The organism is Nocardioides humilatus, assembly GCF_008373755.1.
In the GTDB taxonomy this organism is placed as follows: domain Bacteria; phylum Actinomycetota; class Actinomycetes; order Propionibacteriales; family Nocardioidaceae; genus Nocardioides; species Nocardioides humilatus.
In genome coordinates this window covers 112,105-169,775 of the sequence record NZ_VUJV01000009.1, presented here as the reverse complement: position 1 = coordinate 169,775, position 57,671 = coordinate 112,105, and the positions used below count along the sequence as shown (strand labels likewise).

Genomic DNA, 57,671 nt, shown 5'->3' with positions numbered 1-57,671 from the left:
GCGTCCCCTCGAAGCCACTTACCTCGCGTGGATCGACCTGCGCGCCTATGGCCACGACGACCCGAGCGCCGTCGCGCTCGAGCACGGCCGGGTCCGGGTCAACCCCGGTCACGACTTCCACGAAGGGCTGCCCGGCCACGTGCGGCTCAACATCGCCACCAACGCCGAACGGCTCACCGAGATCGTGCGGCGAATGGCGAAGGCGCTTGCTTAGTCCGAGCCGGCAGCGCGGCGGGAGACGGCCGGCGCAAGCTCGCTTGCTCCCTGCTGACGCCGGAGACGCGCTCGGCCAATCGATTAGTCGTTGCCTGTGGCGGTCGCGGCGATGAGGGCGGCGTACCAGTCGAACGACCTCTTCCTCGTCCGCTCCTGGGTCGCCCGGTCGACGTGGACCAGGCCGAAGCGGGCGCGCTGGCCGATCGTCCACGCGAAGTCGTCGAGGAACGACCAGGCGTAATAGCCCCGTACGTCGACACCCAGCCGGATCGCGTCGGCGACCGCCGCCAGGTGGGCGGTGTGAAAGTCGATGCGGGCCTGGTCGTCGACGACGCCGGCCGCATCGGGAACGACGTCGTACGAGCAACCGGCAGCGGTGATGTAGATCGGCGGGAGCGCCGCGCGCAGGCGCGCCCGGAAGATGATGAGCCACTCACGGAGGGCCTCGGGCACCACCGACCACTCCAGGTCGGTGCGCGGGTAGCCGACGACCTCGCGGAACTCGAACGGGATCGGCGACTCCTCGGGCGCGACCCCGATCCTGATCGGGGTGTAGTAGTCGACCCCGTAGAAGTCGAGCGGCTGGCGGATCGTGGCGAGGTCACCGTCGCGGACGACGCCGTCGAGGAGCGGCTCGAGGTCGACCGGGTAGCGACCTAGGAGCATCGGCTCGAGGTACATGCCGTTCCAGAACGCGTCGAAGAGCTTGGAGGCGCCCACGTCGGCGTCGTCGTCGGACGCCGGCCAGACAGGGGCGTGGTTGTTGGCACAGCCGATGCTCGTCGCGCCGGCCGCGCGGAGCGCGATCGCCGCGCGACCGTGACCGAGGAGCAGGTGGTGCGCCACCGGAGTCGCGTCGAGCATCAGCCGCTTGCCGGGTGCATGCTCGCCCGTCGCGTATCCGAACGTCGTGACCACGCTCGGCTCGTTGACCGGGACCCAGTGCTCGACCCGGTCGGCCAGCCGCTCCCCGACCACCGCGGCGTAGTCGGCGAAGCGATCCACGGTCGCCCGGTTGAGCCAGCCACCGTCATCTTCCAATGGCTGCGGGAGGTCCCACGCATAGAGCGTCGCCATCGGCTGGACGCCGACCGCGAGGAGCCGGTCGACCAGCCGGTCGTAGTGGTCGAGGCCTGCCGCGTTGACCGGTCCGCTGCCGGTCGGCTGGACCCGCGGCCAGGCGATCGAGAACCGGTAGCCGCCGACCCCGAGGTCCCCCAGGAGCGCGACGTCCTCGTCGGCCCGGCGGTAGTGGTCGGCCGCGACGCTCCCGTCGCTCCCGTCGGTCACGCGGTCGGGCTCGGCGCAGAAGGTGTCCCAGATGCTGGGGCCGCGACCGTCCTCGGCGACGGCCCCTTCCACCTGGTAGGCCGTGCTGCTCACACCGAAGCGGAAGCTGGCGGGCAGCCTCGGCCCGTGCGCCACCGCGGTCACGTGCACAATCCTGCAGTGTGAGCGTTGACATCCGCAGGAGTTCGAGCCGGTTCGTCGAGCGGGAGCAGGGGCGCCGCACCCAGCACGCCTTCTCGTTCGGAGAGCACTACGACCCGGCGTGGTTGTCCTTCGGGCCGATGGTCTGCCACGACGACCACCTGCTCGGGTCGGGGCGCGGCTTCGAGGAGCACGCGCACGCCGACCTCGCGATCGTGACGACAGTGCTGTCGGGCTCGCTCGCGCACGTCGACTCGCTCGGCACCGAAGGTGCCCTGGGCTCGGGCGAGGTCGCCGTCCTCTCCGCAGGCGCAGGCATCCGGCACAGCGAGCTCGCCACGGCCGACGGGGCCGCGCGGTTCGTCCAGGTCTGGCTGCGGCCCGACGAGGTCGGTGTGGCGCCGACCTATGTCCGGGGCTCCACCGCCGCTGCCGTGCCGGGCGCTGGACTGATCCCGGTCGCCGGCGGCGGCACTGAGCTCGCGCTCGGCGTCGCCGGGGCGTCGTACGGCGTCGCGCGGCTCGGCGCCGGCGAGACCCTCGTCCTCCCCGCCGCTGCGCGGCTGCACGCCTACGTCGCCTCCGGCGCCCTGCTCCGGTCGTCGATGGCCGAGCCCCTCCAGGCCGGCGACGCCTTCTGCTTCACCGACGAGCCCGACCACGCGGTCACCGCCGCAGTGCCGACCGAGCTGTTGGTCTGGACCTTCGCTTGAGCCCGGCGACCGAGGTCCGCGACCGAGCGGTTCAGAGCCGGACCCTGAGCCGCAGCGCCACCGAAGGGGCTGTCGGGTCGTCGGCGTCGACGACGGCCATGACCCGCACCCGGGTCCCGTCGACCTCCGTGAGCGCGAGGCCCTCGACCTTGCACACCCGGCCCTCGACCAGCGGCAGCGCGGTGACGTCGACGACGTCGCTGCCGTCGAGTCGCACCAGGGCAGAGGCGACGACGGGGCCGTCGTCACGCACGTTCGGGCTGTCCTCCGCGGCCGCGCTCAGCAGCACCGTGCCGTCCGGCAGGCCGACCGCGTCGGTGATCGCGAGGCCGACGCCGGCGGCCTCGCCCAACCGGTAGCGGCGCGGATTCAGCACTGTCACCTCACCCGGCCGAATCCGTCCGAGGACGGCGTCGAGGGCTTCCCGGGGCTGGAGGTCCACGCTGGCGGGCATCAGGCCGGCCGACGGGAGACCGCGCAGGTACCACCGCAGCATGCCGTCGACGAGACACGCGCCCTCGAGGTTGAGGGCGTCGATCGGGACGTCCAGCGCCGCGGCGACCGCGTCGTACAGCGGCGCCATCTCCGCGACGGCGACCTCGGGACGCCCCTCCACCATCGCGAGCAGCGCCCACCTCTTCCGCGCCGCCAGCGACCCGGAGCCCATCAACAGGACCGGCGCCCCGTCGACCGCGAGGGCACAGGCGGCCTCGAGGTCGGGCTTGAGGTGCTTGGTCCCCGACGCGTCGCTGAACTCCTCGAGACCCTGGACCGGAGGAAGGAGACGGACCTCGCCCGTCACGCCCTCCCGGACCAGCGCACCGTGGGTGGCGTCGTCCTGGACCACGACGAACCCGCCGCCGAACGGCGCCACCGCCGAGGCGGCGCGGACCGGGGACCCGTCGGCGAACACCAGCCGCTCGACGGTCTCGACCTCGATCTCCACGCCCGCAGTCTTGCGGACGTCGGAGTCGTGAGGGTCAGCGCAGGATCTTGATGGCTCCAGGCCGGACCTCGACCGTGAGCGGCTCGCCCGATGCGGGCAGGTCGCCGAGGGCCTCGCCGTCGGCGCCGACCGGGACCGCAGCGCCACCACCGGCGTAGCTGCCGGAGACGGTCACGCGGGTGCCGCGGAGGACGGTGACCTCGTCGAGCCCGACGTGGGCGCCGTCGTAGACCTTGGGCAGCGATCGGATGAGCCCGACCCGACCGGCGGCCTCGATGACGATCACGTCGAGCTCGCCGTCGTCGACGACCGCGCCGGGCGCGATGGCCATGCCCTTGCCGTAGTACTTGGAGTTGGCGATGACCACGTTGGCAGCCCGGTGGGTCGAGGACACGCCGTCGACCTCGACGGTGAGCTCGACGGGTCGGTAGGTCGCCAGTCCGCGCACGGACGCGACCGGATACTGCAGCGCCTTCGGCAGCCAGTGCGACCGGTCGACGATCTGCGCGATGCGCGCGTCGACGCCGGCGTAGACCGAGCCGGCGACGAGGGTCGGCGCGCTGCCCGGCGACGTCACGGCGAGCAGGTCGACCGGGGTGGGCGTGCCTTCGAGGAGCAGTGCGACCTGGCCTGCCTCGTCGGTCGGCACCTCGAGCATCCGCGCGAAGTCGTTGCCGCGACCGGCCGGGATCACCGCGAGCTCGCCGCCCGCGTCGACCACCGCACCGGCGACCGACGAGAGCATCCCGTCGCCGCCGACGGACACGACGACGCGCCCCGCGGCGACGGCCGCCTTGACCAGGTCAGGGACGACGGCCGGCGAGGAGGTGTAGCTGACCTCGACCTCGGCACCGGCCTCCCGCAACTGGCGGGCGAGCGGCACGACGACCTTGGGCGCCGCACCCCCGCCGGAGTTGGGGTTGACCAGAAACGTGAACGCGCGGCTCACGGGATCAGGACGCCCGGGTTGAGGATGCCGGTCGGGTCGAGCTCGCGCTTCACCGCACGGAGTACGTCGACGCCGAGGTCACCGATCTCCGGAGCCAGCCAGTCGCGGTGATCGGTGCCGACCGCGTGGTGGTGGGTGATCGAGGCGCCGCTCGCGACGATGGCGTCGTTGGCCGCCTTCTTCGCGACGAGCCAACGCTCGAGCGGCTGCTCGCCGCCCGCCGACGCCACCGTGAAGTAGAGCGAGCAGCCGGTCGCGTAGACGTGCGAGACGTGGCAGAGCACCATCGTGCCCTCGCCGAGGGCGCCTTCGAGGGCCGACTTCACGGCGCCGTACAGCCGCTCGCGGTTGGACCAGAAGGTGACGGTCTCGAGGGTCTCGACGAGGACGCCGACATCGAGGAGCGAGTCGCGCAGGTAGGGGGCGTTGAAGCGTCCGGCGGCCCACGCGGTGCCCGGCTCGGCGCCGAGCGGGGTGCCGCCAAGACCGGTGAGGACCTCGGTGACGGCAGCCTTCTTGGCGGCGGTCGCGGACGGCGTGCCCTCGTAGCCGACGATCATCAGGCAGCCGCCGGCGCCCTCGCCGCCGATGGCGTCGGGGCGGGCCAGGTTGATGGCGGTCTCGTTCTCGTCGGAGAGGCGGAGCACGGTCGGGAGCAGGTCGCCCTGCGCGAGCGTGCGCATCGCGTCGGCGCCGGCCTCGAAGGAGGGCCACTGCCAGCCTTCGTACTGCTTGACCTCGGGCACCGGGCGCACCCGCACGGTGACCTCGGTGATGACGCCGAAGGCACCCTCCGAGCCGAGGAAGAGTTCGCGCAGGTCGGGGCCGCAGGCGTTGGACGGCGACGTGCCGCCGAGCCGGACCTCGCCCTTCGGGGTCGCGGCGCGCAGCCCGACCACCATGGAGTCGAACCGGCCGTAGCCGGCGCTGGCCTGGCCGCTGGACCGGGTGGCGGCGAACCCGCCGATGGTCGCGAACTCGAAGCTCTGCGGGAGGTGGCCCAGCATCAGGCCGTGCTCGCCCAGCAGCGCCTCGGCCTCGGGGCCACGCAGGCCCGGGCCGAGCGTGGCGGTCGCGGAGATGGGGTCGAGCGAGAGCAGGCTGCGCATGCGACCGAGGTCGAGGGAGAGGACCCCGGCGAAGCCGTCACGGTCGGCGATGAGCCCGCCGGTCACCGACGTACCGCCGCCGAACGGGACGACCGCGATGCGGTGCTCGGCCGCGTAGTCGAGGACCGCCTGGACGTCGTCGTGGTCGCCGGGACGGACGACCACGTCCGGGGCGTCGGACAGGTCGCCGGAGCGCTGGCGCAGCAGGTCGGGGGTCGACTTGCCGCGGGTGCGCTGGCGACGCGCGGTGTCGTCGAGCACGACGTTGTCGGCACCGACGACGGCGCGCAGGCCGTCGAGCAGGTCGGCCGCGAGAGCCGGCGCCGGGACGGCGACATCGGCCTTGGCCGGGGTGTCGCCCAGCGAGAAGACGAGGCCGACGAGGTCGCGCACGCCGTCAGGCAGCGGAGCGGCGTGGGCCGGGTCGCCCCAGCGGGTCACGGGCATCTCCGGCTGACGGAGTGAGGGGCTGAGCTCTTCAGGCTGGCGCTCGTTCATGTGTTACAGTGTGACACATGTCGTCACACCGTCACAACCCCGAAGATGCGCAGAGCCCGAGGGACTCCTACCTCGACACCGCGCGGGCCTGCATCCTCGACGTCGGTTGGCGGCGGACGACCCTGACCGAGGTGGCCCGCCGGGCGGGCGTCTCGCGGATGACGATCTACCGCACCTGGTCGGATATGCAGGAGCTGCTCGGCGACCTGATGACCCGCGAGTGGGGTGAGCTGGTGGCCTCCGCGCAGCCGACCCTGGGCTTCGACGACACCGATCTGCCCAGCGGTCCGACCCCGGCCCAGATCGCCGACGGCGTGCTCCGCACGGTCTCTGTCCTGCGCGACAACGAGCTCTTCGTACGCATCGTTGAGCTCGACCCCGAGCTGATCCTCCCCTACCTCCTCTCCCGCCGCGGCCGCTCGCAGGAGCTGATCCTCGGTCTCCTCGCCGCGATGATCTCGGCCGGCCAGGCCGCCGGCACGGTGCGGACCGGCAAGCCCATGGCGCTCGCCCGCACGGTCGTGCTCGCCACCCACGGCTCGGTCCTGTCGGCCCACACGATGGCCGACGACCTCGTGTCGCTCGACGAGCTCGACGCGGAGCTGCAGCTGCTGATCGAAAGGACCCTCCTCCCATGAGCCGAGAAATGAACTCAGCCATCACCCCCGGCCTGACCGGAGTGCCCGAGTCCGTCGATGTCGTCGTGGTCGGCCTCGGTGTCACCGGCGCCGGCGTCGCCCTCGACGCCGCGAGCCGCGGCCTCAGCGTGCTGGCGGTCGACGCGTTCGACCTCGCCTGGGGCACCTCGCGCTTCAGCTCCAAGCTGGTCCACGGCGGACTCCGCTACCTCGCCAGCGGCCAGGTCGGCATCGCCCACGAGAGCGCCGTCGAGCGCGGCATCCTGATGGAGACCACCGCTCCGCACCTGACCCACCCGCTCCCCACGATCGTCCCGCTGGCCGCGGGCGTGAGCCGGCCGATGGGCGCGCTCACCCGGGCCGGGCTCCTCGGTGGCGACCTGTTGCGTCGCGCGGCCGGCACCAGCGCTGACACGCTGCCGAAGCCGCGACGCCTGACGGCTGCGGAGACCCGCCGCCTCGCTCCGACGCTGCGTGCCGACGGGCTGCGCGGCGCCATCCTCGGTTGGGACGGACAGCTCGAGGACGACGCCCGGCTCGTCACCACCATCGCCCGCACTGCCGCTCAGCGCGGCGCCGCCGTGCACACCCACACCCGCGTCATCGCCGCGACCGGCACTGAGGTCACCCTCCGCGACGAGCTCACCGGCGCCATCGCGACGGTACGGACCCGGACCGTCATCAACGCGGCCGGCGTCTGGGCCGGCGACGTGGTCGGAGACATCAAGCTCCGCCCGTCGCGGGGCACCCACCTGGTCCTGCGCGGCGACACCCTGCCCGGCCTCAACGTCGCGGTCTTCGCGCCGATCCCCGGCGAGCGCAACCGCTTCGTGCTCGTGCTCCCCCAGCCCGACGGACAGATCTACGTCGGTCTCACCGACGAGCCCGCCGACGGTCCCGTGCCCGACGTCGCCGAGCCCACCGAGGTCGAGATCGGCTTCCTCCTCGACGTGGTCGCCGCGTCCTTCTCCCGGCCACTGCGTCGCAGCGACGTCGTCGGTGCGTACGCCGGCCTGCGACCCCTTCTCGACACCGGCGATCCGGATGGTGGAGCGTCCACGACCGCAGATCTTTCGCGCAAGCACGCGGTGCTCACCAGCCCGGACGGCGTGGTGACGATCGTGGGCGGCAAGCTGACGACGTACCGCCGGATGGCCGAGGACGCCGTCGACGCCGCCGTCGCCCACGCAGGCCTCAGCGCCGGTCCGTGCGTCACCGCGTCGCTGCCGCTCTCGGGCGCCGCCTCGCGCGCCGCGCTCACCGAGCTCACCGAGCGCGCGGAGACACCCGGCCACGCCCGCCTGGTCCGCCGCTTCGGCGCCGACGCCGCCCTGGTCCTCGACTCCGCACGGGAGGCCACGGCGCTCAGCGACGACGAGCTGCTCGCCCCGATCCACCCGACCATCGCCGTCACGCTCGCCGAGCTCGTCTTCGGCGTCACCCACGAAGGCGCGGCCGACGTCGACGACCTCCTCGACCGCCGGACCCGGATCGGGCTGATCCCGGCCGACCGGGAGCTCGCCCTCCCCGCCGCCGCCCGCGCCCTGGAAATGGTGCGCGCGCACCGATGAGTTTTTCCCTCGTCCCTTGTCCACCCATGAGGCAGACTCACAAGCATCCGGGGGTAGGCGATGGGAACGATGGTGACCGAGCAGCTGACGGCGAGCGACGAGCTCGCTGACTTCGACACTCTGACGGGGCGCTACCAGCGGGAGCTGATGGCCCACTGCTACCGGATGAGCGGGTCGGTGCACGAGGCGGAGGACCTGGTGCAGGAGACGTTCCTGCGCGCCTGGAAGGCATCGGCGAACTTCCAAGGCCGCAGCTCGGTGCGCACCTGGCTCTACAAGATCGCGACCAACGTCTGCCTCACCAACCTCGAGGGCCGGCCGCGCCGGCCGCTCCCCGCCGGGCTCGGCACGGCTGACTCGATCGCCGGTGACGCGCTCGAGGAGGACGCCGAGATCCCGTGGCTCGAGCCGATCCCCGACGCCGCGGTCCAGGTGGCCGAGCGCGACACCATCCGGCTCGCCTTCGTGGCTGCGCTGCAGCACCTCCCCGCTCGGCAGCGCGCGGTCCTCATCCTCCGCGACGTGCTGCGTTGGTCGGCGGCGGAGACGGCGACCGCCCTCGACACGACGACGGCGGCGGTCAACTCCGCGCTCCAGCGCGCGCACGCGCAGCTCGCCGAGCGCGGCCTGACGCCCGACACCGTCGAGCCCGAGCTCGACGAAGCGCAGCGGCGGCTGCTGGACGCCTACCTCGCGGCGTTCTGGGCCAAGGACGTCGACCGGATCGTCCAGCTCCTGCAGTACGACGCCACCTGGGACATGCCGCCCTTCCTCAACCATTACCGCGGCGCCGACAACATCGGCCAGCTCATCGCGACGCAGTGCCCGGGCGGCATCCACGACATGCCGATGCTGCCGACGGTCGCCAACGGTCAGCCCGCGTTCGGCCTCTACATGCGCCAGCCCGAGGGCCACTTCGAGCCGTTCCACATGCAGGTGCTCGACCTGGCCGGCAGCAAGGTCCAGCACGTCACGGCGTTCTTCGGCGCCGAGCACTTCATCCGCTTCGGGCTGCCCGACCGACTGCCCGCCGACTGGCAGCCCGCCGCGAACGGCTGAACCGATGACCGCCCTCCCCGGTCCGGGCACTGCGCCGGACCCGGGGGTCGCGCTGCTGGAGCGCGCGCTCGGCTACGCCCGCGCGGCCCTCGCCACCGTGACGCCCGACCATCTCTGGCAGCCGACCCCCTGCGACGGCTGGCACCTCGGCGACCTCCTCGCGCACATGGAGGACTCCCTCGACGCCTTCGCCGAAGGGGCGCACGGCGCGATCGGGCTGCACAGTGCGGCGCCCGCGCCCTTGCCCGAGCGGATCGCCACCCTCCAAGCCAAGGCGTGCGGCCTGCTCGGCGCCTGGTCAGCAGCCACGGCCGACGTGGTCGACGTGGGTGGCCGGCCCATGGCGGTCGGCACCATCACCCGCCTGGCCGCCGTCGAGATCGCCGTCCACGGCTGGGACGTCAGTCGTACGACGGGCGCAGGCCTCCCGCTGCCCGACGCCTTCGCCGAGGCGCTGCTCCCCACCGCGCTCGCGCTGGCCCTGGAGCAGCACGGCGAGTTCGGCACCGCCGTACCGGTCTCGGCCGATGCCGGTCCGGACCGTCGGCTGCTGGCGCTCCTCGGGAGGCGCGCGCCGCGGACCTAGGAGCTGCCCTGCTCGTGGTGCGTGACGATGTATTGCTCGAGCCGGCGGTCCGGGATCAGCCAGATGATCGCGACCAGGACGAAGAACACGATCCCGACCAGCGGGTGCACGAACGCGGCGGTCACGATGCCGATGACGTAGAGCACCGGTGAGAGCTTGCCCTTGAGGTCGTCACCCACTGCCTCGCGCAGCGCGGACTCCCCGCCCTCGGCGCGGAACACCGCCAGCTGCAGCAGGTAGTAGGCGATCGCGGCGAAGAGCAGGTTGGCGCCGTAGACGACGACCGGGGTGTGCTCGTCCCAGCCGTACTCGTTCAACGCCTCGTCCATCCACGCCGTCGTGAACGGGTAGAGCGACAGCGAGAAGAGCAGGGTCAGGTTGGCCCACAGCACCGCACCGTTGACCTTCCCGACCAGCTGGAACATGTGGTGATGGTTGTTCCAGTAGATGCCGATGTAGACGAAGCTCAGCAGGTAGGTGAGCAGTCCGATGCCGGTCACCTCCCACAGCGCATGCAGGGTCGGCTCCTCGGGCACCTTCAGCTCGAGCACCATGATCGTGATGATGATCGCGAGGACACCGTCGCTGAAGGCTTCGAGCCGGCTGGTCGTCATGCAGGCATTGTGTCGGACTCGGGGTCCGATTCGAGGTCGGGATCGGCGTCGCGCAACGGGTGCGCCAGCTCGTCGGCCGGCAGCTTGGCCCACCACACCGCGACTGCCGCGACCACCGTGGGCACGAACGCGGCGATGGCGAAGGTCGCCTCGAGGCCCAGCCAGTGGGAGACCGGACCGGCCATCGCCATCGAGACCGGCATCAGGCTGACCGAGACGAAGAAGTCGAGCGAGGCCACCCTGCCGAGGAGGTGCGGTGGCACCCGGCGCTGCAGCAGCGTGCCCCAGATGACCATCGGACCGGAGAAGAACGCACCGATGAAGAAGGCGGCGACGACCACGATCCAGACTGCGTCGGCGTAGCCGATCGCCAGGAACGGCAGGCAGCCCACGCCCCAACCGAGGATCATCACGGTGAGGTAGCGGCGCGGCATCTTCAACGAGGCCATGGTGATCGACCCCACCGCACCACCGATGCCGAAGGCCGCCATCACGATCGCGTGGTCACCCGGCCCACCGCCGAGCTTGTCCTTCACGAGGAACGGGATGAGCACCTCCATCGGTCCCATCATCACCAGGATCAGGATCGACGCGAAGAGCAGCGTCGCCAGCAGCCACGGCGTTCGGACCATGTAGGAGAAGCCCTCGCGCATGTCGGCGAGGGCGGTCGTCACCGGGTGTCCGTCGCGCGCCTCTTCGAGGTCACGTCGTACGGCGGTCAGGGGCACCGCCGTCAGAGCGAGCAACCCGACCAGGTGGAACCCCGCGGCGAGGCCGAGCGCTGCCGACGTCGACACCGTGCCGACCACGACGCCGGCGAGACCCGGCCCGAGCGCCTGACCGATGGTCGGGCGGATCATGCCCTCGAAGCCGTTGACCGCGAGCAGATCCTCCTCGGGCACGAGCGCGGGCAGCCACGCGGAGTAGGCGGGGTAATAGAACGCCATCGCGACGCCCGTGGCGAACGAGACCGCAGCGAGGTGCCAGACCTGGGTCAGGTCGAGCCACGACAAGGTGGCGACCAGGGCCATGCCGGTCAGCTCGACCCCGGCCACCGCGAGCAGGATCAGCTTCTGTGGGACCCGGTCGGCGACCACGCCGCCGAGCAGCGCGGGCACGAGCACGCCGATCGCACCGGCGGTCGTCACCACCGACAGCTGACCGGGACCGCCGCCGATCCGGATGACCTCCCAGACCAGGGCGACCACCCACACGCCGCCGGCGAAGGTGCCGAGCACCAGAGCGGCACCGAGCCGCCGGTAGGCGGAGTGCCGGAAAGGCGTGAGGGCGCGGGGCAGCCGCCGCAGTGCCGGTGGCTGCGGACTCTCCGGCGCGGGTGACGGGGTGGTCAGCTGGTCGGTCATCAAGAGCTCCTCCCGAGAGTCTGAGGGTGAGGACCGACAGTCACCACCGAATTCATCGCGGGTCGGTTTGGCGGCCCCACCGGCGGATACGATCCGACTCCACCCCCAAGTCGGAGTACACGTGACGCTCTACCTCGTGCTGGGCTTCGCCGGCCTCGCACTGATCGCCCTGTCGGTCATCGTCGGTGACCTCCTCGACGGCGCCCTCCACGGCGCGTTCAGCATCCTGGAGTCCGACGTGTTCTCCACCGCGGTGCTCGGCGGATTCGTGTCCGCCTTCGGCTTCGGCGCGGCCGCTGCCGACGGCGGCGGGTTGCCGACGCTGCCGACGGTCCTGATCGGGGGCGTCAGCGGCGTTGCGGTGGGCTGGTTCGCGTGGTGGCTGACCCGGCTGATCAAGGACGGGCCGAGCGACGGCACCGTCTCGATCAGCGACGCCGTCGGCCAGGTCGGCCGCGTGCTCCACGACATCCCCGGCGGCGAGAGCTACGGCGTCGTCCGCGTCACCGTCGGCGGCCACGTCCTCCAGTGCAACGCCAACGCCGTGCTGGCCATCCCCTCGGGCACCGAGGTGAGCATCACCGGAGTCCTGTCACCGACCGCGGTCACCGTGGCCCCGGTCTGGTCCCCGTCGTCCTAACACCCCCACACCCACCGCTGGAAAGGCAACAGGTCTGATGTCCATCGACGTTGCAGGGCCGATCATCGGAGTCGTCGTACTCCTCGTGCTGCTCGTGCTGCTCATCACCAGCCGCTACAAGGTCGCCGGGCCCAACCAGGCGTTCATCGTCACCGGCCGCAAGGGCAAGGCGGTGCTCAACCCGGAGAGCGGTGAGCTCACGACCGACCTCTCGGGGCAGAAGGTCGTCCTCGGCGGTGGCGTCTTCGTGGTGCCGTTCATCCAGAAGCTCGCCACGATGGACCTCTCCAGCCGCCGGATCTCCGTGCACATCAGCGGCGCCGTCTCCGGCCAGGGCATCAAGCTCAACCTCGACGGTGTCGCGATCGTGAAGATCGGTGGCAACGCCGACCAGATCCGGCTCGGCGCGCAGCGGTTCCTGAGCCAGCAGGCCGACATCGAAGGCTTCACCCAGGAGGTGCTCGCGGGTGCGCTCCGCTCGATCGTCGGCGGCCTGACCGTCGAGCAGATCATCCGCGACCGCGCGGCGTTCGCCCAGCGGGTGGCCGACGAGTCCGAGGCGTCGTTGACCGGCCAGGGCCTGATCCTCGATGCGTTCCAGATCCAGGACGTCACCGACGACGGCACCTACCTCGCCGACCTCGGTCGTCCCGAGGCTGCCCGGATCCAGCAGGCGGCCTCGATCGCGGAGGCCAACGCTCGCCAGGCCGCCGAGCAGGCGCGCATCGCCGCCGAGCAGGAGATCGCGATCTCCCAGCGGACGCTCGCCCTCAAGCAGGCCGAGATCAAGGCCGAGACCGACGCTGCGGCGGCCCAGGCCGCGGCGGCCGGACCGCTCGCCCAGGCCGAGCGCGACCAGGCGATCTTCACCGAGCAGGAGAAGGTCGCCGTACGCCAGGCTGCCCTGACCGAGCGCCAGCTCGAGACCCAGGTCCGCAAGCCCGCCGACGCCGAGCGCTACCGCGTCGAGCAGGAGGCCAACGCGCACAAGTCGGCCCAGATCTTGGCCGCGGAGGCCGAGAAGGCCCGCCGTACCGCGCTCGCCGACGCCGTCAAGGCTGAGGGTGAGGCCCAGGCCGCCGCGACCCTCGCCGTCGGCCAGGCCGAGGCCGGTGCGATGGAGAAGCGCGCAGCGGCCTTCGCCAACTACAACGAGGCCGCGGTGCTGCAGATGCTCATCGAGGTGCTCCCGCAGATCGCGAAGGAGGTCGCCGCCCCCATCAGCGCCATCGACAACCTGACCGTGCTCTCGACCGACGGCGCGGGCGCGATGCCCAAGCAGGTCGTGCAGAACGTCGCGCAGACGCTCGAGATGCTGAAGGCCACGACGGGTCTCGACCTGGAGTCGCTCCTGCACAAGGCCATCGACAAGTCGGCTGCCGCTCCGGTTGTGGCAGGCGGGGCCGAGGAGTCGACCGAGGCCTGAGGTCCGTCAGCCGGCAGGGAGGGCGACGTACGTCGTGTCGAGGTATTCCTCGATGCCCTCGAAACCGCCCTCCCGGCCGAAGCCGCTGGCCTTGACGCCGCCGAAGGGTGCGGCGGGGTTGGAGACCAGGCCGCTGTTGATGCCGACCATCCCGAACTGCAGCGACTCGGCCATCCGGATGGTCCGGGACAGGTCGCGGGTGAAGACGTAGGCGGTCAGGCCGTACTCGGTCGCGTTGGCCCGCTCGACGGCCTCCGCCTCGGAGGTGAAGGTCGTGATCGGCGCGACGGGGCCGAAGATCTCCTGCACGTTGACGTCGGCATCGGCAGGTACGTCGGCCAGCACCGTCGGCGTGAAGAACGACCCCGGTCCGTCGGGGGCGCTGCCCCCGGTGACGACGCGCGCGCCGGCGGCGACGGCCTGCTCGACGAGCGCGGTCACGCTCTCGACGGCCTTGTCGTCGATGAGGGGGCCGACGTCGACACCGTCGTCCTGGCCGCGGCCGAGCGTGAGGGCGCCCATCCGGGCGGCGAGCTTGGTCGCGAACTCCTCGGCCACCGAGGCATCGACCAGGAAGCGGTTGGCAGCCGTGCAGGCCTCGCCCATGTTGCGCATCTTGGCGATCATCGCGCCGTCGACGGCGGCATCGATGTCGGCGTCGGCGAAGACGAGGAAGGGCGCGTTGCCGCCGAGCTCCATGCTGACCCGCTGGAGCTGGCCGGCCGACTGGGCGACGAGCACCTTGCCGACCTCGGTCGAGCCGGTGAAGCTGACCTTCCGCAGCCGCGCGTCGGCCATCAGGACCTCGCTGATCTTCCCCGAGCTCTTCGACGTGATCACGTTGAGGACGCCGCCCGGCAGGCCCGCCTCAGTCATCAGGTCCGCGAGCAGCAGCATCGTCAGCGGCGTCTGACCGGCCGGCTTCACGACCATCGTGCAGCCCGCGGCGACGGCCGGTCCGATCTTCCGGGTGCCCATCGCGAGCGGGAAGTTCCACGGCGTGATGAAGAGGCACGGTCCGAGCGGCTTCTTCAGCGTCAGCAGTCGCGAGTTGCCCGCTGGAGCCTGCATCCAGCGGCCGTGGATGCGGACCGCCTCCTCGGAGAACCAGCGGAGGAACTCGGCGCCGTAGGTCACCTCACCGCGCGCCTCCGCGACGGTCTTTCCCATCTCCAGGCTCATCAGCCGCGCGAGGTCGTCAGCCCGCGACGTCACCAGCTCGAACGCGCGCCGAAGGATCTCGCCGCGCTCGCGAGGCGCCGTGGCGGCCCAGTCGGCCTGCGCGGCGACGGCGGCCTCGAGCGCTGCCCGCGCGTCGTCGAGCGTGCCGTCAGCGACGTCGGTCAGCACCGACCCGTCGGCCGGGTCGATCACGTCGAAGCGGCCGCCTCCCGATGCGGGCCGCCACTCCCCTCCGATGAAGAGCTGACGGCGATCGGCGGACAAGGGCTCGGTGCTCATGGGGCCACTGTGGCACGCGGTCCCGCGGTCGTCGCCCCTCGAGCCCCACGAGGGATAACCGTTCGGACGTTTCTTGCTCAGACCCTTGCCCACCTCGCCCGGTCCCGGGTTATGGTGATCTCGTCGTTTCGGAGGGAGCACCAACGAACACGACCGAGCCCCTTGACGTTGACCCCATGCGACGCAGGGGGCTCGCTAGTTTTTATGGGGCGGCGGCCCGAAGGAACGCCTCCAGGATCGGGCCCGCGGTCTGGGACCCCGACTCCCCGACGCCGACGAACACCGCGACGGCGAGGTCGCCCTGGGCGGCGATCATCCACGCGTGGGTCTGGATGCCGCCGTCGCCCTCGAACTCCGCCGTGCCCGTCTTGGCGATGACCGGGTCGCCCGGCAGGTCGACCAGCAGGCTACCGCTGCCCTCGGTCACGACGCCGCGCAGCATCGTGCGCAGCTGCTCGGCCTCCTTGCCCGTCAGTGGGGTGTTGTCGTGGTCGGCGACGTCGACCTGCGTCAGGAGCCGAGGTACGACGAGCGCCCCCTTCTGCACCGACGCGATCACCGACGCCATCGTCATGGGTGAGGCGAGCACGGTGCCCTGGCCGATCATGTCGGCTCCCTTCTCGGTCTCACTGGCCGGCGGCAGGACGCTGCCGAAGTAGGCGGGGAACCCGAGGTCGTGGTCGACGCCGAGCCCGAGGCTCGCCGCCGCGTCGACGAGGTCGTCGGGACCGAGCTCGTCGCGGGCGCCGATGAAGGCGGTGTTGCAGGACTGCGCGAGCGCCGTACGAAGGGGGATGTCGCCGAGCGCACTGCTCGGGTAGCCGGTGTAGTTCTTGAACTCCTTGCCGTCGACGTCGAGCGTCGCCGGGCAGCTCACGGTGCTGTCGGGCGTGAGCCCAGCACGCAGCAGCGCGAGGCTGCTCACGATCTTCATCGTCGAGCCGGGCGGGAACTGTCCGTAGGTCGCGAAGTTCTGCCCGGCGTTGCCCGGTCCGTTGGCGGCCGCGAGGATCGCGCCGTCGCTCGGCCGGATCGCGACGAGTGCGCTCGACGGGACGATGCCGGCGAGCAGGTCCTCGGCGGTCGACTGCAGGTGAGGGTCGAGGGTGAGCTCGAGCGGATCCCCGTCAGCGCCGTCGACGCGGTAGAGCTCGCGTGAACGCGGGTTGGTCTCCGACACCGCTTCGACGACGCGGCCGGGAGTGCCGCCGAGCTGGTCGTCGTACCTCGCCTGGAGTCCGCTGACCCCGGCGATGTCGCCCACCTCGTAGCGCTCGGGGTCCTCCTCGATCATCTCCGCGGTCACCGGCCCGACGCGGCCGAGGATCGGCGCCGCGAAGTCCTTGGTCGGCGCCAGCGCGATCTCGTCGGCGACCGCGAGTGACCCGTCGATCGACCGGAGCCCGGCCTCGACCTCGGAGGGGACCTCGCCCTTGCGATAGGTGATCGCCTCGACGAACGCCCGGTCGCCGGCTGCCTTCACCGCCTTCACGTAGGCGGCGACGTCGATCCCGACCAGCGTCGCGAGCTGACCTGCAGCCTGGGCCGCTTTGGCGCCCTTGACCTGCACCCGGTCGATGCCGATCCGCGTGACGGGCCGCTCGGTCACGAGCACCGCGCCGTCGGCGCCGAGGATCTCGCCTCGCTTCGCCGGGACGGTCGTCGCGTCGAGGACCTCCTCCTTGCCCAGGTCTTTCACGACGATGCCCTGCTGCCAGGTGACCTGCCACCCGTCGCCAGCGGGGGTCAGCTCGACGAGCGTGTCGTAGGTCCACGGGTCTTCGCCCTCGACCACGGGCCATGACCAGGTCAGGCCGACCGTGTCGAAACCCTTGTCGTCGTTGAAGTCGCCGACCTCGATGGTCGGCGTGATCCCGTCCATCCCGGTGATGATCGCGCTGTAGCGCTCGGCGACGATGCTCGGTTGCTCGTTGGCGAACGGGACGGTTTCGAGGCTCTTCGAGCGCGCCTCGGCATCGGGCTCGGCCAGCGCCTTCGCGAGCGCTCCGGCCACCGCCTTCGCCTCGTCGCTGTCATCGCCCTGGACCTCGTCGGAGCAGGCCGAGAGCAGGAGCATCAGGCAGGTCGGGAGTGCCACCGAGATCCGTCGCATGCGACGGTTTTATCAGCCTTCCGGATGATGACTGGGGCGCTACCTGCGGCGTAAGTTGGCGCGCATCCCTGTCCGGGCGGGTGTCCACTCCCCGCTCCCAGGAGGAATCCGATGCGCACTCCCCGCATCGCGCTCGGCGCGTTCGCCCTCGCCACCACAGCCCTGGTGGCCCCAGCCACGACAGTGGCACCCTCCGCCGCTAAGGCCGTGGTCGTCGCCGCAGTGACCCCGGGGATCAACGGCGAAATCGCGCTCGCACGCACGGACGGCTCGTCCAACGACAACATCTACCTGGTGGGCCCGACCGTGGGCGACGTCCAGTTGACCACCGACAACGAGTCGCGCGACCCCGCGTTCTCCGCCGACGGCACCCAGATCGCCTACGCGACCACGGGCGACGGGGAGAGCGACATCTGGATCATGGACGCCGACGGCAGCAACAAGCACGCGGTGGCAGCCAGCTCCGCAGCAGAGACGGACCCGGCCCTCTCCCCTGACGGGACCAAGATCGCCTACGAGCTGGCGGGGAACGGCGGCTCGGACATCGCCATCGCGAACAGCGACGGCTCGGGCCGGGTGCGGCTCACCGGGGCGGCGAGCCACGACACCGATCCGGTCTTCTCCCCGGACGGCACCAAGATCGCCTACACCAGTGCAGTGGCTGGGTTCGCAGCGATCTACGTGATGAACATCGACGGCTCGGGACAGACCGCTCTCACCAACAACTCCTGGAGCGACTCCCAGCCGGCCTACTCCCCCGACGGCAACAGGATCGCCTTCGTCAGCAACCGCGACGGAGCCAACCAAGAGATCTACACGATGAACGTGAGCGGCACGAGCCAGAACCGGGTCACAACCAGCTCGGCCTCCGACGTGCACCCGTCCTGGTCTCCCGACGGCACCAAGATCGCCTTCGAGACCGACCGTCACGGCTTCGCCGACATCTACACGATGAACGTCAACGGCAGCGGCCTGAGCCGCGTCACCGTCAACTCTGTCACCGATGCCAGCCCTACCTGGGGGCCCACGATCACCCTTTGCCAGGGCAGAGCAGCAACCATCACCGGCACTGCGGGCAACGACTTCATCGACGGCACCGCGGGGCCGGACGTCATCCACGGACTCGGCGGCAACGACGTGTTGCGGGGCTTCGACGGCGCCGACGTGTTCTGCGGTGGCACCGGCACCGACAGGGTTTCCTACACTGACCACGAAGCGGCAACGACCGCCGACCTCACCGGTGGCACCGGGGACGACGGCTCCGACGAGGACGGTCCGCAGGGTGCGCGCGACTCCATCGGCAAGGACGTCGAAGGGCTGGACGGCGGGCGAGGCGCCGACGAGCTGACGGGAAGCTCCGCGGACAACGCGCTTTATGGTGGCCAGGGCGCGGACACGATCCGCGGCGGAGGCGGCGCCGACCTGATCAGCGGCGGAACTGGTTACGACACGCTCTACGGAGAGGAGGGGGATGACGACATCTTCGGCGGTAGCGGCGATGACCTGCTCGCGGGCGGCGAGGGCAGCGACTTCCTCACTGGGGACAACGACGCCGACCTGCTCATCGGCGGCCCACAACGTGACGAGGTCAGCTACGCCAGTCACTTCGGAGTGGCGGTCACGATCGGCGCTGGTGCGGATGACGACGGCGACTCCCTGGACGGCCCGGTGGGTCAGCGCGACACCGTCGCAGCAAGCGTCGAGGACATCTTCGGGAGCTCGGGCCCGGACAGCCTCACCGGGAGCAACGGTGACAACACGATCTACGGCGGCGCGGGAGCCGACAAGCTCTACGGCCTCGGCGGCACTGACTTCATCGACGCGCTCGACTTCGTGAAGGATTCGGTCATCAACTGCGGCGACGGCAACGACTTCCCTGCCCAGCGCGACGCGATCGACCCGGCGGGCAGCAGCTGCAGCGGCGCCACCGGCAGCCCCCGGACGGGATGACCACCCGTCCGGGAGCTTCCTGGGTCAGGCGGCGCCGACCAGCAGCGGGCTGACCAGCGGCGTGTAGCCGGAGGAGTGCCCGAGCTTGTTGGGGTGGTAGCTCTCGCTGATCGGGTTGGAGAGGCCGTTGAGCCACTCGGTGCTGTCGCAGACCGCGTGCCCGATGAACTTGCTGGTCGGGTTGGCGAACTTGAAGCCCTTGGCGGAAGCGGCAGCCGACAGCTTGGCATTGAGCAGGTCGGCGGTCTGGTTGAGACGGGTCTCCTCCGCCGGGGAGAACCAGGTGGCGGCGTTGCAGTCCTCGCCCATGAAGAGGCGCGGGTAGCCGGTGACGACCACGACGGCGCTCGGCGCACGCGACTTGATCGATGCGTAGAGCGTGTTGAGCCGCGTCGGGAGCGTGTTGTTGATGAACGACTGGGCGCCGTCGATCGCTCCGTTGCAGTCCGACATCCACCCGGGCTGCGCGCACTCGGTGATCACGTCGGAGAAGCCGGCGTCGTTGCCGCCGACCGAGATGGTGACGTACTTCGTCGTCGACACGACCGCGCTCAGCTGCGAGCTGGTGACCGTCGACGTGGTCGCGCCGGAGCACGCCTTGAAGGTGAGGGTGTAGCCCTTCTGCTGGGCGACGAGGTAGGGATAGGCGTACGTCGATCGCTGACAGCTGCCGCTCTCGCTGGTGTAGGTGCGGGTGCCGACGCCGGAGGCGTAGGAGTCGCCGAGCGCGACGTAGGACGGCGCGACCGCGTGGGCCGGAGCCTGGACGGTCAGCGGGACGAGCGCGGCGAGGACCGGGAGGAGTCCGACGATCGCGAGGCGGAGGCGTTTGCCGACGAACCGGGAGCGAGCGAGTGCAGGCATGGATGACCTTTCCCAAGAGAAGCCGACCCGGGTACGGGTCGTACCGTTGTGACCCAGGTCACTCAAGCACTCGTGGCCGACGCTGACCAGAGATCAATCGACCCCTGTGGACTAGCAGGTGTTAGCAGTACGGTTCGGCCATGGCCTCCCTCCTCGATCCGCTCGGCCTGCTCCCCCGCACCGTGGCCGCCGCGAAGGTGGGCCTCAAGGTCGCCGGCTGGACCGAGCAGCAGGCGATGCGCATGCTCGGATCCCGCCTCGCGGCGCCGGGCAACGCACCGCTCGAGCTCGAGACGCCGAAGCCGTCGAGGTCGCTCGACCAGAAGATGCAGAGCCTCCTGGACCGGGCGCTCGACCAGAGCACCGACGGCAGCCAGAGCGAGCTCTACCACCGGATCATCGACCAGCTCGTGCCCGACGAGGCGCGCATCATCAGCGCGCTCTCGGACGGGTCGTCCTCGCCGCTGGTCACCATCCGCACCCGCACCCCGGCCGGTGGCGCCGGCAAGGTGCTGCTCGCCAACGCGTCCCTCGTCGGCCGCACTGCCAACCTGGCACTCCCGCACATGACCGCGACCTACGTGTCGCACCTGCTCTCCCTCGGGCTTCTCGAACGGGGCCCTGAGGACACCGCCATGAAGCAGGACTACGAGATCCTCATGGCCGAGACCTACATCCTCAAGGCGATCAAGGCCGCGAGCCGGGGCCCGCTCCCGGCCCGCATCGACAAGCGCACCGTCCGCGTCACCACCCTGGGTCGCGGCCTCTGGGAGGCCGCGACGGGAGGCCGGCTGTGACGTCGTACCTCTCGGCCCATCTGCCAGGGCTCATCACCTGGATCCAGAGCTGGTCGGAGATCAAGGACGACTTCGGGGTCAACTGGCTGGTCTACGTCTCGATGCCGTTCGTCGCGGCGTTCGTCGGGTGGAGCACCAAGATCGTCGCGCTCGAGATGCTCTACCGGCCGGTCGAGTACAAGGGCATCGGGCCGTTCGGCTGGCAAGGCATCGTGCCGCGGCGAGCGGGCAAGGTCGCCGCGACCACCATCGAGCTGCTGACCACCAACCTCCTCAAGCCCGAGGAGCTGCTCGACAAGATCAACCCCGACGAGGTCCTCGAAGCACTGCGCGAGCCCCTGGTCACCGCGATCTCCGAGATCACCGCGGAACTCGCCGAGCAGATCCGCCCCGGCCTGTGGGAGTCCCTCCCGGATGCCGGTCGGCGCGCGATCCAGGCCCGCGTGATGAGCCAGGCGCCGAAGGTCGGCGAGCGGCTCCTGCGGGAGATGAAGGCCGACCTCAACCGCTACGTCGACGTGCAGTTCCTCGCGGTCACCACCCTGATCCGCAACAAGGACAAGCTCAACGACCTGATGCGGTCGCTGAGCACCGACGCGATGGCGTTCGTACGACGCAGCGGCATCTACTTCGGCCTCGGCATCGGCCTGGTCCAGATGGTCGCGTGGGCCGTCTTCCAGAACCCGTGGATCATGCCGGCCTTCGGCTTCGGCGTCGGTTTCATCAGCGACTACATCGCCCTCAACATGCTCTTCCGCCCGTTGCAGCCGACCCGTTACTTCGGGCTCTTCACCTTCCAGGGCCTCCTGCACGCGCAGCGCGAGAAGATCACCCAGGACTACGCCAAGATCCTGGCCGAGGACCTGTTCTCCCCCGAGAACCTCTTCGAGGGCATCCTCAACGGCCCCGGCGCCGACAAGCTCTACGCGCTGATCGCCAAGGAGGTGCACACGGCCATCGACGCCCAGTCGGGCATCGCCACGCCGCTCGTGTCACTGGCGGTGGGCAGCGCGAAGTACCGGGCGATGAAGGACACCGCGACCCAGCTCATCATCGAGCGGCTGCCGCAGACGCTGGCCGACGCCCAGGACTACACCATGAGCGTCATCGACCTCGAGGGCACGATCGTCGAGAAGATGAGCATGCTCAACAACGACGAGTACGAGTCGATCCTGCGCCCGGTCTTCAAGGACGACGAGCCGCTGATGATCTCCGTCGGCGCCATCCTCGGCGGCATCGTCGGTGAGCTCCAGGTCCAGGTCATCGAGCACTTCGGCCACTGACCTGGCGGCCCGTCAGTACCAGCCGGTCTTCTGGCTGTGGGCCCACGCGCCCTCGGGGTTGCCGTAGCGGGCCGCGATGTAGGCCAGGCCCCACCGGATCTGGGTCTCCGGGTTGGTGCGCCAGTCACGACCGACGACGGCCATCTTGGTGCCGGGGAGCGACTGGGGGATGCCGTAGGCACTCGAGGTCGGGTTGTCGGCGAACTGGTTCCAGCCGGACTCGCGCTGCCAGAGGGCGTCGAGGTAGGGCCACTGCGCCTCGCCGAACCCGAAGTCGAGCAGCAGCTGGTAGCCGAGCGCCCGGTTGCTGCCGGGGTCGACGTCGGCCGGGGCGATGATCGGAGGCGCGGTGTAATTCTGCGCGATCCGCTCGGCCAGGCGTCGTAGCTGCTCGAGGATCACGGCATCCGGTACGTCGAACCTCGCGCCGCCCTCGCCGCGAGAGACCCGCTCCGCGCGCTTCGGCTCCTTGGCCTTCTTCGGGGCCTCGGTCGCCGAAGGAGATGCCTTCGCGTCGGGCTCGCTCTCAGGGGCGGCGCAGCTCGTCAGGGCGACCGCGAAAAACGCAGCCACCGCGACATGCCGGAATCCCCCCATGTCGACATTGTGACCGAGGTCTGCTGATAGCGCGAACGCACGACCAGACCACCTGCGCAGCGCCGCTTGCAGCATGCTGCAAACGGTCTACTGGCGTGCTCCAGGCCTCCTTAACGTCCGTCTCGTGATCGACGACGACCGTCGCCGGCGAAACCGAAGGACCAGAAGGAGCTCTCCCATGAACGTCTACGACTACACGGCCCGCCGGCGGATGCGGAAGGTGCTCTCTGCGCTGGTCTGCTCCGCCGCCCTCGGCTCCGTGCCGGCCATCATCGACGCCACTCCGGCGCAGGCCTCCACCGCGCCGGCACCCAGCGCGTACGACTGTGGAGACGCACCGGCGCGGTTCTTCCAGCTCCGCGACGGCAACGCCACCGACGGCTACTCCCAGCTGTGGTCGGCTTCGGTCACCGGGCCCGAGTCGGCGAACCCGACCTTCTACGACTGGAAGCCGATCCACACCTTCACCGGCGTCAAGCCCGTCGCCCTGGCTGCCCGTGACATCAAGAAGTCGACGAACACCGTCAGCCCGGGCTGGGTCAGCTACGTCTACTTCAGCGGTACCGACAAGAACCTCCACCAGTTCCGCTGGGCGCCCAACGAAGGCACCGAGTGGCGCCAGGACCAACTGACGACCTCCAACCTGTGGGGCTACAAGGCCCTCGCCTGGAACGGACGTCTGTGGGGTGTCAAGGGTGACACCTCGACGTACGAAGGGGACCTGTACGTCGCCACCGGGCTCGACAACTACGAGGACGACCCCTACGACACCCCGTCGGGTCAGTACGTCGTCAAAAACAACTTCGGCTACCCGAAGTCCTTCTACGGCGTGACGGGTGGCAACCACCAGATCGGGTTCGCCAACACGGCCGGCGAGCTGAAGTACGCAACGACACTGGGCGGCTATCAGACCTCCACCGTGCGCGCGAGCTCTTGGAATGCGGGCCGCACCGTCGACCTCGGTGGTGGCCTGCTCTACCGCTTCCTCGGCGGCACGACCAACGAGGTCAAGCGCTACACCCTGGGCGCGATCGAAGGCAGCAACACCGGCATGGGCACGGGTGTGGTGATCAAGTCCGGTGTTGCCTCCGACGACGCGCCGACCACGACCGTCAGCGACCTGTGCCAGGTCTCGACGGCGCCGACGACCGAACCCGTCGCTGCCAGCTGCTCAGCAGTCACAGCATCCGTCCCGATCGAGCACACGACCCTCGTGTCCGGACCGACCGGCTACTCGTTCCGCGTCCACAAGTGCCTCGCTCCCAGCCTCGATCGGCTGCTCGACGCGGCCTACTCGTCCGGCCACATCCTCAAGGGCTGGGGTTTCCGGTCCTACGACTCGCAGGTGCAGCTGCGCAAGGAGCACTGCGGCACGTCCTACTACGCGATCTACGAGATGCCTTCCAGCCAATGCTCGCCGCCCACTGCGCGGCCGGGCAGCTCGATGCACGAGCGCGGGCTGGCAATCGACTTCACGAGCAACGGCGATCCACTCAACACGAGCGACTTCAACTGGCTGGCCGCCAACGCGGACTCCTACGGCATGTTCAACTTCCCGAAGGAGAGGTGGCACTGGAGCACCAACGGCAACTGAGCACTGACGCCTGCGCCCGCCCTCGACTCTCGAGGGCGGGCACTGGCGTTTTCCCTTGCCGTTTCGGCATGCCGATGGCCCCGCAGGTGGGCGGGGTCATCGGGCGACGATCGAGGTGGGTCAGTGTTCGGGAAAGACGGGATCGGCCCAGGGTGGATCGTCGTCGTCGGGATGCGGTGGGACGGGTGGGTCAAGGGCATGTGTGCCTTGGGGTCCGACGAGGAATCTTCTGCCGCTGCGTGCGGTCCAGAGGTAGAGGCCGGGTTGTGGTGTCTCGACCAGGTGGAACCGATCGGGAATCTCGTAGGAGTCGATCGGGTAGTGGCCGGGTGGATCGATCATGGGTCGTACGACGACCTGGGTGCCGGGTTGGGCGGCCCATTGGCGGGCCTGTTCGACGTGGATCGGTCGTTGGGTGTTGCCGAGCCGGGCGACGTTGTGACCACGGGAACCGCTGAGAGCGGCGTCCGTGAGGTGGACGAAGAGCTCGAGCTTCTTGCCCTTCAGGGTGCGCTTGATCTCCCCGGTGTCGGGATCGGCGATGGGCAGGTCGAGGGCGAGGTCGCCGCGGGCGATCTCACCGAGCGCCATCGAACGACGTACATCCAACGACTCCTCACAACCCGACAGTCGCAGCTCCTCAGCACGGCGGGCGACGGCCTCATCCAGCGCGAGGGCATCAGCCAGGTCGAGGATCGAGGACTGGTCGACGACGCCGTCGGTGGCCTCTTGCACGTCGATGGTGCAGTGACGCCGGTCCGCGGCGTCCTGACGCCGCTCCTCTGCAGCATCGGGGTCGTAGCGGTCGATCGCCTCAGTGACGACCCGGTCGATCTGCGCCCACGTGCAGCCGGCGAGAGCGAAGCCGAGGTGGCGGTCGACGAATGATGCGGCTTCCTCCGAGAGCCAGCGGGTGCGTTCGGCGACCTTGAGCGCCTTCCACACCGGCACCTTTCCAGTCAGCACGGCCTCGGTGATGGCCGGGAGACGCCAACCGGTCTCCACGACCTTCCCGACGTAGTCCCGACCCGAGTCCAGCGACCGCTCCAGGGTGGCGCACAGCTCCTGCAGCGCGAACTCCGACACCAGCGGTGCTCCCGGCCCGGCGATCGGGATCCCGGTATCGATGTAGGAATCCCGGATCGTCGCCGCGCCCGCCGGGTCGTCGACCACGTTGGCATCTGCCCAGGCGATCAGGTTCGAGAACTCCTCGACCTCAGCGTTGCGTCGAGCGATGACGCCGGCGGCGAGGTCGTCGAGCAGTTCGCTGGTCGTCCGGTTCATGTTCCATATTCAACACGAGACCTCCGACATTAGCCCTCGACCGGCCTCTGGGCTGTGGAAAGGGGCCTTGGGCGGGCGCGGGCCTTGGTTTCGAGGCTCGCTGCGCTCGCACCTCAACCAACGGCACGCTCGGGCTACTCGACCAACAGAGGCCTCCTCCGCGGACTACTCGACGAACAGGTGCGCTCCGAGCCGCATGCCCGCTGTGAAACGAGAACGGGTGTCCAGCGCCGTGAGGATGGCGGCGACCTCGCTGCGGACCGTGCGGATGCTGAGGTCGAGACGAGCGGCAATCGTGGCGTCGCCCAGGTCATCGGCCATCAGCGACGCGATCTGCCACTGGCGCACCGACAGCAGCGGCGCGGCTTCGAGGTCGGCGGAGGCGACCGGGACCGCCGTCGCCTGTGCCTTGCGGAAGTAGTTCATGGCCGACTGCACAGCCGGCGGATCGGTGACCAGCAACAGGGAGGGAGCGCCGCCGATCGCGGGGCCGGCGACAACGGCCCGGCGCCGGTCGAACAGGTGGACTCGTGCCTTCGCTCCCCGACACAGCAAGGGCGATCCGCCGTTCGCGCCGTTCGCGAGCAGCGCCCTGGCCTCCGACCCGATCCCATCGACGTCGTAGAGCTCCAGCTGCCGCACACCGCGCCGCGACAGGTCGCGGACGGCGCCCTGGGCGGCGGCGACCTCGAGGATCGTGGCGGCCGGGATGACCGAGAGGACCTCGGTCGACTCCTGAGCCAGCCGGTGCACCTGGCGGCGGATGTCGACTGCACCGGTCGCCAGTAGTGCCACGCCCGGGTGGTGGCCGGGACCTGCGTGGACTTGTTCGGTAGTCAATGCAGACACGGTCGTCCCCTGTCGTCGAAACGGTCACGGGCTCGGCGAGGAGCGGACCTCACCGGTCCGGCTGGTCGCCGGACCGGTGCGGTCCTCATCGCTGCGCTCGGCTACTGCCAGGTGCCGGCGACCTGGCCGGCGTAGTTCCACGAACCACCAGCAGCGTTCGTCGCATCGGATCCGACGCTCGACTTGTAGTAGTGGAGCTCACCACCGGACTCGGTGGCGAAGACGTAGACCACACCGGTGTCGGTCTTCACCGCGGAGGAGACCCCCGCCCACGAACGGTTGCCGACGGAGCCGGGCCCGGTCCAGCCACCTTCGGTCGGGGTGTAGCGATACTCGAGGTCGCCGCCGGTCTTGGTCGCGAACCCCCAGACCCGCCCTGACTTGTCCGTGCTGACCGAGACGTCGCCGGCGTAACCGCCGTAGCCGTACTCGTTGTTGGCGACGCCCATCGTGCCCGTGCCGGTGGACTTGTAGTAGAAGATCCGACCCCGGTACGCGGCGTCGGCCGTCGCTCCCTTGACCGCGAACACCCAGACCTCACCGTCCTTCACGGTGCTGGAGATGCCAGCCCAGTCGCCGGCTCCGATCTGGTCCATCGACGTCCACGTCGAAGAGCCGCTGGCGGTCTGGTGCCTGTAGAACAGCTGACCCGCGGTGTTCGTGGCATACATCCACACGCGGCCATCGCCGTCCTTGCTGGCCGCGACGTTGTCCCAGTTGTAGCCCGTGCTGATCGACGAGGACCACGTCCAGTCACCGGTGTTGGCGTCGTAGGTGGCCGAGCGCAGCGCACCTGTCGTCGAGGTGGTGAGGATCCAGACCTTGCCGTTGCCATCGACCGTCGCGGCGACTGATTTGAAGGAGCCGGTGCTGACCGATGACCAGTCCGTCCAGTACGGCGAGCTCGACGTCGAGTAGCGGTACTTCAACGAGGTGCCCGAGATCGCGAGCGACCACACCCGGCCGGTGGGGGTCGAGATCGTCGCGTGGCCTCCGGCGTGGAGCTCGGTCGCGGTGCCAGCTCCTGAGCCGTTGCTGCTCAGGAGTCGCGTCCCGGTACCGGGTGACGACGTAGTGAAGCTGTACCCGTCGATGGTGGTCGGAAGGGTGGGAATCTCCAGGTGCAGGTGCGGGCCGGTGCCGGCTCCGCATCGGTGTCCAGGAGCCTCCGCGTCCGTCGGCGGGTCGGGGTGCAGGCGGCCGAGGATCTGGCCCTGCTGCACGCTCACCCCGGATTCGGTGATCCCGAATGCCTGGACCGACGCCGTCGTCAGGTGGCGGTAGACGAAGACGGAGCCTCCGACGTTCAGCCTGACCGTTGCCTGTCCCCATGCATCTGTGCAAGACATCGCGGCGGTGCCGGCTCCGACTGCCTCGACCGGGTTGTTGTTCACCCCGTCGACGGGAGCGAAGTCCCACGCAGTGGCGCCGTACGCGGCTCCATGGTTTCCATCGTTCACCCGCCAGGTCTCACCGGCGGCCCACGGCAGCTTGTAGCTCGTGGCAGCGCTGGCGCTCGGCGGAACCGTCGCACCGCCGCTGACGGCGACCACGCTGCAACCCGCGGCCGCGGCGAGCGCGAGCGTCGCCATCCGCTTCCTCTTGATTCCCTGCATGTCCTTCAACCCTTCGTCTCCGCCGGTGTTCGGGGGACCGGCACGGGCGTCACTGAACGCCCGTGGACCCCTGCCCGGACACGAAGTCGGACGAAGTCGGACAGGCCGGACAGGGGTGGTGTTTGATGTGGCCATGGCGGTCGGCTCGGGCTCGGGATCTCCGCCGACGCCTGACGGCGTCACGTCGTACGACGACCTGGTGGCCCGTCTCCAAGAGCTCCGCATCTGGGCGGGTGTCAGCTATCGCGAGTTGCACCGACTGGTCGCGAAGTCACGTCGGGACCGCGGCATCCCCGAGATCCCGGCGGTCGACACGGTGCACCGCGCGCTGCAGCCCGGCCGCAGCCGGCTCGACGTCGAGCTCGTCGTCGACATAGCGGCGGCGCTGCTCGGCGACCCGGGGAAGGCCGCGCCGTGGCGCCAGGCGTGGGCGGCGGTGGCCGGTTCCGAGACTCCAGCGGGGATCGTCGCGATCTCCGACGAGCTCCCTGCGGCGCACGGGCAGTTCACCGGGCGGTCCCTGGAGCTGGCGACGATCCTCGACGCCGCCGGTCGCACCGACGGGCTGCCACCGGTCGTCGCGATCGAAGGCATGGGCGGCATCGGCAAGACCACCCTGGCGACCCAGGCGGCCCACCAGCTCGCCAGTGCCGAGAAACGGGAAGTGCTGTGCGTCAACCTCCGCGGGTTCGACGACACGCTGCTGCCCGCAGAGCCAGCCGCGGTGCTCGGCGGGTTCCTCCGCTCGCTCGGCGTGCCCGGCAGCCAGCTCGCCGGTCTCGACCTCACCGGCCGGCGCAAGCGCTTCCGCGAGCTGATGCACGACCGACGGGCGATCCTGCTCCTCGACAACGCGGCGTCCGCCGAGCAGGTCGCCCCCCTCCTCCCGGCCAGCTCCGGCTGCGTCGTGCTCGTCACGAGCCGCCAATCGCTGGAGGAGGTCGCGACGGCGCGACTGCGCCTGACGACCTTCACGACCGTCGAAGCGATCGAGCTCCTCCGGTCCTCGGTCGGTGCCGACCGGATCGACCAGGAGGCGACCGCAGCAGCGGAGCTGATCGACCTCGTCGGCGCCCTCCCTCTCGCGCTCGAGCTGGTCGCCGCCCGCATCAACGCCACCCCGTCGTGGACCCTCGACGACCACGTCGACCGCCTGCAGGACGCCCGGCAGCGCCACCAGCTCGAGCAGGGTGTGGAGCTGGCCCTGCAGACGTCGTACCGCTCGACCGGCGAGGGTCACCGCACCCTGCTGCGGCGGTTGGCGCTCCACCCCGGCACGTCCACGGACGCCTACGCCGCGGCATCGCTCAACGGCGACACGCTCGCGTCGACCGAGCAGCAGCTCGCCGATCTCGTCGAGGCCTGCCTCCTCCACCGCGAGGGCGACCGCTTCTCGATGCACGACCTCGTACGGACCTTCGCGCTCGGGCGCGCCTACGACGAGGACCCGGCATCGGTGAGGAAGACGGCCGTCCTCCGGATGGTCACCACCTACGGCCACATCGCCCACGAGGCCGCGCTGCTCCACACCCCCGAGGCCGGCACCTGGATGTTGACGCCCGCGGGCGAGCCCGGCCCGATGCCACCCCTCGACGACTCCGACCGGGCTGCGGCGTGGTTCGGCGCCGAGTGGCCTCACCTGATCGCGGCGAGCCTCCAGGCCCTCGACCGCGAGCAGCCCGACCTCTCGGCCCAGGTCGTCCTGGCCGTGCTCCGCTACCTCGACGTCACCGGCCACACCGACGCGACCGAGGCCCTGCTGCGCCGGGTCGCGGCGGCGACGACCGGCGTCCCCCGTGCGCGCTGTCTCACCGCCCTCATCCTGACCCTCTTCCCGCAAGCCCGCTTCGCCGAGGCCGAGCAGCCGCTGACGGACGCCCTGCAGGAGTACCGCACCATCGGCGATCTGGCCGGCGAGAGCTCGGTCCTCAACAACCTCGGCCTCGTCCACGGCAACCTCGGCCGACCCGAGGAGGCCGCTGCGATGTTCGAGGAGTCAGCGGCTCTCGCCGCGAAGACCGGCGACGCCGGGCGCGAGATGCGCCCGCTCCTCAACCTCGGCGAGGTGGAGGCGAGCCTGGGTCGCAACGACGAGGCGCTCGCCCACCTGCGTCGGGCCGACGAGATCGCCGCCGGCCTGGGCGACGACGCCCGCCGTACGGAGACCCGGCTCGCCGTCGGCGAGCACCTCCGCCTCACGGGTCGTTACGACGAGGCCCAGGTCGAGCTGCTGCACGCCCGGGAGCTGGCGGAGCGGACCGGGTTCACCGAGCTGTCGGTCTACGTCCTCAGCGGTCTCGGCGCGATCGAGGGCGCCTTGGGTCGAGCCGACCAGGCGGTCACGCTCCACGAGGAGGCGGGGCGGACCGCACGGGAGGCTGGCCTGTTGCGCGCCGAGATCGACGCGCTGACCGAGTACGGCGACACGCTGGACCGGCTCGACCGCCCCGTCGACGCCGCGAGGGTGCGGGCAGAGGCCGAGGCGCTGCGACCTGATCAGATCCCGTAGGACCCGCGGCCACCGCCACCTGGCTCGATGAGCTCGCTGGTCCACCCACCGCCGGCCGGCACGGTCGCGGTCGACCCGTCGTTGGTCTTGAAGGACCACAGGTCGCCGTCGTCCTTCGCCGCGACCACTTCCACCTTGCCGCTGCCCTGGTGCACGGTTGACGACACGCTGACCCAGTCGCCGTTGCCGAGCTCGCCCCAGTCCGCCGAGCCCGGGGCCGTCCAGCCGCTCGTGGTCGTGTAGCGGTAGCGCAGCAGCCCGTCGGTGAACGTGGGGGCGAAGACCCACACCCGGCCGGAGAGGTCGGTGGCGGCCGAGACGTCGGCCCACCGGCTTCCGGCTCCGAACTCACTGGCCGAGGTGCTGAGCAGGCCGTCACTGGTGGACTTGTAGTAGAAGATCCGGTTGGAGTAGGCGCCCGAGTCGGAGCCCTTCACGGCGAAGAGCCAGACCTGGCCGTCCTTCACCGTGCTCGACAACCCACGCCAGTCGCCGGCCCCGACCTGCGTCATGTCGGTCCAGGAACCGTTGTTCTGGCGCTTGTAGAAGAGCCGGTCGGCGGTCCCGTCGATCGTGTTGGTGGCGGTCGCGAACATCCAGACGCGCCCGGCGTCGTCGGTGCTGGCCGCCACGTCGCCCCAGTTGTAGCCGGCACTCTGCGGCGCCGTCGGGTCGTCCCAGCCAGCGCCGGTGGTGGTGCTGGAGGGCGCCTGCGCCGTACGGCGATAGCGCAGCTCACCGTCGTTGCTCGTGGTCAGCACCCAGATCCGGCCCGAGCCGTCGAGTGTCGCCGCCACCGACCGGAAACCGGCGCTCGACCCGTTGTAGCCGTCGCCGAAGACCGTCCAGTTCCAGTCGGTCATCCCGGTGTAGCGGTAGACCAGGGTGCCACCCGGCGTGATGACGAAGTCCCACTCCCGGCCCGATCGATCAGTGACAACGGCGTGCCCGCCGAGGGGGGCCCGGTCCTGGTCGGGGTCGTAGCCCTGGCTCGTCCAGAAGCTGCTCGGAATCGGGTTGGCCTGCACGTTGCACGGCGCGTCAGGCGCCTCGCCACCGGAGCAGACGCTGGCGGCAGCAACCGTGTGCCATCCCGGGCGCATCTCGATGTGGGTCTGGTAGTTGACCTGCTCGACCCCTCGGTAGTCCTCGTAACCGATGGTCTGACCCCGAGCCACCGTCGTGCCGACCGCCAGCGACGTCGTCGCCGGGTTGGTGTGCAGGTAGACCACCGTCTTCTCGAGAGTGGCGTTGTAGATCGCGATCGTCGACAGGCAGCCCACCTCAGCGCCGCGGCATCCGGTGATGATGTTGGTGACCGTGCCCGACACCAGGGCGTGGACCGGCGCCCCGACGTAGCGCCGCGTGTCGATGCCCTCGTGCTTGCCCTCGCGGGTCAGGTAGGCCGCGAAGCCGGCCGTCACCGATCCACCCGGCGCCAGGTAGAGCCCGTAGGAGATCGAGAGCCGGTCGATGGTGGCGAAAGCGGTCCAGCCCGAGGGGTCGGCGCTCGTGTGGCGGTAGAGCACCTCACCGGACGTCTTGGTGCCCGCGACCCACATCTGCGCGTCGTCGACGTCCCACGCCGCCGAGACGCCGGACCAGTCGGCAGCACCCCAGGACTTCTCCGTGCCCCACGTCGTGGTGCCGGCCGAGGTCTGGCAGTAGTTCAGGGCGCCGGTGGCGGCGCGGGTCGCGAAGAGCCACATCCGCCCTGACGCGTCACCGCTGATGGCCACATCGTCGGCGAAACCGGTCGACGGTCCGCCCGAGCACTGGAAGGCCGCGCGCGTGGTGGCGTCGATCGTCGCGCCGTTCGCGGCGGACCGGAAGGTCGAGATCTTCCCGTCGCTGCCGGCGGCGGCCAACCACACCCGGTTGGTGCCGGCCTGGAGGCCGGCCGAAGCGGCGGCCCAGGTCGTCGTACCGACGCGGGCGACGGACGTCCACGCGCTCCACGACCCGTCGACCTGCTGCCGCGAGTAGAAGAGGTTGCCGGTGTCGGTCGTCGCGAAGGTCCAGGCCCGGCTGGCAGCGTCGGTCGTCATCGCCACCGTCGCCCACTTCTGGGCGCCGCCCGGCGCCGCCGCCGTGGTCCAGGCGGTCCACTCGGTGCCCGTGTTGGTGGCGTACTTCAACGTGCCACCCGCGGTCACCACCGCCATCACGAGCCGTCGGGCACCATCGACGGTCGCGGTCGTGCCGGCCACCGACGTGTAGGAGCCGGCGATCGTGGACCAGTCCGTCCAGAAGGGGTCGTCGTCGATCGTGTAGCGCGTCTTCAGTACGCCGGCGGGTGTCACCCGCATCAGCCACTCGCGCCCGCTCGGAGAGTTGACGAGGGCGTGGGCGCCGGGCAGGTCGTCGTCAGCGACGGTGACGATCGGTGCCGTCACTGGCGTCGGGCCCGCGAGCGCAGGCACGAGCAGTGCCCCGAGCAGGAGGAGCAAGGACGCGATTCGTTGCAGCAAGACAAACCCCCGGGAGCGACGAAGACTGCTGGTCGCAGACTTGGTCACGACCGGGGGTAAGTCAATAGTCCCGATGGGCCCTGTGGATCAGTCGCGCGGCGGGCGCTTGCTCGGCGGGCCGTAGTCGCGCTGCAGCTCGATGAGCTTGCCGCTGATGCGGGTCTCCTTGAGCTTCTCCCACACCGGGCCCGGCAGCTTGGCCGGCAGCTCGACGATCGAGTAGTCGGGGCGGATGGTGATCCGGCCAAAGTCGTTGCGGCCCAGGCCACCCTCGTTGGCGAGTGCGCCGACGATCTGGCGGGGCTCGACGCGGTGGCGCTTGCCCACCGCGATCTTGTACGACGCCATCGGCTTGTCGCTGCGCGGCTGGCGCGGGCCCCGGTCGGGACGCTCACCACGGTCACCCCGGTCGCCGCGGTCACCGCGGTCCTCGTAATCGCGGCGCGGGCGCTCCGGCTGCTCCTCGAGCACCAGCGGGGTGTCACCCTGCAGGACGATCGCGAGCGCGGCGGCCACGTCGGCCTCGGGCACGTCGTTGTTCTTGACGTAGTGACCGACCACGTCGCGGAAGAATCCGATCTGCGGCGACTCGAGAGCGGCGGTGATGCGGTCGTCGAAGCGAGCCAGGCGGGTGGCGTTGACGTCGTCGACGCTCGGCAGCTGCATCTGCTCCAGCGGCTGACGGGTCGCACGCTCGATGTGCTTGAGCAGGTAGCGCTCGCGCGGGGTCACGAACGAGATCGCGTCACCGCTGCGACCGGCGCGGCCGGTGCGGCCGATCCGGTGGACGTAGGACTCGGTGTCGGTCGGGATGTCGTAGTTGACGACGTGGGTGATCCGCTCGACATCGAGACCACGGGCGGCGACGTCGGTCGCCACGAGGATGTCGAGCTTGCCGGACTTCAGCTGGTTGACCGTGCGCTCACGCACCGCCTGCGCCACGTCGCCGTTGATGGCGGCAGCACCGAAGCCGCGGGCACGCAGCTTCTCGGCGAGGGTCTCGGTCTCGTTCTTGGTGCGGACGAAGACGATCATGCCCTCGAAGTTCTCGACCTCGAGGATGCGGGTGAGGGCGTCGACCTTCTGCGGGTAGCTGCAGATCAGGTAGCGCTGCGCGATGTTCTCGGCGGTGCGGGTCTTGCGCTCGATCGAGATCTCGACCGGGTTGTTGAGGTACTTCTGCGACAGCGACCGGATCTGCTTCGGCATGGTCGCCGAGAAGAGCGCGACCTGCTTGGTGGCGGGGGTGTCGGCGAGGATCGTCTCGACGTCCTCGGCGAAGCCCATGTTGAGCATCTCGTCGGCCTCGTCGAGCACGAGGAAGCGCAGCTCGGAAAGGTCGAGCGTGCCCTTCTCGAGGTGGTCCATGATCCGGCCCGGGGTGCCGACGACGATGTGCACGCCGCGGCGCAGCGCGGAGAGCTGAACGCCGTAGCCCTGGCCGCCGTAGACGGGCAGCACGTGGACGCCCTTGGTCGTGGAGGCGTACTTCTCGAACGCCTCGCAGACCTGGAGCGCGAGCTCACGGGTGGGGGCGAGCACGAGGGCCTGCGGCGACTTCTGGGAGAGGTCGAGCTTGTCGAGGATCGGCAGCGCGAAGGCGGCCGTCTTGCCGGTGCCGGTCTGGGCGAGGCCCATGACATCGCGGCCCTCGAGGAGGTGCGGGATGGTCTGCGCCTGGATCGCGGAGGGCGACTCGTAGCCGACGTCGGCGAGCGCCTTCAGCACCTTCGAACCGAGTCCGAGATCACCGAACCCGGGGGTCGCGTCGGTCTGGTCCTGGTCAGGTGCTACGTCACTCACCCGACAACGGTAGTGGCCGACGCCACTGATTGCGCATTTGTGAGCGCGGTGCCTTGGGTCACTCCCCCGGCCGTCACTCGACGGTGACGGACTTCGCGAGGTTGCGCGGCTTGTCGATGTCGTGACCCAGGTGCCGGGCCGCGTGGTAGGCCAGGATCTGCAGCGGCACGGTCAGCAGGATCGGGTCGAGCTCGACCTCGCTCCTGGGCACGACGATCCGCTCGGCCTTGATCCCGCGCAGCGGCACCGAGTCATGGGTGACGACGACCAGCGGCCCCTTCCGCGCGGCGATCTCGTGGAGGGCGGCGACGTTGCGCTCCACGAGCTCGTCGTCGGGGACGATCGCGATGGTCGGGACGGCCGGGCTGATCAGCGCAAGTGGGCCGTGCTTGAGCTCGGAGGTCTGGTAGGCCTCGGCGTGGCGATAGCTGATCTCCTTGAACTTCTGCGCGCCCTCCCGCGCGACGGGGAAGCCACGCACCCGGCCGACGAAGAAGAGGCTCTCGGCCTCGGCCAGCCGCTCGGCGACGCCGGCGAGGTGGTCGTCGGTCGCGATGATCTCCTCGATCTTGCGCGGCAGCGCCTCCAGCGCACCGATGAGACGGCGACCGTCGGCGATCGACATGTCGCGCACCCGACCCAGCTGGAGCGCGAGCATCGCGAAGCCGAGGTACATGTTGGTCAGCGCCTTGGTCGAGGCGACCGCGACCTCGGGCCCCGCGTGCAGGTAGATGCCGCCGTCGACCTCGCGGGCGATGGCCGAGCCGACCACGTTGACGAGGCCGATCGTGCGCCCGCCCTTGCGGCGGATCTCCTGGACGGCGAGCAGGGTGTCGAGGGTCTCGCCGGACTGGCTCACCGCGACATAGAGGGTGTCGGGCTCGATGATCGGGTTGCGGTAGCGGAACTCCGAGGCAGCCTCGGCGTCGGCCGGAATGCGCGCGAGCTCCTCGATGAGGGTCGCCCCCATCTGCCCGACGTAGTAGGCCGAACCGCAGCCGAGCACCTTGATGCGCTTGATCTCGCGCAGCTCACGCGCGTCGAGGTTGAGGCCACCGAGGTGACCGGTCGCGAAGCGCTGGTCGAGGCGACCGCGGAGCACCCTCTCTGCAGCGGCGGGCTGCTCGAGGATCTCCTTGTGCATGAACGACTCGTGGTCGCCCGCGTCGTAGGAGGAAGGGTCGATGTCGACGCGTGCGGCCCGACGGTTGGTGGCCGACAGCCCGGTGGCCTCGAGGCGGTACGTCGTGAAGCCGGTCGCGGTGACCGTCGCCATCTCGCCGTCGTCGAGGTGGGCCACCGTCGTCGTGTAGCGAACCAGGGCAGCCAGGTCGGAGGCGACGTGCATCTCCTTGTCGCCGACGCCGATGATCAGCGGGCTGCCGTTGCGGGCCACGACGATTCGGTCGGGGAAGTCGACGTGGAGCACCGCGACGCCGTAGGTCCCCTCGATGCGGCCGAGCGCCTCGGCGACCTTGGCCTCGAGGGTGTCGGCCTCGGAGCGCCCGATCAGGTGCGCGAGCACCTCGGTGTCGGTGTCGGAGACCAGGTCGACACCCGCCTCACCCAGCTCGTCGCGCAGCGCGGCGGCGTTGTCGATGATCCCGTTGTGCACGACAGCGACGCGTTGCTTGCTGTCGACGTGGGGGTGGGCGTTGGTGTCGTTGGCCGGGCCGTGGGTCGCCCAGCGGGTGTGGCCGATGCCGACCTTGCCGGCGAAGCGCTTCGGGAGCTCGTCGCTGAGGTCGCGCACCCGTCCGGCCCGCTTGGCGACCTTGATGCCGCTCGCGCCGAGCACGGCGACGCCCGCGGAGTCGTAGCCGCGGTGCTCGAGCCGGCCGAGGCCCTCGAGGAGGAGCGGGGCGGCCTGGTGGGAGCCGAGGTAACCGACGATGCCGCACATGGGGCTCGTCCTCTCTATCCGTAGATGATCCGGCGCAGCTGGCGCTCGGAGAGGTCGGGGGCGGCGAACGGCCGGGCGGCCAGCTCGTCGCTCAGGGTGGCGAAGATGGCCGGGTTCTTGAGGCCGCGCTGCTGGAGCTCGGTGTGGCGCCGGCGCACGTAGGCGTCGACCGGCTCCTGGTGGAAGGCGAGTACGTCGTCGATCACCCGTGCCGCCTCGGACGGACCGAGTCCGGTCGTCGCCACGACGTGGCGGACGAGGCGGGGGTCAACGGACACGGCGTCGATCATCCGGGACTGCCCGACCGAAATCCAGTTTTCTGCCCAGAATCGGGCACGAATCGCACCGTTTGTGCCGAGAATCCGCCGTTCACCTTCCGGGTGGAGCGTCGTGGTTCGCCGATGGCCCGGATTGACCCCCAGAGTGGAGCAGATCCGCGCGTTCACGGTCGATTTCTAGGCACTCGGGGAGATCCGTGCTACCTTGGTGAACAGAAGGTGAACAGGAGGTGTCCCATGCTTGACTCGCAGATGGCCGACCGGCCGCATCTGGAGATGCGCTGGGTGCCGGTGACCGATGAGCGGGGTCGCACCCGCATGCAGGCCGTGTGGGTCGAGACCGCCGCTCTGCACACGGCGCCCCACCACGCCGCATAACCCCAGCTTCTGATCCACCCGAGGGATCGCGTCCACGAGGACGCGGTCCCTCGGTTCGTTTTCCTGCTCTGTGACCCAGGTCACGTCGATAGCGGAATAGGACCATGGTCCGCTTTGGTTCAACTGATTGAGACTTCAACCAGTCGGGCAGATCGCCCGCCGACCTTCAGGAGCAAGAGATGACCACCGAGACCATCACCCCGGCCCTCACCGACATCAGCGGCGACTACACCATCGACACCAGCCACAGCCGGCTCGGCTTCGTGGCGCGGCACGCGATGGTGACCAAGGTCCGCGGCTCGTTCGCCAACTGGCAGGGCACTGCCCACATCGACACGGCCAACCCGGCCGCGTCGTGGGTCAAGCTCACGGTCGACGCCGCCAGCGTGTCCACCGGCGTCGCCGACCGCGACGGCCACCTCAAGTCCGGTGACTTCTTCGACGTTGAGAACCACCCCGAGTGGACCTTCTCCTCGACCGCCGTCAACCGCGACGGTGACGAGTGGGCCATCACCGGCGACCTCACGATCAAGGGCGTGACCCACGCGGTCACCATCGAGTTCGAGGAGGGCGGCTCGGCCAAGGACCCCTTCGGCAACTTCCGCGTCGGCTTCGAGGGCGACACGACCGTCAACCGCAAGGACTGGGGCCTGAGCTGGAACGCCGCGCTCGAGACCGGCGGCATCCTCGTCTCGGAGAAGATCAAGCTCGAGTTCGACATCTCGGCCATCCGCAACGCCTGATTCCTTTAATCAGTCGCGGCCAACACCCGCGGGAGGCAGACTCCCGCGGGTGTCCGCCATTTCCGACCAGCCCGAGCTCCCCCCACTCCCCGAGGGACTGAGCATCCGACCGCTCCGGATCGACGACTCCCGTGCGGTCTACGAGCTAATGGCCGCACAAGAGCTGCACGACATCGGGTCGGTCGAGATCGAGGAGGAGGACCTGATCGCCGAGTGGCAGCGGCCCTCCTACGACCTGGGAGCGAGCACGGTCGCGGTCCTCGAGGGCGACCGGATCGTCGCCTACGCCGACCTGATCGCACCCGAGCGCTACGACGTCGCCGTACATCCCGAGGCGCGGGGGCGGGGCATCGGCACCTGGCTCGCTGCCTGGATCCGCGACCTGGCTGCCCGCCGTGGCGCGCGCATCGTGGGCATGCCGGTGCCCGAAGGCTCGGCGGGCGACCGCCTTCTCACCGGGCTCGGCTACCACGTGCGCTGGACGAGCTGGGTCCTGCGGCTGCCCGAGGGACGCGTCATCGAGGACCGACCGCTGCCCGAGGGCTATGCGCTGCGCGAGGCCACCGAGTCCGACCGCGAGCAGGTCTGGCACGTCATCGAGGACGCCTTCCTGGAGTGGTCGGACCGCGAGAAGCAGACCTTCGACGACTTCGCCGCGGAGGTCTGGCAGCGGCCCGGCTTCGAGCCGTGGAACCTCCAGGTGGTCGTCGGGCCCAATGGCGCCATCGCCGGCGCGATCTTCACGACGGTCACCAACCTGGAGGCCCGCAAGGAGACCTACGTGTCCCGGGTCGCCGTCCACAAGGACCACCGCAATCGCGGCCTGGCGCAGTCGCTGCTCGTGGCGGCGTTCGCCATCGGCCGCGCCCACGGCGCCGCCGGCTCCTGCTTGTCCACGGACTCCCGCACCGGCGCCCTCGCGCTCTACGAGAAGGTCGGCATGGTGGCCGACGCCGTCTGGCTGCACCGCGCCACCCACCTGGTCTGAACCCGTCTAGGCTCACCACCGTGGGTGAGGTCTTCGCGGGTCGCTACGAGCTGATCGACCCGATCGCCTCCGGCGGCATGGGCACCGTGTGGCGCGTGCTCGACCGGGCCGATGGCGAGGTCAAGGCCGCCAAGATGCTGCGCCAGAGCGACGCCGCGATGCTGCTGCGCTTCGTGCGCGAGCAGTCGCTGCGCATCGACCACACCCACATCGTCGCGCCGCAGTCGTGGGCCGGCGTCGACGACCGGGTGCTCTTCACGATGCCACTGGTGGCCGGCGGGTCGGTGTCGATGCTGATCCGGCAGTACGGCGCGCTCCCGCCCCGCTGGGTCGGCCGGCTGGCCGACCAGACCCTCCAGGCGCTCGAGGCGGTGCACGCCGCCGGGATCGTCCACCGCGACGTGAAGCCGGGCAACCTCCTGCTCGAGCCGACCGGTCGCGGGGTTCCGCACCTGCGACTGACCGACTTCGGGATCGCCGTACCGACGAGCGAAGCGCGGCTCACGCACATCGCGATGGTGATCGGGACGCCCGGCTACATGGCACCCGAGCAGGCGCTCGGTGCGGATCCGGCGCCGAGCGCCGACATCTACGCGCTCGGCATGGTGATGGTCGAGATGCTCACGGCGACGAAGGTGCCGCGCGAACCCGGGCTCCTCGACATCGACGCACTGCGCACCGGCGAGCCCGACTACGACGCGGTCCTCGACCTGGCGGCGGCAGCATCGGCGCACGACCCGGCAGATCGACCGACGGCAGCCCAGCTGCGCACCCATCCGGCGATGCACCGACTGCTCGCCCTGCCGCCTGACCCGGCCGATCCGATCACGATCGGCGACGTCTTCCCGCCGTTGCCGGCGCAGGACCCGTCGACGGGCGTCCGCACGGTGGAGAGCCCCACGACGGCGTACTCCCCCTCGCCGACTCCGGTCACGCCACCGCCGCCACCTCCACCCCCGCCGCCCGCGACGGTGCAGCACCCGATCGCCGCTCCCGCACGGGCCGGGGTGCTCGCGCCCCTGCTGTTGCTCCTTGCCGGCGTGGTCGGCCTGGTGATCAGCGGCTGGCTGCTCTTCGCCTGACCAGCCAGCCCGCGCCGATCACGCAGCAGACCAGGCTGACGACGCCCAGACCCAAGCCCGTCACGTGGCGGGCGGTCCACCAGTAGACGTCGTCCTCGGACGGCTGGGGTGCCGGGTTGCCGGAGGCGACAGCGGCGAAGCGGTCCTTGCCCACCAGGTAGGGCTTGTCGGCCGAGTAGGCGGCCGGCCCCGGGCCACCACCCTGTGCGAGCACCGCTGCTTGGTAGGTCGGCGGCTGGGCATCGGTGGGGGTGACGGCGACGGTGAGCTCGACGGGTACGTCGATGGCCGCGCGGTCCTCCGGGGCGTCGGCGACCGTGATGGAGACCCAGTGGTCGCCCGGGAGGGTCGGCACGACGTCACTCGTGAAGCGGTTGGTGTAGCGGAGCGGATACGTGCCGACGACGAGCCGGCTCGCCTCGGTGCCGCCGTAGTAGCCGTAGCTGTAGTCGTCCAGCGTCGGCGCGAAGACCTCGCGGCTCGGCTGGACGAGGGCGACCCGCAGGTAGCTGCTCGGCGAGCCGAGGGCCTCGGCGTCGTCGGAGTCGAGGGCCGGCAGGTCGACGCGCGCGGCGAGCTGGTCGCCCCAGGCCACGGGCACCCGCCAGAGCAGCTCGGTGCCCTCGGTGACCGTGGTGTCGAGCGTGAAGGTGTCGCCATCGAGGTCGAGCAGGGGCGCGTCGTCGTACGACGGACTCCCGGCGGGCCCGTCGGCTGGATCGCCCGGCTCGGGGACGCGGAAGTCGAGCTCCTCGGTCTCCGGGGCGGGCTCGCCCCGGTCGGAGACCGGCGCTTCCTCGACGATCTTGAGGGCGACCGGGAGGTCCTCCTCGTTGTAACCGCCGTAGCGGCCGAGCGTGATGGCGACGGTGTCTGCCGTCGAGCAGGTCGAGTCGGGGGTGTCGATCTCGTTGCCGACGATCACCTGGCCGCCGAAGGTGGCGTAGGGAGCCGAGGAATCGGTCGACGCCGTGTCACTCCCGCAGTCGTCGCCCTCCGGGTCGTCGATGTCGGCATCGGTGGCCGCGATCGCGAGGCCATCGCCGAGCGTGCCCTGCGGCGCGCCGATGGCACCGACGTGGATCGTGCTGCCCTGGATCTGGCGCTGGTAGGCGAAGTGCAGCGGCGCGGACTCCGAACCGAGGGTCACCGCCCACAGACCGGCGTCGATCGAGGTCGGCTCACCCGGGTCGGTGCTCGCGTCGACAGGGGTGCCACCAAGGTCGGTCCGGTCGGTCGGCGCGACGGCGCTGGCATCGGTCGGCGCCCACGCTCCGATGGCTGCAGCCAGCACGGCGACTGCTGCCGCACCCCGGACGCACCTCACCCGCGGGAGCCTAGTGGGACTCCCGCGGGTGAGGGGTGAGGCGGTGCCTGGGGTCAGGCGTCGTCGCCTTCGTCGGTGCCCTCGGGCGCCGGGCCGTCGGCGAGGATGCCGTAGAGCCGACGTCGTGCGTCGACCAGCACCTCGACGGCAGCGCTGCGCTGGGCTGCGTCACCGGAGATGGCGATCTGCCAGACCGCGCTCATCACCTGCGGGATCTCCGCCTTGATGTCAGCGTGGTCGCCGGGGCCGTCGGCCTCGGCCCGGTCGAACGGCGTCCAGACGGCGGCCAGCTCGTCGGCGTTGTCGACGCAGTAGGCCGACCCCGCTTCCGTGAGCTGGAGCGAACGCCGGCTGCGCTCACCCTCCGTCTCGACCAGGCCCTCGTCCTCGAGCTGGGAGACGGTCGGGTAGACCGATCCCGGGCTCGGGCGCCAGGCGCCGCCGCTGCGATCGGTGATCTGCTGGATCACCTGGTAGCCGTTGAGCGACTCGTCGCGCTCCTGGGCCGCACGAAGCACGTCGAGGATGGCGAACCGAACGTCGCCTCGCCTCACTCGTGCTCCGCGCTGGCCCTCCGGACGGCCCATGCCGAACAGCCCGGCCAGCCACGGCGGCGGGCCACCCGGCCCACCGCCACGGTGGTGCGACCCCCGGTGCTCCCACGGGTTGCCCCAGGGTCCCGGGCGGTGCTGGTGCTGGTGCTGCTCGTGCTGGTGCGGGCCGCACTCGGCGGCCATGGCCCAGAAGGGCCCGAAGTTCTTGTTGTAGCGATGCATGATGCTTCCTCCCTTGAACTCGCGACTTTCTGAATCATGTCGCGATATATCGCTACTGTATCGGCGAAAGATCGCTAGCGCAAGGCGGACGGCTCAGCGCGCCAGCCAGGCGGCGTAGGAGTCGAAGGAGTAGGGGCGACCGAGGAAGTCGGCGACCAGGTCGGCCGCGTCCTGCAGACCCCCGGGCGCGAGCACGCGATCGCGGTAGCGAGCTGCGACGTCGGGCGCGAACATGTCGCCGGTATCGAACGCGCTGAACATGTCCTTCGCGATCACGAGCGACCACATATAGGTGTAGTAGGCCGAGCTGTAGCCGCCGAGGTGGCCGAACGCGGCGAACATGTGGGTGCCGTCGAGGTAGGGCAGGGCGCCGTATTGCTGCTGGAGCGCGACCATCCGGTCGGTCAGCGAGGCGACCGGCTCACCAGCGGCGCGGCGGGCCTCGTCGGCGTGGAAGTAGTAGGACATGGCGGCGTAGAACATCTGGGTGCGGGCGTAGATGCCCTTGCCGTAGTCGTCGGAGCGGCGCATCGCCTCGACCAGCTCGGTCGGGATCGGTTCGCCCGCCTCGTTGGTGGCGAAGCTGCGCAGGACCTCGGGGTCCCAGGCCCACTCCTCGAGCATCTGGCTCGGCGCCTCGACGAAGTCCCACTCGGTGGCGACGCCGGCGAAGCGGTACCACTGGCCGTGACCGCCGAGCACGTGGTGCAGCAGGTGACCGAACTCGTGGAAGAGCGTCGTCACGTGGTCGTGCTCCATCAGGCCACGGGAGAAGTTGCAGACGAGCACGCCCTCGGGCAGCTGCTCCCCCTCGACGCCTTCGGTCAGGGTGAACTGCGCGGCGTGCTTGTACTTGCCCTCGCGCGGGTGCAGGTCGAGGTGGATGCGGCCGATCGACTCGTCGCCGTCGGCACGGAAGACGTCGTAGGACGCGACGTCGGCGTGCCACGTCGGCACATCGACGGCCTCGTAGCGCAGGCCGAAGAGCCGGCCAGTCACGTCGAGCAGGCCCTGCCGCACCTTCGGGAAGGCGAAGTAGGTGCGCACCAGTTGGGCGTCGACGTCGTAGCGCTCCTCGCGCACGCGCTCCTGGTAGAAGAACGAGTCGTAGATGGGGATCTCTGCTGCGTCGGGGTAGTCGCGCCGGTAGCGCTCCAGCAGCACCTCGAGGTCGGCCTCCATCGGCCCCTGCGCGGCGGCCGTGATCTTCTCGATGAACTCCGGGATCGCCGCACCGGTGCCGATCATCTTCACGTCGGTGTCGTAGGACGGCCAGTCGTCGTAGCCGACGAGCGAGGCGACCTCCTGGCGCAGCCCGAACATCTCCTCGAGCAGCGGCTCGGCCGTCGGCCATCCACGCTGCAGGAACGCGGTCTGGATCTCGCGTCGGACGTCCTGGTCGAGCGCGAACATCCGCACCGGGATCGCGTCGGGGTAGTCGGTGGTGACGGTGACCAGTCCGTCGGCGTCGGCCGGGTGCGACGCCAGCCAGTCGTCGGGCAGGCCGGCGAGCCGGGCGAGCTCGACGCGGATCGTGCGTACGTCGTCGCGGGTGATCTTGCTGAACTCCTGGTCGAGCTCGGTCAGCCGGTCGCGGATCTTCGAGATCCGCTCCCGGGTCTCGTCGTCCTGGTCGACACCCGAGCGGCGGAAGTCCTTGCGCACCTTCTCGAGCAGCCGCGTGGCGGCCGCGTCGTCGGCGATCACCGTGCCGTCGAGCGCCGCGAACGCCTCGTAGAGGCCGCGGTCCAGGCTCCACTCCGTGCCGAGCCGGCGGGCCTCCTGCTCAGCAGCGTCGGCCAGGGCCCGCACTTCCTCGTCGGGGTGCACGTTGCCGATCAGCGACCCGCTGGCCGCGATGTTGCCGAGGTGGCCGGAGGCCCGGTCCCACGCGCGCAGCGCCGCCATCGGGTCGTCGGGCGGCGAGGTACGGACTGCGCGCACCAGCTCCCGCGCGGCATCAAGCTGCTCGCGGGTGCGGGTCAGGACCCACTCCGTCCAGCTCGCGTTGTCTTCAGCAGCAGGCAGGGTGATCGGCTCGAGAGTCACCCGTTCACCCTATGTCGCTGGCGTGCGGGAAAGGAGTTGGGAAGTCAGGTAAAGCCACGCTGCTCAGGATTCGCGCCTATGGTGCAAGGACTGCATGGAACGCGCTGGGGCGCACGAGGTCTCCGTTCGTATCGGACCAGGTCTTTTGACCGAACATCCCTCGACTGAACGGTGCCTTCCATGTATCGCCCTATTTTTCGGCGTACCCGCCTCCGCCCGGCGCTGGTGGGATCGCTCCTCGCCGCTCTCGCGGTCACCGGCCTGAGCGCGCCCAGCGCGACAGCAGCTGGGGACGACGCTGACGTTGACAACATCTCCTCGCTCGCAGGCGCCGCAGGCACCTGCACGGGCACAGGGGCCGACGCCACGGTCATCACCCTGACCGGCGACATCGACGCCCCTTCCGATCAGGTGACCGTCAATTGCTACGCCGTCATCGACCTCGCCGGATTCGACCTCACTGTCCGCAACATTGCCATCGGCACCCTCCAAACGCTGACGATCAGGGATGGGGCGGCGATAGACGGCACTCTGACCGCAAATGCCGCATCTGCATCCAACGTTGCGGCCATCCGCACCTCGCACGCGACCCTGGTCGTCGACGGCGGCACCGTGACCGCGACCGGCGGGGGCTATGCAGCAGGTATCGGCAGTTCTGCCTTCGGCGTCGCCGGGACCACCACCATCAACGGGGGCACCGTGACCACCATGGGCGGATTCAGCGCCGCAGGTATCGGCGGCGGCTACTACAGTTCCGGAGGGATCACCACCATCAGTGGGGGCACCCTCGCTGCGACCGGCGGAGACGAGGGCACCGGTATCGGCGGCGGCAGTCAGTCCAACGGCGGGACCACCACCATCGACGGCGGCACCGTGACCGCGACCGGCGGGGACTATGCGGCGGGTATCGGCGGCGGGAGTCAAGGTGGCGGCGGTACGACGACCATCACCCAGGGCACGGTGACCGCGACCGGCGGGTATTCCGCCGCGGGCATCGGCGGCGGGTCCACCGGCGCTGGGGGCAACACCACTGTCAACGGCGGCACCGTGACCGCGTCCGGCGGCGCCTACGGCGCCGGTATCGGTGGAGGAGACTCCGGCATGGGCGGTAGCACCACCCTCAATGCGGGCACCGTGACCGTGACTGGCGGTTTCGGTGCCGCTGGCATCGGCGGGGGCCTCTACGCCTCCGGAGCATCAACCTCGATCAACGGGGGCACGGTGACAGCCACTGCAGGATCAGACGGCTCCGGGTCCGCAGTCGGGGCCGGCGGCTACGGCACTCAGACCTTCGGGTTGCTGACAGTGGCCGGCGGTGTGTTGCGGCTGCCTTCTGGTTCGTTGCAGGTGTTCAACTCGGCCGTGGGCGCGGAGGTCGTCATCGGTCCTGATGGTGTGATCGATGGGTCCGATGAACTCAACCCGAGCTACGCCGCGATCATCGGCAGCGGTCAGATCGCCAACGGTGGGCGCATCCTGTTGCCCAAGACGAACGTCACTGACAACGGCACGCCGGTCCTCGACCGTCACTACCGGGTCAGCTTCGACACCCAGGGCGGATCCACCGCCCCCGATGCGGTGACGGTGTTCGCCGACACCTTCGACCACGGCAACCGGGTCTTCCCGGACGCTCCGACCATGACTGGGCTGGTGTTCGCGGGTTGGAACACCGCCGTGGATGGCACCGGCGACTCGATCACCGCTTCCAGCACCCTGCCGGGTTCCAGCGCTAGTGGCACTCCGGTGCAGATGACTGCCTACGCCCAGTGGGCTCCGATCCCGGCACCCGTGGTGACGGGAATCAGCCCCGTCAGCGGTCCGATCGCGGACGGTACCGAGGTGACCATCACCGGCACCGACTTCACCGCCGCAACGCGCGTGGACTTCGGATCCACCGGACCCGCGACCAGCTTCGTGGTGGACTCCTCCACCCAGATCACCGCCTACTCCCCCGAGGCGCCCTCCCCTGTGGTCCGCCACGTCCTGGTCACCACCCCCAGTGGCAGCAGCGCGCCAGTTGCGGGCGACCGATTCACCTACACCGGCCCTGCCCCCACCATCACCCATGTCACCCCGTCCTCCGGGCCGACAGCAGGCAACACCGTGGTGGTGATCGAGGGCAGCGGATTCACCGGTGCCACCAAGGTCAGGTTCGGCACTGCTGGCCTGGCGGACTTCCAGGTCGACAGCCCGACCCAGATCACTGCGACCTCACCCGCCTCGACCACAGTCGGGGTCCGCCACATCCGGGTCACCCGGTCCGGCGGCACCAGTGCCGCAGTGCCCAGTGACCGGTTCACCTACAACAGCCCGCCCACCATCACCGCCATCGATCCGCATTCGGGGACCCGCGACGGCGGCACGGTGGTCATGATCTACGGCACCGGCTTCGTCGGCGTCACCAACGTCGTCTTCGGCACCGCCGGCCAGGCGACCTTCAGCGTCGTCTCCCCCACAGTGATGACCGCGACCTCGCCGCCTTCGACCACTTCCGGGACCCGCCACATCAGGATCACGACGCACGGCGGGACCAGCACTGCCGTGTTCGAAGACCGGTTCGTCTACGAGGTCGACTGAGCATGCCGATGGCCCCGCTGGTGGGCGGGGTCATCGGATCGATGGTGTTAGTCGGGTTCGGGGAGGCCGGGGTGGGCCCAGGGTGGTTCGTCGTCCGCGGGATATCTGGGGACCGTTGGGTCGAGGGCGTGGGTGCCTTGGGGTCCGACGATGAATCTTCGGCCGTTGCGTGATGTCCAGAGGTAGAGGCCGGGTTCGAGGATCTCGTAGACCCAGAACTCGAACGTCTTGGCACGGTGATGCCTGCGACAGAGCGGGACAAGGTTGCAGGGACAGGTCGGTCCGCCCTTGCCGTGCGGATGAGCGTGGTCGAGGTCGCAACGTTCAGCCCGGCGCGTGCAGTGCGGGGCCCGGCAGTGATGGTCGCGCTGCTCGACGACCCGGCGGAGCCGGTCGGGGATCTCATACGAGTCGACCGGGGCGTGACCGTTCGGGTCGATCACCGGGCGTACGACGATCTGGGCCCCGCCGACGGCGGCCCACTGCCGGATCTGGTCGACCAGGACCGGCTTCTGGGTGTTGCCCAGCCGACCGACGTTGCGGTCGCCGGTGTTGCCGACAGCGGCCAGGGCGGCAGCGGTGATGTGGACGAACAGCTCGAGCTTCTTGCCCGGGATCGTCTTGGTGATTTCTCCGGTGTCGGGGTCGACGATCTGAAGGTCGAGGGAGAGGTCGCCACGGGCGATCTCACCGAGCGCCATCGAACGACGTACGTCCAACGACTCCTCACAACCCGAGAGCCGGAGCTCCTCGGCCCGTCGGGCGACGGCCTCCTCCAACGCGAGGGCATCAGCCAGGTCCAGGACCGAGGACTGGCCGACCACCCCGTCGGTGGTCGCGTCGTCCAGGTCGACGGTGCAGTGCCGCCGGTCCGCAGCATCCTGCCGACGCTCCTCAGCCGCGTCGGGGTCGTACCGGTCGATCGCCTCACTAACAACCCGGTCGACCTGCGCCCACGTGCAGCCCGCGAGGGCGAAGCCGAGGTGACGATCCACGAACGCCGCTGCTTCCGGCGACAGGCTGCGGGTCCGTTCGGCGACCTTGAGCGCTTTCCACACCGGCACCTTCCCCGCCAGCACCGCCTGGGTGATGGTGGGCAGCCGCCAACCGGTCTCGATCACGTTGCCGACGTAGATCCGACCCGAGTCCAGCGACCGCTCCAACGTCGCGCACAGCTCCTGCAGCGCGAACTCCGACACCAACGGCGCACCCGGCCCGGCGATCGGGATGCCGGTGTCTATGTAGGAGTCCCGGATCGTCGCCGCGCCCTCGGGGTCGTCCACCACGTTGGCATCGGCCCAGGCGATCAGGTTGGAGAACTCCTCGACCTCAACACGACGCCGCAGACCCACACCAGTGGCGAGGTCGTCGAGCAGTTGGGTGGTCGTCCGGTTCATGTTCCATATTCAACACCAGACCTCCGACATTACCCCTCGACCTGCCTCAGGGCTGTGGAGAAGGCCGTGGGCAGGTGCGGGGCCTTGGTTTCGAGGCTCGCTGCGCTCGCACCTCAACGAGCGGCAGGTGCAACGAATGGACCGAGGGGAACCATTCCCTTTGCCTACGGGGTCTGACGGGTGAGGACGACCGAGGACGGAAGGGCGACGGTGGACGAGAACGACGGGTTCGACGCCTACATGGCGGCGCGCTGGCCGACACTGGTGCGATCGCTCATCCTGCTCGGCTGCGCACCTGCCGAGGCCGAGGACGTCGTGCAGACGGGTCTGGTCCGGTGCCTCACGTCGTGGGAGCGCGTGCAGCGCGCCGACGACGTCGACGCCTACGTCTACCGGGTGGTCCTGAACTGCTGGGCCAAGAGCCGGCGGCGGCTCTGGTGGGGTGAGCAGCCGACCGAGCACCTACCGGACCAGGTCGGCGGCGACCCGGCGGACCAGGCGTTGCTGCGCCACGCGGTCGTCGCGGCCCTCAGTCGGCTGAGCACCGAGCACCGCGCCGTCCTGGTGCTGCGCTTCGTCGCCGACCTGACCGAGGCGCAGACAGCAACGGCGCTCGGGATCCCCCTCGGCACCGTGAAGAGCCGCGTGTCCCGCGCGCTCGACCAGATCCAGCTCAACGACCTGCGCGAGGAGGAACAGTCGTGAACGAGCACCAGTTGATGGAGACGCTCCACCGGGTGCGCGACGACATCCTCGTCGGCCCGCCCCCCGTCCTCCAGGTGACCGCCGCGGCGGCCCGGCGGCAGCACCGCGTCCGGGCGGGAGTGATCGCGGCGACCGCAGCGGCAGTGGCGCTCGCCGGGACGTTCGTCGCTCTCCGGGACGACGATCCCGAGCGACCCGACCCCGCCATCCGCCCGATCGAGAACCCCGCGCCGGTCGCCTGGTGGGGTGATGGGTGGCTCCACGTCGCCCGCGCCGCTGTCGAGATGCCGCGGCCCGATTTCCTCGAGCCCGTCGGCGACGGGGTCGTGACGTGGACCCAGGCGACCCCAGGAGGCACCGAGTCGCCGCTGGTCCACGTCGCCGACGACGGCACGTCGACGACGATCGGTTCCCGGTCAGGTGGTTTCGCGCTCGCGTCCGACGTCGAGAGCGGCTGGGTCGCCTGGGTCGACAACCCGTGGGGCCAGGACGGCACGACCGAGCTCGTCGTCTACGACACCCGTGCCGGCAAGGAGGTCGGCCGGCGGTCGCTCTCCGAGGATGGCCCCCGCCACGAGGTCCTCGACGAGGGTCCCTACCCGATCGCTGTCGAGGGCAGCAAGGTCTACTACGCCGACTGGGACGCCGACTACCGCTGGGACCTGGCGATCGACCTCCCGCCGACTCCGGTGACCGACGCCTCGACGTACCTCCTTGGGCTGACCGCAGGGGTCACGATGACGCGCACCTACGACGAGCACGGCTACAGCAGCCCGACCCTCGAGCTCGGGGGGAGCTTGAGCGTGGACCTGCCGTACTGGGCCGCCACGCTCTCGCCTGACGGCCGCTACGCCGCCGGAGGCACGTCCTTCGGTCCGGCGCCGCGGATCTACGAGATCAGGCCGGGCCGCGCGATCCCGACCGGACAGCCCGACGAGCGCTCGATGCTCGGCTACGCCTTCGGGTCCGACGGCACGATCACCTACACCTACGGGACACCTCGACGGCTCACCGAGGAAGAGGTCATGAACGGTCCCATCCCACGAAGCGGTTCCGCCGCTCCCTACTCGATCGTGACCTGCGTGATTGCGACGGCGTCCTGCCGGACGGTCGTCGACGACATCGACGGGGACGACGGCGTCAAGCTCCAGGACTGACCGGTCAGACGAGCTCGCCGCGCCGGCAGGTCAGGTAGGCGCGCTCGGCCGTGTTGTCGCAGACGGCGAGTGCGGCGTCGTAGGCCTCTCTCGCGTCGGCGCTGCGGCCCAGGCGGCGGAGCAGGTCGGCGCGCGTCGCGTGGAAGGCGTGGTACGACGCCAGGACGGGCGCTGACCCGACCAGGCGATCCACCTCGGCCAGACCCACGTCCGGTCCGTCGAGCTCGGCGACGGCGACCGCTCGGTTGAGCGCGACGATCGGCGAGGGGTCGATGCGGAGGAGCTGGTCGTAGAGCGCGGCGACCTGCGACCAGTCGGTGTCGTCGGCCGAAGGGGCGTCGGTGTGCACGGCGTTGATGGCGGCCAGGATCTGATAGCGACCGGGGCGGTTGACCGCGAGGCACTCCCGCACCATCGCGTGGCCCTCGACGATCAGGGCTCGGTCCCACCCGCCACGGTCCTGGTCGTCGAGCCGCACCAGTTCGCCGTTGCGTACCCGCGCTTCGCGTCGCGCCTCGGTGAGGAGGAGCAGCGCGAGCAGCCCGGTGACCTCGGGCTCCTCGGGCATCAGCACGTGCAGGATGCGCGTGAGCCGGATCGCCTCGGCGGTCAGCTCACCGCGGATCGGGGCACCGTCGCCCGAGGCCAGGTAGCCCTCGTTGAAAACGAGGAAGAGGACCGCGAGCACGGTCGCCACCCGCGCCGGCAGGTCCTCGGCGGCAGGCACCCGGTAGGGGATCTTCGCCGCGGCGATCTTCTTCTTCGCCCGCGTGATGCGCTGGCCCATGGTGGTCTCGGGCACGAGGAACGCTTGGGCGATCTCGGGGACGGTCAGGCCGCCGAGCAGCCGGAGGGTCAGCGCGATCCGGGCTTCCGGCGCCAGCGCCGGGTGGCAGCAGGTGAACATCAGCCGGAGCCGGTCGTCCTCCGCAGGATCGAACGGTCCGGTCGAGGCGTGGGGTGTGTCGTCGTACATGTCGGCGGCCTGTCGGTGCTTGGTGTCGCGCAGCTTCTCGCGGCGGAGCCGGTCGATCGCGCGGTTGCCGGCCGTGGTGGTGAGCCACCCGCCCGGGTTGGGCGGTACGCCGGCCTCCGGCCACTTCTCGAGCGCGGCCAGCAACGCCTCGCCGGCCGCCTCCTCGGCGATGTCGATGTCGCCGAAGCGGCGGACCAGGGAGGCGATCAGCCGGCCGTACTCCTCACGGAAGACCCGCTCGATCTCCGCTGCAACGGGTTTCGAGGCTCGCTGCGCTCGCACCTCAACCAACGGTTACGCGAGGCCTTCGAAGGGGCGGACCTCGACCTTGCCGCGGCAGGCCTTCGAGCCCTCGGCGGCGAGCTTGAGCGCGACGTCGAGGTCGGGCGCCTCGATGACCCAGAAGCCGCCGATGAGCTCCTTGGTCTCCAGGTAGGGACCGTCGGTCATGACCGGCTCGTCGCCGGTGCCGTCGACGACGGTCGCCGTGTCGGCGGAGAGCAGGCCTCCGGCGAAGACCCAGTAGCCCTCGTCCTTGATGCGCTGGTTGAAGGCGTCGGTGTCGGCGAACGCCTGCTCCATCGCCTCGCGGGAGCCGTAGTTGCCGAACTCCTCGCGCTCGGCGGGGCCGTGGACGGAAAGCAGGTAGTGCGTCATGTCGATCTCCTCGAGGTCGGCGGCGGTCCCGATGACCGCCTCACACCCTCTCCACGAACGCGTGGGGGTCGATACGACAACCTGCCACAAATTCCTTCGCGCGGTCCTGCTTGCGCGGACGATCAGACCGCCGGAGGGCCGCACGTCACAAGCGGAATGGTTGGGATTTTCGTGGGGTCCCAACCATTCCGCTTGTTGCGCGCCGCTCCCAGCGCGCTCGCTCCCGAAAGGACTACTGCTTCACGACGTTGGTGCCGGCGCCCCCGTCGCCGACGCCACCGGTGTCGGACCGGCGACCCCGACGGCGACCAGGAAGCTGGCGCTCATCCCGAGCAGCAGAGCGCGGATCGAGCGGTCACGAGCGTTGCGGGGGGACATCGGTGTTCTCCTGGGATGGGGGGAGCTTCCATCGGACCCGAGAGTGCTCATCGGGTCCGAGGCCGATGTCGCGCCTGCCACCGTAGAAGGGTCGAGGGCCGCACGGGAGAGCGATGGACAGGTTGAGCGTTCAATCTCCTAAGCGGCTTGCGGGGCTGACGCCGGGCCCGGAGACTCGGGGTGTGTTCGACAAGCTCAAGCTCGCCGCGCAGGCGATGAGTCCCGCCAACATCAAGCGCGGCATCGAGCTCAGCCGGCAGTCGATGGCCAACGGCGGCCGGCTGACCGAGGAGCAGATGGCCGGCTGGACGCCCGAACAGCGCCAGCAGTACGAGGCGTCGATGGCTCAGGCACAGGCCAACATGGCGGCGATGGCCGACAAGATGATCGCCGACGAGATGGCCCGGCGCGTGGTGCACGGCCCCGCCGGCGACTGGCTCTACGGCCCGCTCCCCGATCGCGAGGGCCTCACGGACCTGTCGATGCTCGGCCATTGGCAGTCGGCCCAGGCCGGTTTCCTCGACACGCTGCGCAACCCGTTCGGGCGCAAGGCCCCACCACCGCCACCACCACGACCGCCGGTCAGCGCCGATCGCGACCAGCAGCTGGCCGCCGAGCGCGCGGTGCGTGACGAGGCGCGGACGCCGTACCTGGCACCCCACCGGATCCCGGTCGTCCGCACCCGCATCACGACCAACCCCAAGAGTCACGTCAAGGATCTCGCGGGATGGCTCGGCGCGGCCGGGCTGTCGGCCCGCCCCGATCTCGTCTACGGCGTCTACCGGGTGCCCGACCACATCACCGGCGGCTTCGGGATCCGGAAGGCGAGCGTCGTCGAGTGGGAGGTCGTGCATGCGGCGCAGCCGGGGATGCCGCCCTCACCTCCGGCGTTCGTCGCCGGCTTCTCCGCGCGCGACCGCTGGGCCGCCCGCCGACCGGGCGAGCCGTCGATCCTCGACGAGGACCTCGGTCTGGACTACCTGCGGGCGGCCGGCCTCGGCCCCGAGCGGTGCCTCGGGGTCGCCCGCCTGGTCGACGTCGATGCGACCTCGGGTGACTCGGAGAGCGGCGGGACCTACGTGATGGTCGGAGTGACCGGCCTGGTGGTGTTCCACCCGGTCGAGCACGGGGGCGGAGCCCACGCCCAGCTCCAGTCGCAGCGACCCCTGCAGGTCCTGCCCGCGCCCGACGTCCACATCGCGGTCCTCAACTGGAGCGACGTACGCCGCGTCGTCAACCCGCGCCCCGACCACCGGATCATCGTCCCGTCGCCGTTCCCCCACCTGCCCGCAACCGGCGGTGAGCTGCTCGAGGCCTACCTCGGCATCGTCGGCGTCCGGCCCCAGGACTGCTACAGCGCCCAGGTGACCTGCGACCAGCCGATGAACATCCTCGGCGGAGGGCAGTTCGTCACGACCACCTCGACGGAGTCCGAGCCGGCCGCCGACGGGCAGTCGCGGCCGCGGTTCCGCGGCGGCTCGCGGATCGTGGTCGCCTACCGCGACAGCGCCGACTACGTCGAGGGCCGCGAGCGGTGGGCGGCCTACCAGCGGGAGGCGCTGCGCACCACGCTCGAGAACCGGGTCGCGGTCCGGGAGCCGGTCGAGAAGCAGAGCAAGCTCGACCGCGGCGTGCTCGGTGCCGTGCTGAAGGTGGCCGACGTCGTCGACACCGTCGTCACCGGCGAGGCGGTGGACGAGCCCTTCAAGGGGCTACCGACCCACCGATACTGCTGGCCGCCCGTCCAGTGAACCCTCCGGGGCGGGCTGCCAGCCCGGACCCTTGGCGACGTAGCCCCACCGCTCGCCCCAGGTGCGGGCCGCGCGCAGGTCGCGGAGGATCGCGGCGTACTCGTGGGTCGCGACGCGGGCCGGGTTGAAGGTCTCGATGTTCTTCGTCAGGCCGTAACGGACCCGCTCACCTTCGGGCGCGAAGCTCCGGAACAGCCGGTCCCAGACGATGAGGATGCCGCCGTAGTTCTTGTCGAGGTACTGCTGGTTGGAGCCGTGGTGGACCCGGTGGTGCGACGGCGTGTTCATCACGAGCTCGATCGGCTTCCAGAGCTTCTCGACGCGCTCGGTGTGGATGAAGAACTGGTAGAGCAGGCTCCACGACTGGGCGAGCAGGATCATCCACGGCGAGAAGCCGAGGAAGGCCAGCGGCAGCCAGTAGGGCAGCGACGTGAAGGGCGTCCAGGTCTGCCGCAGCGCGGTCGACAGGTTGTAGTACTCGCTCGAGTGGTGCACCACGTGACTGGCCCAGAAGATCCGGATCGTGTGGTGGGTGCGGTGGTACCAGTAGTACGCGAAGTCGTCGGCGAAGAAGAGCGCCACCCAGGTCAGCGGGTTGTCGGCCGGCAGGTGCACCGGCGCGATCAGGTAGACCGCGGCGAACGCGGCCAGCACGACGAGCTTCCAGCCGATGTTGATGAAGACGTTGCCCAGGCCCATCGTCAGGCTGGTGCGGCTGTCGCGCACCTCGTAGCCGAGCTCGTCGTCATCGGGCAGGAAGTAGAACGAGGCAGCCTCCAGGACGAGGCAGATCACGAAGACCGGGATGGCGTGCAGGATCAGGTCGAACACAGGGATCACTCCTTGATCGCCGCGGCGATGCGCGCGACGGTGCGGCCGAGCAGCTCCTCGGCGAGTCGGTGGGCGCCCGCGGCATCGCGGTCAACGATGAGTCGGGCGAGGTCGATGTGGGCGTCGCGGTCGACGTACTCCTCGCCGAGACCGAGGTCGACGACCGTCTGCCAGCCGACCTCGGTGAAGCCGGCGACGAGCGTGTTGAGCCCGAGCCGGTAGGCGACGTTGCCGGTGCCCTCGATGACGGCGGTCCAGAAGTCCATGTCGGGGCCGAACGTGTCGGCGATGGACGCGCTATCGGTGGGATAGCTCTCTGCAGCAGCGAGTACGGCGGCGCGCTGCTCGTCGCTCGCGCGCTCGGCGCAGAGCCGCGCGGCGTCGGCGGCGACCGAGCGACGCATCTCCGCGATGTCGCGCAGGATCTGCAGCGGCGGGAGAGCGCCGGCAGAGACCAGCTGGGACAGCGTGTCGAGCCCGGCGTTGGCGCGCCAGTCGAGGACCCGCGTCTTGCCGCCCTGGCTGATGCGGACCAGCCCGGACTGCTGCACGCGCTTGAGCGCCTCGCGGATCGCGTGGCGGTTGACCCCGAACCGCTCGGCGAGCTCGCGCTCACCGGGCAGCGCCTCCTCGGCGGCGAGACGACCGCTCAGGATCTCGGCGACGAGCTGTCCGAAGACGACGTCGGAGACCGCAGTGCGGGTGACCGGGGTGATGTCCATGGGTCCATGGTGCCTGCGCTTCCACCCGCAGGTCAACTGGTTGGACCAGTGGGCTGCGTCACCCACGGGCTCACTAGGGTGGGCGCCATGAGCGACTCCTCTGACTCCCCCGTCTACGTCGTCCTCGGAGCAGGCCCCGGACTCGGCCTGGGCGTGGCCCGCCGCTTCGCGCAGGAGGGGTACGTCGCCGTACTGGCCGGCCGCACGGCTGACGACGCCGCGCCGTGGGCCGCCACGCTCGAGGCCGAGGGCCACCGCGCCGAGGGCGTCGGGGTCGACCTCAACGACCCGGCCGACATCGCCTCGGTCGTGGGCGCGATCGGCGAGCGGCACGGCCGCATCGACGTCCTCCACTTCAACCCCAGCGCGTGGCGGGAGAAGAGCCTGCTCGAGCTCACGGTCGCCGAGCTGCTCGAGGACGTCGCCTTCGGCGCGGGCGGACTCCTCCCCGCGGTGCAGGCCGCCCAACCCCACATGTCGGCAGGCGCGCGCGTGCTCGTCACGGGCAGCGCGGCCGCCGACACCCCGTCACCGTCGGCCCCCACCCTGGGCGTGCAGAAGGCCGCCGTGCGCAACCTGGTGACCAGCCTCGACAAGACGCTGGCGCCCGAGGGCGTGCGGGCGGTCGCCGTACAGATCAACGGGGTGCTCGCCAAGGAGGGGCCGTTCACGCCGCCGCCGATCGCCGAGGCGATGTGGGCCGCCGTGTCCCGCCCCGACGACGCCTGGAGTCCGCACGTCTCCTACAACGGGTAACGTCCGGCCCGTGACCTCAGCGATCCCGGACGGCGTCGACGAGACGACCGATCGGATCCTCGTCGGCGCGAGCGAGCAGTTCCGCCGCTTCGGCGTGCAGCGCTCGACGATGGAGGACGTCGCGAAGCGGTCCGGCGTCTCGCGGATCACGGTCTACCGGCGGTTTGCGACCAAGGAGCTGCTGGTCGAGCGGACCGTGCAGCACGAGTTCCGCAACTTCTTCGACGAGTTCGTCGGTGCCCTGGCCGGCGCCACCACCCTCGAGGAGCGGGTCGAGCTCGGCTTCGCCACGTCGTTGCGCGTGGTGCGCAGCAACCCCCTGATCAACGCCCTCTTCGTCGCCGACAACGACATGCTCCTGTCGTCGGTGGTGGGCGACGACGGCAACACCTTGGCGACGGTCGCGCGCTTCTTGGGCGGACAGCTCCGTCGTGAGCAAGAGGCCGGCAACATCGACAGCACGATCGACCCGGACCTCGTCGCTGAGGTGATGGTGCGGGTCTGCACGTCGTTCCTGCTGATCCCGAGCCACAAGATCGACCTCGACGACGAAGCTCAGCTGCGGTCCGTCGCGCGCACCATCCTGGTGCCCATGCTGCGGCCCCACCCGTCCTAGCCGGCGGTCGCCGCCCGTAGCATCGCGGGGTGAGTGGACGGTCGTTGCGCAGCCTGACGGCCGACACCCGGCCCCTGGCCGTCGCACACTTCCGGCGGCTCTGGACCGCCAACATCATCACCGTCGTCGGCGCCCAGCTGACGGTGGTTGCGGTCCCCGCACAGATCTACGCCGAGACGGGCTCGTCGGCCTACGTCGGCCTGACCGGCATCTTCGGCCTCGTGCCCCTGGTCGTCTTCGGCCTCTGGGGTGGCGCGCTGGCCGACCACTTCGACCGGCGCAGCCTGCTGCTCGTCACGACGTCGGGGCTGATCGGCACGTCGACCCTCTTCTGGCTGCAGGCCGCGCTCGGCTCGAGCAACGTGTGGCTGCTGCTCGGACTCTTCTCGGTGCAGCAGGCGTTCTTCGCGATCAACCAACCGACCCGGAGCGCGGTGCTGCCCAAGCTGCTCCCCGACGAGCTGCTGCCCGCCGCCAACTCGCTCAACATGACGGTCTTCCAGGCGGGCGCGATCGCCGGACCGCTCGTCGCCGGGGCGCTGATCCCCGTCCTCGGCTTCTCGTGGCTCTACCTGCTCGACAGCCTGTGCCTCCTCGCGACGATGTGGGCCGTCCTGCGGCTGCCACCCCTGCCGGTCGAGGGCGCGAGCGGCCGGCCACCCGGACTGCGGTC

Annotated in this window: 50 protein-coding genes (2 of these 50 only partly in view); 24 read left to right on the top strand and 26 right to left on the bottom strand. The window is 70.2% G+C overall.

The features are described from left to right. Positions 1–214, top strand: the 3' portion of a protein-coding gene (locus F0U44_RS21310; RefSeq protein ID WP_188113609.1) for a MalY/PatB family protein. It extends 929 nt beyond the left edge of the window; the window shows 214 of its 1,143 coding nt (coding positions 930–1,143); its start codon lies off the left edge, out of view; its stop codon occupies positions 212–214. Positions 215–297: 83 nt separating this feature from the next. Here F0U44_RS21310 and F0U44_RS21305 read toward each other — a convergent pair whose 3' ends face one another. Beyond that, positions 298–1,650, bottom strand: coding sequence for a GH1 family beta-glucosidase (locus F0U44_RS21305; RefSeq protein WP_246160739.1), 1,353 nt, complete (start codon positions 1,648–1,650; stop codon positions 298–300). Between the two features lie 17 nt (positions 1,651–1,667). On the opposite strand from F0U44_RS21305, the gene F0U44_RS21300 reads away from it, so the two are divergent. Then, positions 1,668–2,360 carry a pirin family protein gene (locus F0U44_RS21300; protein WP_149730391.1) on the top strand — a complete coding sequence of 231 codons (693 nt, stop codon included), beginning with the start codon at positions 1,668–1,670 and terminating at the stop codon, positions 2,358–2,360. 31 nt (positions 2,361–2,391) lie between these two features. Here the strand turns inward: F0U44_RS21300 and F0U44_RS21295 are convergent, their stop codons facing one another. Genes F0U44_RS21295 through F0U44_RS21285 form a run of 3 tightly spaced genes read right to left on the bottom strand, consistent with a single transcriptional unit; the run spans position 2,392 to position 5,862 of the window. Further along, a complete protein-coding gene (locus F0U44_RS21295) occupies positions 2,392–3,306 on the bottom strand; it encodes a DUF6910 family protein (protein WP_149730390.1) in 915 nt (304 codons plus the stop codon). A 34-nt stretch (positions 3,307–3,340) separates the two neighbouring features. Beyond that, on the bottom strand, positions 3,341–4,255 hold the full coding sequence (locus F0U44_RS21290; RefSeq protein ID WP_149730389.1) for a diacylglycerol/lipid kinase family protein: 915 nt from the start codon (positions 4,253–4,255) through the stop codon (positions 3,341–3,343). Then, the gene (locus F0U44_RS21285; protein ID WP_246160738.1) at positions 4,252–5,862 is read right to left on the bottom strand and encodes an FAD-binding oxidoreductase; all 1,611 of its coding nucleotides are present in this window, start codon (positions 5,860–5,862) and stop codon (positions 4,252–4,254) included. Before F0U44_RS21285 ends, F0U44_RS21290 begins: the two co-directional genes overlap by 4 nt. A gap of 17 nt (positions 5,863–5,879) precedes the next feature. On the opposite strand from F0U44_RS21285, the gene F0U44_RS21280 reads away from it, so the two are divergent. The 4 genes from F0U44_RS21280 to F0U44_RS21265 are packed head-to-tail and all read left to right on the top strand — an operon-like array spanning position 5,880 to position 9,716. Beyond that, positions 5,880–6,500, top strand: a complete 621-nt coding sequence (locus F0U44_RS21280; RefSeq protein WP_149730388.1) for a TetR/AcrR family transcriptional regulator — start codon at positions 5,880–5,882, stop codon at positions 6,498–6,500. After that, positions 6,497–8,071: a glycerol-3-phosphate dehydrogenase/oxidase gene (locus F0U44_RS21275; RefSeq protein WP_149730387.1), complete on the top strand. Its 1,575-nt coding sequence runs from the start codon at positions 6,497–6,499 to the stop codon at positions 8,069–8,071. Before F0U44_RS21280 ends, F0U44_RS21275 begins: the two co-directional genes overlap by 4 nt. A 60-nt stretch (positions 8,072–8,131) precedes the next feature. Then, positions 8,132–9,130 carry a sigma-70 family RNA polymerase sigma factor gene (locus tag F0U44_RS21270; RefSeq protein WP_223163787.1) on the top strand — a complete coding sequence of 333 codons (999 nt, stop codon included), beginning with the start codon at positions 8,132–8,134 and terminating at the stop codon, positions 9,128–9,130. 4 nt (positions 9,131–9,134) lie between these two features. Beyond that, on the top strand, positions 9,135–9,716 hold the full coding sequence (locus F0U44_RS21265; protein ID WP_149730386.1) for a TIGR03086 family metal-binding protein: 582 nt from the start codon (positions 9,135–9,137) through the stop codon (positions 9,714–9,716). Here the strand turns inward: F0U44_RS21265 and F0U44_RS21260 are convergent. After that, positions 9,713–10,330 (bottom strand): TMEM175 family protein, encoded by a 618-nt coding sequence (locus F0U44_RS21260; RefSeq protein ID WP_149730385.1) that lies wholly within the window; start codon positions 10,328–10,330, stop codon positions 9,713–9,715. The genes F0U44_RS21265 and F0U44_RS21260 overlap by 4 nt on opposite strands. After that, positions 10,327–11,694 carry an MFS transporter gene (locus tag F0U44_RS21255; RefSeq protein ID WP_149730384.1) on the bottom strand — a complete coding sequence of 456 codons (1,368 nt, stop codon included), beginning with the start codon at positions 11,692–11,694 and terminating at the stop codon, positions 10,327–10,329. The genes F0U44_RS21260 and F0U44_RS21255 overlap by 4 nt, the downstream gene beginning before the upstream one ends. A 121-nt stretch (positions 11,695–11,815) precedes the next feature. Here F0U44_RS21255 and F0U44_RS21250 point away from each other — a divergent pair, with 121 nt between their 5' ends. Further along, positions 11,816–12,334, top strand: coding sequence for an NfeD C-terminal domain-containing protein (locus tag F0U44_RS21250; RefSeq protein ID WP_149730383.1), 519 nt, complete (start codon positions 11,816–11,818; stop codon positions 12,332–12,334). A 37-nt stretch (positions 12,335–12,371) separates the two neighbouring features. Further along, positions 12,372–13,760: a flotillin family protein gene (locus F0U44_RS21245; RefSeq protein WP_149730382.1), complete on the top strand. Its 1,389-nt coding sequence runs from the start codon at positions 12,372–12,374 to the stop codon at positions 13,758–13,760. A 6-nt stretch (positions 13,761–13,766) separates the two neighbouring features. On the opposite strand, the gene F0U44_RS21240 is transcribed toward F0U44_RS21245, so the two are convergent. Then, positions 13,767–15,221, bottom strand: coding sequence for an NAD-dependent succinate-semialdehyde dehydrogenase (locus tag F0U44_RS21240; protein WP_149730381.1), 1,455 nt, complete (start codon positions 15,219–15,221; stop codon positions 13,767–13,769). Between the two features lie 202 nt (positions 15,222–15,423). Next, positions 15,424–17,334, bottom strand: coding sequence for a penicillin-binding transpeptidase domain-containing protein (locus F0U44_RS21235; protein ID WP_149730380.1), 1,911 nt, complete (start codon positions 17,332–17,334; stop codon positions 15,424–15,426). 111 nt (positions 17,335–17,445) lie between these two features. On the opposite strand from F0U44_RS21235, the gene F0U44_RS21230 reads away from it, so the two are divergent. After that, entirely contained in the window at positions 17,446–19,284 is a 1,839-nt protein-coding gene (locus F0U44_RS21230) for a DPP IV N-terminal domain-containing protein (protein WP_149730379.1), read from the top strand. A gap of 24 nt (positions 19,285–19,308) precedes the next feature. On the opposite strand, the gene F0U44_RS21225 is transcribed toward F0U44_RS21230, so the two are convergent. Continuing rightward, positions 19,309–20,148: an SGNH/GDSL hydrolase family protein gene (locus tag F0U44_RS21225; RefSeq protein ID WP_149730378.1), complete on the bottom strand. Its 840-nt coding sequence runs from the start codon at positions 20,146–20,148 to the stop codon at positions 19,309–19,311. Positions 20,149–20,288: 140 nt separating this feature from the next. Here F0U44_RS21225 and F0U44_RS21220 point away from each other — a divergent pair, with 140 nt between their 5' ends. Both F0U44_RS21220 and F0U44_RS21215 read left to right on the top strand, forming a co-directional pair. Continuing rightward, entirely contained in the window at positions 20,289–20,945 is a 657-nt protein-coding gene (locus F0U44_RS21220) for an Abi-alpha family protein (protein ID WP_149730377.1), read from the top strand. Beyond that, positions 20,942–22,228, top strand: coding sequence for a DUF445 domain-containing protein (locus F0U44_RS21215; RefSeq protein WP_223163786.1), 1,287 nt, complete (start codon positions 20,942–20,944; stop codon positions 22,226–22,228). The genes F0U44_RS21220 and F0U44_RS21215 overlap by 4 nt, the downstream gene beginning before the upstream one ends. 12 nt (positions 22,229–22,240) lie before the next feature. On the opposite strand, the gene F0U44_RS21210 is transcribed toward F0U44_RS21215, so the two are convergent. Then, positions 22,241–22,825, bottom strand: coding sequence for an aggregation-promoting factor C-terminal-like domain-containing protein (locus F0U44_RS21210; protein ID WP_246160737.1), 585 nt, complete (start codon positions 22,823–22,825; stop codon positions 22,241–22,243). A 178-nt stretch (positions 22,826–23,003) separates the two neighbouring features. On the opposite strand from F0U44_RS21210, the gene F0U44_RS21205 reads away from it, so the two are divergent. Next, positions 23,004–24,419 carry a M15 family metallopeptidase gene (locus F0U44_RS21205; RefSeq protein WP_188113608.1) on the top strand — a complete coding sequence of 472 codons (1,416 nt, stop codon included), beginning with the start codon at positions 23,004–23,006 and terminating at the stop codon, positions 24,417–24,419. A 120-nt stretch (positions 24,420–24,539) separates the two neighbouring features. On the opposite strand, the gene F0U44_RS21200 is transcribed toward F0U44_RS21205, so the two are convergent. From F0U44_RS21200 to F0U44_RS21190, 3 genes are all read right to left on the bottom strand, one after another. Further along, a complete protein-coding gene (locus F0U44_RS21200; protein WP_149730374.1) occupies positions 24,540–25,703 on the bottom strand; it encodes a DUF222 domain-containing protein in 1,164 nt (387 codons plus the stop codon). 165 nt (positions 25,704–25,868) lie between these two features. Next, complete coding sequence (locus tag F0U44_RS21195) at positions 25,869–26,552, bottom strand: helix-turn-helix transcriptional regulator (protein ID WP_149730373.1); 684 nt, start codon at positions 26,550–26,552, stop codon at positions 25,869–25,871. Between the two features lie 101 nt (positions 26,553–26,653). Then, positions 26,654–28,168 (bottom strand): hypothetical protein, encoded by a 1,515-nt coding sequence (locus F0U44_RS21190; RefSeq protein WP_188113607.1) that lies wholly within the window; start codon positions 28,166–28,168, stop codon positions 26,654–26,656. Between the two features lie 133 nt (positions 28,169–28,301). Here F0U44_RS21190 and F0U44_RS21185 point away from each other — a divergent pair, with 133 nt between their 5' ends. Continuing rightward, the gene (locus F0U44_RS21185; protein ID WP_149730371.1) at positions 28,302–30,677 is read left to right on the top strand and encodes an ATP-binding protein; all 2,376 of its coding nucleotides are present in this window, start codon (positions 28,302–28,304) and stop codon (positions 30,675–30,677) included. Here F0U44_RS21185 and F0U44_RS21180 read toward each other — a convergent pair. The 4 genes from F0U44_RS21180 to F0U44_RS21165 form a co-directional block, all read right to left on the bottom strand. Further along, positions 30,665–33,148, bottom strand: a complete 2,484-nt coding sequence (locus F0U44_RS21180) for a peptidoglycan DD-metalloendopeptidase family protein (RefSeq protein WP_149730370.1) — start codon at positions 33,146–33,148, stop codon at positions 30,665–30,667. The genes F0U44_RS21185 and F0U44_RS21180 overlap by 13 nt on opposite strands. 87 nt (positions 33,149–33,235) lie before the next feature. After that, a complete protein-coding gene (locus F0U44_RS21175; protein WP_223163785.1) occupies positions 33,236–34,951 on the bottom strand; it encodes a DEAD/DEAH box helicase in 1,716 nt (571 codons plus the stop codon). A gap of 73 nt (positions 34,952–35,024) precedes the next feature. After that, a complete protein-coding gene (gene glmS, locus F0U44_RS21170; protein WP_149730368.1) occupies positions 35,025–36,854 on the bottom strand; it encodes a glutamine--fructose-6-phosphate transaminase (isomerizing) in 1,830 nt (609 codons plus the stop codon). A gap of 14 nt (positions 36,855–36,868) precedes the next feature. Then, positions 36,869–37,132 (bottom strand): hypothetical protein, encoded by a 264-nt coding sequence (locus F0U44_RS21165; protein ID WP_246160736.1) that lies wholly within the window; start codon positions 37,130–37,132, stop codon positions 36,869–36,871. A 237-nt stretch (positions 37,133–37,369) separates the two neighbouring features. Here F0U44_RS21165 and F0U44_RS23130 point away from each other — a divergent pair, with 237 nt between their 5' ends. The 4 genes from F0U44_RS23130 (at position 37,370) to F0U44_RS21150 (ending at position 40,323) form a co-directional block, all read left to right on the top strand. After that, positions 37,370–37,510, top strand: a complete 141-nt coding sequence (locus F0U44_RS23130; RefSeq protein WP_188113606.1) for a hypothetical protein — start codon at positions 37,370–37,372, stop codon at positions 37,508–37,510. A gap of 179 nt (positions 37,511–37,689) precedes the next feature. After that, entirely contained in the window at positions 37,690–38,253 is a 564-nt protein-coding gene (locus F0U44_RS21160; RefSeq protein WP_149730366.1) for a YceI family protein, read from the top strand. A 49-nt stretch (positions 38,254–38,302) separates the two neighbouring features. Continuing rightward, the gene (locus F0U44_RS21155; protein WP_246160735.1) at positions 38,303–39,241 is read left to right on the top strand and encodes a GNAT family N-acetyltransferase; all 939 of its coding nucleotides are present in this window, start codon (positions 38,303–38,305) and stop codon (positions 39,239–39,241) included. A gap of 20 nt (positions 39,242–39,261) precedes the next feature. Further along, complete coding sequence (locus F0U44_RS21150; protein ID WP_149730365.1) at positions 39,262–40,323, top strand: serine/threonine-protein kinase; 1,062 nt, start codon at positions 39,262–39,264, stop codon at positions 40,321–40,323. Here F0U44_RS21150 and F0U44_RS21145 read toward each other — a convergent pair. From F0U44_RS21145 to F0U44_RS21135, 3 genes are all read right to left on the bottom strand, one after another. Further along, positions 40,298–41,650, bottom strand: coding sequence for a hypothetical protein (locus F0U44_RS21145; protein ID WP_149730364.1), 1,353 nt, complete (start codon positions 41,648–41,650; stop codon positions 40,298–40,300). The genes F0U44_RS21150 and F0U44_RS21145 overlap by 26 nt on opposite strands. 53 nt (positions 41,651–41,703) lie before the next feature. Continuing rightward, entirely contained in the window at positions 41,704–42,426 is a 723-nt protein-coding gene (locus F0U44_RS21140) for a PadR family transcriptional regulator (RefSeq protein WP_149730363.1), read from the bottom strand. 93 nt (positions 42,427–42,519) lie between these two features. After that, on the bottom strand, positions 42,520–44,475 hold the full coding sequence (locus F0U44_RS21135) for a M3 family metallopeptidase (protein WP_149730362.1): 1,956 nt from the start codon (positions 44,473–44,475) through the stop codon (positions 42,520–42,522). A gap of 225 nt (positions 44,476–44,700) precedes the next feature. Here F0U44_RS21135 and F0U44_RS21130 point away from each other — a divergent pair, with 225 nt between their 5' ends. Beyond that, positions 44,701–47,052 (top strand): IPT/TIG domain-containing protein, encoded by a 2,352-nt coding sequence (locus tag F0U44_RS21130; protein WP_188113605.1) that lies wholly within the window; start codon positions 44,701–44,703, stop codon positions 47,050–47,052. 47 nt (positions 47,053–47,099) lie between these two features. Here the strand turns inward: F0U44_RS21130 and F0U44_RS21125 are convergent, their stop codons facing one another. Beyond that, positions 47,100–48,449: an HNH endonuclease signature motif containing protein gene (locus tag F0U44_RS21125; protein WP_149730360.1), complete on the bottom strand. Its 1,350-nt coding sequence runs from the start codon at positions 48,447–48,449 to the stop codon at positions 47,100–47,102. A 180-nt stretch (positions 48,450–48,629) separates the two neighbouring features. Here F0U44_RS21125 and F0U44_RS21120 point away from each other — a divergent pair, with 180 nt between their 5' ends. Both F0U44_RS21120 and F0U44_RS21115 read left to right on the top strand, forming a co-directional pair. Further along, positions 48,630–49,154 (top strand): SigE family RNA polymerase sigma factor, encoded by a 525-nt coding sequence (locus F0U44_RS21120; RefSeq protein ID WP_246160734.1) that lies wholly within the window; start codon positions 48,630–48,632, stop codon positions 49,152–49,154. Further along, positions 49,151–50,311 carry a hypothetical protein gene (locus F0U44_RS21115; RefSeq protein WP_149730359.1) on the top strand — a complete coding sequence of 387 codons (1,161 nt, stop codon included), beginning with the start codon at positions 49,151–49,153 and terminating at the stop codon, positions 50,309–50,311. Before F0U44_RS21120 ends, F0U44_RS21115 begins: the two co-directional genes overlap by 4 nt. Positions 50,312–50,315: 4 nt before the next feature. On the opposite strand, the gene F0U44_RS21110 is transcribed toward F0U44_RS21115, so the two are convergent. From F0U44_RS21110 to F0U44_RS23125, 3 genes are all read right to left on the bottom strand, one after another. After that, complete coding sequence (locus F0U44_RS21110) at positions 50,316–51,569, bottom strand: RNA polymerase sigma factor (RefSeq protein ID WP_223163784.1); 1,254 nt, start codon at positions 51,567–51,569, stop codon at positions 50,316–50,318. A gap of 12 nt (positions 51,570–51,581) precedes the next feature. Beyond that, complete coding sequence (locus F0U44_RS21105; RefSeq protein ID WP_149730358.1) at positions 51,582–51,944, bottom strand: YciI family protein; 363 nt, start codon at positions 51,942–51,944, stop codon at positions 51,582–51,584. A gap of 240 nt (positions 51,945–52,184) precedes the next feature. Continuing rightward, a complete protein-coding gene (locus F0U44_RS23125) occupies positions 52,185–52,322 on the bottom strand; it encodes a hypothetical protein (protein ID WP_188113604.1) in 138 nt (45 codons plus the stop codon). A gap of 182 nt (positions 52,323–52,504) precedes the next feature. Between F0U44_RS23125 and F0U44_RS21100 the strand changes: the two genes are divergently transcribed. Continuing rightward, positions 52,505–54,073 (top strand): hypothetical protein, encoded by a 1,569-nt coding sequence (locus F0U44_RS21100; RefSeq protein ID WP_149730357.1) that lies wholly within the window; start codon positions 52,505–52,507, stop codon positions 54,071–54,073. Here the strand turns inward: F0U44_RS21100 and F0U44_RS21095 are convergent. Then, positions 54,035–54,904: a sterol desaturase family protein gene (locus tag F0U44_RS21095; protein WP_149730356.1), complete on the bottom strand. Its 870-nt coding sequence runs from the start codon at positions 54,902–54,904 to the stop codon at positions 54,035–54,037. The genes F0U44_RS21100 and F0U44_RS21095 overlap by 39 nt on opposite strands. Positions 54,905–54,909: 5 nt before the next feature. Continuing rightward, positions 54,910–55,626: a FadR/GntR family transcriptional regulator gene (locus F0U44_RS21090; RefSeq protein ID WP_149730355.1), complete on the bottom strand. Its 717-nt coding sequence runs from the start codon at positions 55,624–55,626 to the stop codon at positions 54,910–54,912. Positions 55,627–55,713: 87 nt separating this feature from the next. Between F0U44_RS21090 and F0U44_RS21085 the strand changes: the two genes are divergently transcribed. The 3 genes in view from F0U44_RS21085 to F0U44_RS21075 are tightly spaced (at most 29 nt apart) and all read left to right on the top strand, a layout consistent with a single transcriptional unit that may run on beyond the window. Then, a complete protein-coding gene (locus F0U44_RS21085) occupies positions 55,714–56,382 on the top strand; it encodes an SDR family oxidoreductase (protein ID WP_149730354.1) in 669 nt (222 codons plus the stop codon). Between the two features lie 10 nt (positions 56,383–56,392). Further along, positions 56,393–56,998, top strand: a complete 606-nt coding sequence (locus F0U44_RS21080) for a TetR/AcrR family transcriptional regulator (protein ID WP_149730353.1) — start codon at positions 56,393–56,395, stop codon at positions 56,996–56,998. A 29-nt stretch (positions 56,999–57,027) separates the two neighbouring features. After that, positions 57,028–57,671: the 5' portion of an MFS transporter gene (locus F0U44_RS21075; protein ID WP_223163783.1), read on the top strand. It continues 658 nt past the right edge of the window; only the first 644 of its 1,302 coding nucleotides appear in the window; the start codon lies at positions 57,028–57,030; its stop codon lies off the right edge, out of view.

Excerpts from the sequence above, each read along its gene's own strand:
- F0U44_RS21090 (WP_149730355.1), bottom strand. The coding sequence starts at position 55,626 with ATGGACATCACCCCGGTCACCCGCACTGCGGTCTCCGACGTCGTCTTC.
- F0U44_RS21230 (WP_149730379.1), top strand. The coding sequence starts at position 17,446 with ATGCGCACTCCCCGCATCGCGCTCGGCGCGTTCGCCCTCGCCACCACA.
- F0U44_RS21245 (WP_149730382.1), top strand. The coding sequence starts at position 12,372 with ATGTCCATCGACGTTGCAGGGCCGATCATCGGAGTCGTCGTACTCCTC.
- F0U44_RS21190 (WP_188113607.1), bottom strand. The coding sequence starts at position 28,168 with ATGCAGGGAATCAAGAGGAAGCGGATGGCGACGCTCGCGCTCGCCGCG.
- F0U44_RS21140 (WP_149730363.1), bottom strand. The coding sequence starts at position 42,426 with ATGCATCGCTACAACAAGAACTTCGGGCCCTTCTGGGCCATGGCCGCC.
- F0U44_RS21085 (WP_149730354.1), top strand. The coding sequence starts at position 55,714 with ATGAGCGACTCCTCTGACTCCCCCGTCTACGTCGTCCTCGGAGCAGGC.
- F0U44_RS21240 (WP_149730381.1), bottom strand. The coding sequence starts at position 15,221 with ATGAGCACCGAGCCCTTGTCCGCCGATCGCCGTCAGCTCTTCATCGGA.
- F0U44_RS21220 (WP_149730377.1), top strand. The coding sequence starts at position 20,289 with ATGGCCTCCCTCCTCGATCCGCTCGGCCTGCTCCCCCGCACCGTGGCC.
- F0U44_RS21255 (WP_149730384.1), bottom strand. The coding sequence starts at position 11,694 with ATGACCGACCAGCTGACCACCCCGTCACCCGCGCCGGAGAGTCCGCAG.
- F0U44_RS21225 (WP_149730378.1), bottom strand. The coding sequence starts at position 20,148 with ATGCCTGCACTCGCTCGCTCCCGGTTCGTCGGCAAACGCCTCCGCCTC.
- F0U44_RS21185 (WP_149730371.1), top strand. The coding sequence starts at position 28,302 with ATGGCGGTCGGCTCGGGCTCGGGATCTCCGCCGACGCCTGACGGCGTC.
- F0U44_RS23125 (WP_188113604.1), bottom strand. The coding sequence starts at position 52,322 with ATGTCCCCCCGCAACGCTCGTGACCGCTCGATCCGCGCTCTGCTGCTC.
- F0U44_RS21210 (WP_246160737.1), bottom strand. The coding sequence starts at position 22,825 with ATGGGGGGATTCCGGCATGTCGCGGTGGCTGCGTTTTTCGCGGTCGCC.
- F0U44_RS21280 (WP_149730388.1), top strand. The coding sequence starts at position 5,880 with ATGTCGTCACACCGTCACAACCCCGAAGATGCGCAGAGCCCGAGGGAC.
- F0U44_RS21125 (WP_149730360.1), bottom strand. The coding sequence starts at position 48,449 with ATGAACCGGACGACCACCCAACTGCTCGACGACCTCGCCACTGGTGTG.
- F0U44_RS21160 (WP_149730366.1), top strand. The coding sequence starts at position 37,690 with ATGACCACCGAGACCATCACCCCGGCCCTCACCGACATCAGCGGCGAC.
- F0U44_RS21260 (WP_149730385.1), bottom strand. The coding sequence starts at position 10,330 with ATGACGACCAGCCGGCTCGAAGCCTTCAGCGACGGTGTCCTCGCGATC.
- F0U44_RS21105 (WP_149730358.1), bottom strand. The coding sequence starts at position 51,944 with ATGACGCACTACCTGCTTTCCGTCCACGGCCCCGCCGAGCGCGAGGAG.
- F0U44_RS21270 (WP_223163787.1), top strand. The coding sequence starts at position 8,132 with ATGGGAACGATGGTGACCGAGCAGCTGACGGCGAGCGACGAGCTCGCT.
- F0U44_RS21265 (WP_149730386.1), top strand. The coding sequence starts at position 9,135 with ATGACCGCCCTCCCCGGTCCGGGCACTGCGCCGGACCCGGGGGTCGCG.
- F0U44_RS21275 (WP_149730387.1), top strand. The coding sequence starts at position 6,497 with ATGAGCCGAGAAATGAACTCAGCCATCACCCCCGGCCTGACCGGAGTG.
- F0U44_RS21200 (WP_149730374.1), bottom strand. The coding sequence starts at position 25,703 with ATGAACCGGACGACCAGCGAACTGCTCGACGACCTCGCCGCCGGCGTC.
- F0U44_RS21235 (WP_149730380.1), bottom strand. The coding sequence starts at position 17,334 with ATGCGACGGATCTCGGTGGCACTCCCGACCTGCCTGATGCTCCTGCTC.
- F0U44_RS21285 (WP_246160738.1), bottom strand. The coding sequence starts at position 5,862 with ATGAACGAGCGCCAGCCTGAAGAGCTCAGCCCCTCACTCCGTCAGCCG.
- glmS (WP_149730368.1), bottom strand. The coding sequence starts at position 36,854 with ATGTGCGGCATCGTCGGTTACCTCGGCTCCCACCAGGCCGCCCCGCTC.
- F0U44_RS23130 (WP_188113606.1), top strand. The coding sequence starts at position 37,370 with ATGCTTGACTCGCAGATGGCCGACCGGCCGCATCTGGAGATGCGCTGG.
- F0U44_RS21205 (WP_188113608.1), top strand. The coding sequence starts at position 23,004 with ATGAACGTCTACGACTACACGGCCCGCCGGCGGATGCGGAAGGTGCTC.